Genomic DNA, 41,504 nt, shown 5'->3' with positions numbered 1-41,504 from the left:
TGGGTGGTAAGGCGCAGTTCGGTGGTCAGCGGTTCGGTGAGATGGAGTGCTGGGCCATGCAGGCCTACGGCGCGGCCTACACGCTGCAGGAACTGCTGACCATCAAGTCCGACGATGTGGTGGGCCGGGTGAAGGTCTACGAGGCGATCGTCAAGGGCGAGAACATTCCGGAACCGGGCATCCCGGAATCGTTCAAGGTTCTGCTCAAGGAACTCCAGTCCCTGTGCCTCAATGTCGAGGTGCTGTCGGCCGACGGGGCGGCCATCGATCTGGGGCACGGGGACGACGACGAACTCGAGCGCCGGGCCACGAATCTCGGAATCACACTGTCCCGGCAGGAATCACCCTCGATCGACGAGCTCACGAGCTGAGAGCGCGGGCAGCCGCGCACCGGGTGCGCGGCTGCACTGTCCTCGTACGGAGGCACCGCGCATTCGCTCCGGCGCTCCTCGGTGTCGCGGGCCGGTGCCGCGAGCGTCGACCCGGCACGACGATCGCTGCGATGCGGCGATCGTCGTGCGCACCGGTGCCGTAGCCGCCGCGCCCGGGAATCCGCGACTGTCCGAGCTCGATAGGGTGCCCGGATGGGTGGCTACCGCGAGTACCGGCCGCCGACCGGGCTGGAGTCGGTGGTGGCCTGTGTGTGGGCAAGTGACGTTCTGGTGCGCGGTAGGCAGCGTGTCGTTCCGGATGGGTGCGTCGACCTGGTCTGGCTCGGTACCCGGCTACTTGTTGTCGGCGCCGATACGAAGCCACTGGTGTGGGAGGCGACAGGCGAGTTCACCCACGGTATCCGGCTCCGGCCGGGGCTGGCCGGTGCCGTCCTGGGCGTCCCCGCCGACGAGGTACGTGACCAGCAGATCCCGCTGTCCCTGCTCGGGCCGGCCGTCGCGGACTGGACCGATGCCGCGGACTCGTCGGCGCGGGTCCGGCTGCTCACCGAGGCCCTGCTGCGGCGGAAGGCCGGACCGGACCCGCTCGTCGCCGCCGCCGTCTCCCGGCTGAGCCGTAGTGCGCGTGTCCGCGCTGTCGCGCTCGCCGCGTTTCTCGACGACGGGCCCGAGGGACCTGTACTGACCGCGCTCGCGGCATATCAGAACGACGACGGCGGGTTCGGCCATGCCCTCGAACCGGACGTGCGGTGCCTCGGCAGCCAGCCGGCGGCGGCTCTGGCGGCGCTCGACGTGCTGACCGGCCTCAACGCCTCCCACAACACCCCCATGGTCGCCGCGGTCGCCGACTGGATCGCCACCATCGCCCACCCCGACGGTGGTATTCCCACCGTGTTGCCCTCCGCGGAGGGTCACCCACGCGCACCGTGGATGACGCCGAGTCCGGAGGCGGGGTTTCTCACCTACGCACTCGCGGCTCGGATGTGGCAGCTCGGCGCGCGGACGTCGTGGCTCGACACAGCGACCACGTGGTGCTGGAACCAGATCGAGGCAATCGTCCAACCAGTCGGTTACACCGTCGAATTCGCCCTTCGGTTCCTCGACGCGGTCCCCGATCCGGCCCGGGCCGCCGCCGCGATCGAGCGGCTACGTCCCGCGATCCGCGCCGACGGCACGGTGCCTGTGGAAGGAGGAATCGAGAACGAGCACATAAGACCCCCCGACCTCTCACCCCGGCCCACGGCGCCGAGCCGGGCCCTGTTCGACGACACGACGATCACCGCCGAACTGGACCGACTCGAACGCGGACAACTCGACGACGGCGGCTGGGACTTCCACTTCCTGCACTACTCGCCCGGTCAAACCGTCGAATGGCGCGGCCTGACCACACTGGCCGCCCTGCGAACCCTGCGCGCCCACGGACGGATCTGACCCGTACCACCCCACTGTGACCGCCCGCTCGAGCCCCGCGCCGCGCCCGCGCCGTGTCACGAAGCCTCGGACGAGATACGGCCGGGTCGCGGCTCGGAACAATCGGCTCGGCCGTCGCTCAGCGACCCCGCGGCTGGTGTCGCGGCCGACTGTTCCGGTGCAGCGGATCCCGGGCTCAGTCCACGGGAAGCGCGGCGCGGATCGTGGCCACATGCACTGCCGCGCTTCCCGTGTTGTCGATCAGGAGGCGCGGCTCGGTGAACGGCTCCCAGCGCCGGGCCCGGACCTGGGCCCAGGTCGGGTTGCCCTGGCCCGGCCGGTCGGGGGTGCGGGATTCCACCCGGCGGCGATGTTCGGCCGTATCCGAGCAGATCACCTCCACCCAGTGCAGCGGTACCTTCGATCCGAGTGCCAGCTCCGTCCACATCGTTCTGGCCTCCCGAAGGTTGTTGCACGCGTCGACGACCACGGGCCGTCCGCCGAGCAGCTGATCTTCGGCCACCCAGGCCGCCGCGACGTAACCGACGGGGTTGTTCTCGAACGGCGCCAATGTCGACACGATCGCCGCCTCGAAGGTATCGATACGCAGGAACGTCGCGCCGAGCTCGTCGGCGAGAGCACGTGCCAGCGTGGTCTTCCCGCATCCCGGTAGACCGGCGAACACCACCAGATGAGGAGACCCGGCTGCCATAGGGCCGATCCTATGTGCCGCATCCGAGACGATATCCGCGGGCGCGCACAGACCGGACCGGCCGGGCAGCTGCCACTGTCGCGAACGAGCTAGCCGCGACCGGAACGACCGCCGGGCGTATTACCGGTGAAGGCGTCCCATTCGGTGGCGGTGAAGACGAGTGCCGGGCCGGTGGGGTTCTTGGAATCACGGACGCCGACATGCCCGCCGTCGAGAAACGCGACTTCCACGCACTCCTTGGTTCCGCCACTGCGACTGCTCTTGAACCATTTCGCCTCGGATAGGTCGACGTTCACCGTTGGTGCTCCCTTGCTGCCGTGCGCAGCAGATTCCTGCTGCTGACCTCATCCAGCGCGGCGCGTTGCACGAGATCGCACGCCTCTACGTATCGCTGCACAATACCGACCTTCTCGCTGTACATGTCGCCGGTGTAATTCTCGGCGTAGACGATCGTCGGCTCGGCGGGTCTGTCCGGACCGTCCGCGTCGAATTCCATGATCACGAAGGGGCCGATCTGCTCACCGACCGGCATACCGGCGGAGAAAGGTAGAACGCGCAGTCGGACGTTCGGGAGCGTGCCGGCATCGGCGAGGTGCCGCAATTGTGTTGCCATGACCCGGGGTCCGCCGATCGACCTGCGCAACACCGTCTCGGCAAGGACAACGTTCAGCCGTGCCGGCCTGGCCTTCCGGGTGATCAGCGCCTGCCGTCTCATCTTGAGCCGAACACGCTGTTCCCGCTCCTCCGCGGTGTCGTCGGGACTCGCGACCCGAGCCAACGCGCGTGCGTAGTCCTGGGTCTGCAACAGACCGGGAACCAGGTCGGGTTGATAGGTCGTCAAGACCCGGGCCGCGGATTCCAGTCCCATGTACACACTGAAGTTGGCCGGAATCACACTGCCGAATTCGTGCCACCAGGACTTCGCGCCTGTTTCGCGGGCCAGTCCCCGCAACCCCGCCGCTTTGTCCTCGTCGATCTCGTAGATCTCGATCAACCCGTCCAGGTCGCGGATACGGATCCGCTGGTTCTGCCCCGTCTCGATGCGTTGCAGGCTGCTCTTGCCCCACTCCATGAGCGCCGCCGCTTCGGCCATGGTCAGGCCGATCGCTTCGCGTGCTTCGCGCAGATACCGGCCGAGCTGCCGTCTGGTGATACTGCTGTCCCTATCAGTCAAAACCGTCCCCTTTTGGCTGGATGAGAGCTGGCGAATCGCCAGATATGCATACTCTCAGTCCGTCAGCGGCACGCCGGTTTTCGGTTTTCTCGCCGGTTCGGTTCCGGGTGTTCGCGGGGTTGGGGGCGGGCGTCGGACGGGTTCGGCGGGCGGGGTCAGGCGGCGGGCATGGTCTCCCGCATGGTGGCGGCGGTGGTGGCCGAGTCGTAGCCGGGGGCGACGCCGTCGACCAGGATGATGTCGCCGTCGATATGCCGCGACCGCAGTGGCGCGATCTCCCGGTAGGCGGGCGAATCCCACCAGGCCCGAGCCTCGCCCATCCCGGGGAACCCGATCACCACGACGAAACCGGGCCAGCGGCCTTCCTTCACCTCGTGCCGGGCGGCGTGTACGAGGAAGCGGCCGCCGAACGGTTCGAAGGTGCCGGGTATGCGCTCCATGTATTCGGCGATCTCGGGGTGCGGATCGGCGGCTTGCAGGTGGGCGATGGCGTAGGCGGGCACGATCTCGTCCTCTCGATCGGTTCGATGTACCGATCATGGCGGTACGGCGACCGTGGCACGATTACCTGGGAGGTAAACGGATCGGCTACCCGCGGGGTTATCGGCGCAAGGCGGCGGCGAGGGCGGCGATCTGCTCGGCGGGCGGGTCGTATCCGGGGAAGTAGCAGCACACGCGGTCGGCGAAATCGCCGAAGCGGCGGAGGATCTCGGCGGCGCAATCCTGCGGGGTACCGCGGACGGCGAGGGTGTCGACCATATGGTCGGAGATCCGGTCGAACATCGTCATGATGTTGCCGGGCTTGGAGAGTGCGTTGAGCTCCGGTTGCAGCTGCTCCCAGCCCTCGACCTCGAGCACCGGCCGGTACGCCGGGGTCGAGCTGTAGAAGGCGAGCAGGCCGCGTACCCCGGTCGAGGCCGCCGTGAGTTCCTCCGCCGATTCACCCATCGCCACGATCATCTGCGGATAGATCGGGAATTCGGTGCGGCCCGCCTGTTTCATCCCCTCCGCCACGGCGGGCAGCGTGCGCTCCCGGAAATGGCGATGGCTGTGGAAGGGCATCACCAGCAGTCCGTCCGCGACTTCGGCGGCGGTCCGGGTCATCAACGGGCCGAGCGCACCGAGCAGGACCGGCGGGGGCCCGTACGGGTTGGGTCCGGGGACGAAGGTGCTCGGCATGAGAGTGTGCCGGGTGTGCTCGCCGCGGAAATCCAAGGGCGCACCGTCCTGCCAGGAGTGCAGAATCGTGCGTACCGCCAGCACGATCTCGCGCATCCGGGCTGCCGGAGCGGACCATGTGGCGCCGTAGCGCTTCTCGATATGGGGGCGGATCTGCGAACCGAGGCCGAGCCGGAAACGCCCACCCGACATCAGTTGCAGGTCCCATGCGGCATGCGCGAGGTGCATCGGGCTGCGCGGCATGGCGATCGCGACATTGGTCATCAGGTCGGCATCCACCCGGCCGGCGACGGCGGCCAGGGGGAGCAGGACATCGTGGGGGCCTTCGAAGGTGAACAACCCCGCGGCGCCGGCGTCGACGAGGGTCCGGGCGCGTTCGGCGCTGCGGTCCGGGCGGGCGTCCAACTGGAGATCGAGCAGCATCAGTTCATCCAAGTACACCCGGGCGGTCCCGGAGAGCGATTCGGCCCGGCCCGGTATCGGAGGCCGAGGCGGACGGGCCGGTGCGCCCTTCCACCTCGGCTCTCGTCACCTACCCTCCGGCTGCGCCGTCGGCCGCGAGTTCGCCCGCTTCGGGCGGAACCGACTCCGCCAGCGCCCGGCGCATCACTGCCGAGCCCTGTTCGACGAATTCCGATATCGGCGCGGCGAGATCGTCCGGCAGCACGTCGGTATGCCAGACGAACAGTGTTCCACCCCCCGCGTCGGGCAGTGCCTGCATGGAGGCGTGGTGGTGGGACGGGTGCAGGCTGCCGCCGACTATGGAGTAGGCGACCCGCTTGCGCACCGGGTCGAGATCGACGAGCCGTTCGGCGACGATCGTGCCGTCGGCGAAGGTGACGGTCCGCGTATCCGCGTCCAGCCGGGTGCCGGTGACGAAACCGAGGGCGAGGCGCTGCACCGCGCCGAAATCACCGAGTACCTCCCACACCTGCTCGGGTGTGGCGTCGACGACGAATTCCTTGTGAATGGATGCCATGGAGTCCTCCTGTGGTGGGCCCACTCAGCATTCATTCCGGACCGTCCCGGGTATTGAAGATCCTTGCACGGCGTCACGTGTCGTAGCCGGGGCGTACGGTCTCCGGGTGCTGTCCGCTGTAGCCCTCGCCGCCCGGCCCGCGTTCGCCGTCACCGCGGTGACCTGCCGCGCCGACCACACCCGCTGGTCGGAGCCGGAAGTACGCGACGACCAGCGCCTGGTGCTCGTGCGCCGCGGCCGGTTCCGGCGGCAGTCCGGCGGGGGGTCCGCCGACCTCGACCCGACGGTCGGCTATCTGGGCGCACCGGGCGAGGAGGAACGGTTCGCCCATCCCGCCGGTGGGGACCTCTGCACCGTGGTGACCATCGCGCCCGAACTCTGGTCGGGGCGTACGGGTGCGGTGTACGTCGACGCCCGTATCGAGCTCGCACATCGGCGGCTGCTCGCCGCCGCCGATGGCGGCGATATCGACTACGCGCTGGCCGAAGAACTGCTCCGGCTCGTCGCGCTCGCCGCCGGACAGCCGAGCCCCCGGCCGCGGCCCACCGACCGGGCGCTGGTCGCGGCGGCCCGGGAGGCGATTCTCGCGGGAGTACCGGAGGCGGCCGGGCTACCGGCCCTGGCCGCCCTGCTGAATGTTTCGCCGTACCGGCTGAGCCGGACGTTCTCCCGGCAGATGGGCCTATCGCTGACTCGCTACCGCAACCGTGTCCGCGTCGGCCGGGCACTGGACCGGCTCACCGACGGCGAAACTCGACTCGCCGAGCTCGCGGCGGATCTCGGTTTCGCCGACCAGGCGCATCTGACCCGTACCGTCCGCGCTCACCTCGGCGACACCCCGCTCGCACTGCGCCGGCTCCTCGCGGCGCCGGCCACCGGGCCGGCCCACCGGACCCGGCCACGCCCGTGACCGAGCCGGCCCCGTGCCGCGCAGTCCGTGCGCGTCGCGCATCGTCTGCGGAGCCGTCCCAGCTCAGGCGAGGCCGTCCGGGCCGGCAATTCTCAGGGTGTCCGCGATAACGCCACCGCGCCGGGCAGGGCGGCACCGGTGGACGCTATGAAACCGTGTTCGTATCCTCGTCGCATGAGGGCGGAGTACGACGAGGTCGACGAGAAGATCATGGACGCCGCGCTCGAACGGATCCTGCAACTCGGGATCCGACGCTCCAGCCTGGAGGACATCGCGCGGCGCGCCGGGATCAACCGGATCACCATCCACCGCAGATTCGCCGGCAAGGACAAACTCGTCGAGGCCGTCATCGAACGCGAGACCCGGCGCATGCTGGACGAGGTCACCGCGATCGCCACCACCGCCGACGGGGTGGACGCCCAGATCGAGGAGACCACCCTGCACGTCCTGTTGCAGACCCGCATCCACCGGTTGGTCACCCACCTGCTGCGGGTCGCCCCGGACGAGGCGCTGAGCTTCTACACCGTGCAGGGGGAACACCTGGTCGGTCTCGGTATCGACTACATCTCCGGCGTGCTCACCCACGCCCAGAACGCCGGCCTGATCGACCGCTACGACCCACGCCCGGTCGCCGAACTGGTCGCCCGTCTCGCCCATTCACTGATGCTCACCCCGGGCAACAGCGGCGGCACCGACTTCACCGATCCCGAACAGGCCCGCGCGTTCGTCCGTACGACGATCGTGCCACTGATGAAACACGGTATCCCCGCCCCGCCTCCGGACAACTCCCGCGCCGGGTCCCGGCCGCCGTCGTGAAGCCCGAACCCGGTGCTTTTGTCGTGACCGCGCGTCGCGCCCCGGCGCTCCCGCTCCGCTGCGCGGCCCGGGCCCGGCCGGTCTCGTGGAGGTAGGTTCGACAGGGTGAATGTGCACGTGGGAGGGATCGAACTCGTCGACATACCGCCGGGGCGGGTGCAGTTGTCGGATCGGCGGACTCGGCGCAGTTGGCCGGTGGACCTCGATCCGTACCGGCTGGGCGCGGTTCCTGTCACACGATCGCAGTACGCGCAGCTCACCGGCCACCGTCCGGGTGACGGCCGGGAAGAACGGCTGCCCGCCGACAGCATCTCCTGGAACGAGGCAGTTCGCTTCTGCAATGTCCTGTCCGAACGCGACGGCCTGACCCCGGCGTACCGGCTCGGCGACGAAGAGGTCGCCTGGCTGGTATCGGCCGACGGATACCGGCTGCCGACCGAGGCGGAGTGGGAACACGCGTGCCGCGCGGGCACCACCGGCCCGCGTTACGGTCCGCTCGACGATATCGCCCGCTACCGCGGCAATTCCGCCGACCGACTGCCCGAGGTGGGGACCCGGCAGCCCAACGCGTGGGGGCTCTACGACATGCTCGGCACGGTCTGGGAATGGTGCTGGGACCTCTACGATCCGGACGTGTACGGCAGCTACCGGGTGCTTCGCGGCGGCGGGTGGTTCGACGAACACTGGAGCTGCCGCGCCTCGGTCCGCCGCCGCAGCCATCCCACGGTCCGGCTCGACGATATCGGTTTCCGCGTCGCGCGGTCGGCATGACGACGACCTCCGCGCTGCGCGGGCGCAACACCGACTCAGGGCCCGAAATCCGCTGGTCGCGGTGGTGACCCCTCCGGCACACTGGCCGCGTGGCCGTAACGGAGAGGGCGGTGCCGGCGCCGAGCCGGGCTCAGGCGACCGCGCTGAGCTCGCTCTCCTGGGTGCTGTTCGCGAGTTCGGGTTCGCTGGCCGCCGCGGTGATGGCGGCGGGCTGGTCGCCGGCGGCGGTGACCTCGGTGCGACTCGCGGCGGCCGCGGCACTGCTGGTGCCGACGGTCGCGGTGTTGCGGCCGTGGGCGTTGCGGTTCGGCCGCGCCGACCTGTGGTTGCTGCTCGGCTACGGGCTGCTCGGTGTCGGCGGGGTGCAGTTGCTGTTCTTCGCGGCGGTGGCCCGGATTCCGGTCGGTGTGGCGATGGTCCTGGTCAACGTGGCTCCGGCGCTGGTCGCGCTCTGGGTGCGGGTGGTGCGGGGCACCCGGCTGCCCCGACTGGTGTGGGTGGGGATCGCGCTGGCCTCGGCGGGATCGGTGCTGGTCGCGCAGGTCTGGCGGGACGCCGGGCTGGACTTGCTCGGCGTGGCCGCCGGGTTGGGCGCGGCGCTCTGCTCGGCCGGGTACTTCCTGCTCGGTGAACACGGTGCGCGCAGGCACGACCCGGCGGGGCTCACCGCGGCCGGACTGGCGATCGGCGCGGTGGTGGTGGCGGTGATCGCCCCGCCGTGGACACTGTCGTCGGACTCGCTCACCGCCGTCGCGGTACTGGGCGGTCTGCGGGTCCCGGTGTGGCCGGTGCTGGTCGCGCTGGCCATCGTCGGAACCGTGCTGCCCTACCTGGCCGGGTTGCGGGCGCTGCGCGACCTCCCCGTCGCCCTGGCCGGTGTGCTGGCCCTGCTGGAACCAGTGGTCGCCGCCGCGCTGGCCTGGCTGCTGCTGGCCCAAGCGCTCGGGCCGGCGCAACTGGCCGGGGCGGCGATCGTGCTCTCCGGCGCGGTACTGGCGCAACTGGCTCGGCCCGGGACGATTGCCGGAGAACCGGACCGGCCCGGCGGGCGCCGGCGGTGACAGGGGCTCGAATGCGTGGTTTCGTCCGGCCCTCGTCGCCGCTCGGCCGCCACGGCCCGGCGCCTGCCGGTCGTGGCGGCCGAAGCAGCTCCCGGCCATACTGCCCGGCGGCCCTCAGGGCTCGAGATCGACCACGCCTCTGCCGCTGGCGATATCGAGTGGCACCGACACCTGATCGTGCGCGATCAACCAGATGCCGTCGATCTTGCGCAGCCCGTACGTGACCCGCACCCACATGCCGGTCACCGCCGTCCCGTCCTTCAGGGTGCCGCCCAGCCGGGCGAAGGCGTGCCCGAACGCCACCTCGTCACCGATGGTGAAGGCCGCATCGCGGATCTCGTAGGTCACGTCCTCGAAGATCCGGAACACGTTCGCCCAGTTCTCCAGCTTCGCCGCTGTCCCGACGTGCTGGAGCGGCGGCTCGACATCGAAGGACACCACGTCGGGGGTGTACAGCTGCCGCAGTGCCTCGAGGTCTCCGGCTCCGAGCCCCTCGATCACCTTGTCGAGCTGCCCACGGATCGCGGTCTCGTCCGCCTCGACGCGGTCAGCGCGCGACCGAGAGTGCGGTGTCGTCATGATCGGTTCCTTCCGAGTCGATATGCGGGGTGTCGGTGCCGGTCCGGCGTAGCGGCGCCAGGGCAGTGCTCCAGGCGAGAACCTGATCCAGCAGCGTGCCCAGGGCGGCGGCATGGTGATCGCGTGGTGTGAACGTGGTGAAGTTCTCGAAATCGGTGTGCAGCGAGATCGCGACCTGGTGGCTCACATCGGCCATACCCAGCGTGCTGCAGACCGTCCGCAGCTGCACCACCGCGCGGGCACCGCCGCCCGCCCCGTAGGAGACGAATCCGATCGCCTTGTCGGCCCACTCCGCGCACAGGTGGTCGATGGCGTTCTTCAGCACGCCGGGCGGGCCGCCGTTGTACTCCGGGGTCACCACCACGAAACCGTCGAACGGGGCGATCCGCTCGGCCCACGCGCGGGTGTGCGCGTGGACCGACGGACCGAACATGGGTGCCACGGGTTCGTCCAGATGCGGTAGCGGGTGGTCGCGGAGATCGATCAGCTCGAATTCGGCGTCGCCGCGCCGCGCCGCCGTGTCCAGAACCCACCGGGCGACCTGCGGGCCGTTGCGGTTGGGCCGGGTACTGCCGAGGATGATGCCGATTCTGATCACTGTCCGAACTCCTGCTCTGCTGAAGGTGTCACGACCTTCCGACGAGACAGCCCCGCGGAACGTCAGGCCGCCTCACAGATCGGGCCGCTGATTCGTCGGGTTCGATAGGAGACGCGCAGAGCTAAGGAGCCCACCATGACCGACCCGCACCTGACCGCGGTGATCAGCGAACGCCGTCAGCTGATCAATATCGCCTACCGGCTGCTCGGCTCGCTGGCCGAGGCCGAGGATGTGGTGCAGGAGACCTACGCGCGCTGGTACGCGCTGCCGGAGCGGCAGCGGCAGGAGGTGGCGGCGCCCGGCGCGTGGCTGACCACGGTCGCGGGCCGGATCTGCCTCGATCTGCTCCGCTCGGCCCGCAGCAGGCGGGAACGCTATGTCGGCGAATGGATTCCGGAACCGATACCCGGCAGGTCCGAATGGCTCGATGGTCCCGCACCCGCCGACCCCGCCGACCGGGTCACGCTGGACGAGTCGATCAGTATGGCGTTTCTCGTCGTGCTGGATTCCATGACACCGGCCGAACGGGTGGCGTTCGTACTGCACGACGTCTTCCGCTATTCGTTCGCCGAGGTCGCCGATATCGTCGGACGCACGCCCGCGGCATGCCGTCAGCTGGCCTCCAGCGCCCGCCGCCGTATCGATACCTCACGGGAGTCGTCGAGCGCCGAGCGCACCGAGGTGGTCCGGGATTTCAAGCGCGCCTGGCAGGCTCGCGATATCGAGGCCCTGATCGGCCTCCTCGATCCGCAGGCGCGGGCCACGGCCGATGGCGGCGGCCTGGCACCGGCCTTCCTCGAACCGATCGACGGCGGCGAACAGATCGCGCGCAGCTGGTTGGAGATCGCCGCCCGCAACCCCGGGTTCACCCTGCTGGAACACACGGTGAACGGCCAACCCGGACTGGTGGCACAGCTGGACGGCACCGTTGTCGCGGTGTACGCCTTCGATATCGCCGACGGCCTGATCACCCGCATCTGGGTGATTCGGAATCCGGAGAAACTGCGGCCCTGGACGGCCGGCTGAACCGGTGCAGAGTTCCATCAGGTGTTCGACGAATTTCCTTGTGGCATCCGGGAGAGGATCCGCCCGGATGCCCCATGCAGTCGGTCGGTCCCGGGGCGGGATTCGGTCTTTATTCAACCCATCCGCGAAGCAAAGTGTGCAATTCATCCCGTGAATATTCGGGGAAAGTCGAATTACGGGAGAATCGCTCATGATACAAGTCGACCCAGGTCTCGAAGAGGCCTGGGTTGGCAGTAACGCTGGGCCGCATCTCCGCAGCGCCCATAACTGTTCCTCTCCAGTCCGCCATAGTGCGGTACATGCCGAGGCCGGCCTCGATATCCACGCCGGGATTCGCAGGTGATATCCGCTCGATCCACATCGCAGTGGCCTGAGCGCGGGTCGCCTCATCCGTCCCCCACAGACGCTCGAGGAAAAGCGACGCATTATGGATCGGATCACCGGGTCCGGCGAGCTCCCAATCAAGGATCCACAATTCCCCTCGGTCATCGAGCCGAAGATTGGACGGATAAAGGTCGTTGTGAGCGAAGACAGCCGGTTCACCCGCACGACCCGAGTCGGGCCGAATATACTCCGACAACGGCCCGATCCCGAGTTCGGCGAGCCTGGACCGCTGATCCTGTGGCAGGTTGTGATACGAATCGTCGGCATGCTGGATCATCTGCCGCTGCCACTCCGGAATATCCATATCCAGTCCTGCCGGTACGGCGTGTGAGGACATCGACTGCACCTGATCCAGAAGATCGGGTAACCAATTCAGCATTTCGGAACCATCGGCAGACCGGATTTCATGGGGGATGTACTGCATGATAGTGAACTCTGTACCGGTAGTCGGGTCCGTTCCGGCGTAGAGTATCTTCGGTGTTCTCACGTCACACTCACGTGCGTATTCGATCGCCGTGTTCTCGGGCATCCATTTCTTCAGAAAAGCTTCGACCGGTTCTTCTTTTCTGGACCTGACCACCGCCGGGCCTACGCTTGTGTCGACCAGATTGATCCTGTTGCCGGCCCCGGCGAAGTCCGGTTCCCGATCCCGGGCCTGCTCGTACAATTCTCGGGCTTCTTCCGGAGATATTTCCGATCGGCGGCCACCCCTCGGCCCTAGTGCCTCCGGCCGCTCCGGATCCGTGATGGCGGAATTCTCTCCCCAACGACGCGTGTTCTGCTCGATCTCGTTGGCGCCGAGATTCTCGGCTCGTTCGGTGTTGGAGCCCTCTCGCCACCGATCGGCAGGTGTACGCGCCGCCCACGGATCGGTGGGGCGCGACGTCGCACGTTCGACCTGACCGTAGCCTCGGAGGTCGCCGCCGGCCAGCTCGTTGACCCCGTCGCCCAGTCGCGGACCGACTCTACTGCGCCGTGTGAGATCATCGGTGGCTTTGCCGAAGGTATCGACGATCCTGGACGCGACATCGGTGAATTGGATGGCGATTTCGTTGTGGAACGGGAAAGGCATGGAGGCTCAGTCGTCCTCGTCCGGGCGGTCGGGATCTCGTCGCGGCCGAGGGCTGTACCCGAAATCTTCATCCACGCGGTTCGGCCCTGGTGGTGGGGTGGACGGTTACTCGCACCGCGCTGCTGTGCTCGAGCATGACCTCCGCGTCGCGAGCATGCGTTTTCCGACGACGAACAACAGGACCCAGACCCGGTCCCGGTCCTCCGCCGAGGAGGGCGCTGGTTTGTAATCGGCGCAAGGGGATCTCGCCTGCCATGCCAAACACTCTCCGCTGCACCGATACCAGAATCGATTGTCCGAACCTCCATCAGCGGCCACGCTCGGAATAGTGAGACACCGCGTGCGCCGCGTCGGTCCGGTAGGTGGTGACCACCGTACTCGGCGTCCATTCATGGCACGCCGCGAGAGACGGCGCGGGCGGGATCACCCTGCTGGATCGCACAGTGAACGGCCAACCCGGACCGGTGGCACAGTTGGACGGCGCCGTCGTCCCGGTGGACGCCTTCGACATCGCGGGCGGCCTGATCACTCGCATCCGGGCGATCCGGAACCCGGAGAAACTGTGGCCCTGGACGGCCGAGCGCGCGGATCAGGGCTCGCGGGCGACGCCGGGATGCCGGTATTCGAGGTACTCCGACGTCGGGTAGCTCGCGTCCAGTGTGACGTGCGCCTCCAACTCCGGATACGGCAGGTAGGCGCCCGACCGCGTCTGTTCGAGCCTGGTGGTGGGATGGACGACGCCGCGTACCGGGCCGATCAGATCGGTATGGCTGTGCAGGTACCCGGCGATGGACTCGACCAGCTTCGGATCCGTGACGCCCGACCCTTGGGTGACAAGCACCACCGGACGCCGCGACCCGGGGATGGTGTCGTCATCTCGTCGAACTCGGGACGGCGGGCAATCAGGTGGCCGAACTCCGCGCCACCCAACCGCACCGGTTCCGCACCCGTGCTGTGGTCGAGCATGACCTCCGTATCGAGAGCACGGAACTTACCGACGACGAAGAACGGGTTCGCATCCCAGTCCTCCACCAATGAGGACGCTCGTTTGTGGTCGGCGCTGGACAGCACCGGGACCCGGTTCGTGAAATGACCCAGCAATTGGCCGTCGGCCCACCGCGCGGCAGTGCGAGCATCGTCGAAGTTCGCCGGTATCCGCAGGCCGACGACTTCGCCGTGATCGTTGTGCAACGGCCGTACGACGACCCGGTCCGGATCGATCGGGATAGGTTGTCCGGAGAGGCCGAAGCCGCGCATCTTCGACGGTTCGGCGACCGCCGGCCAGCACGCGGTCGAACTGCTGCGCGCGCCGCAGCAGTGGCACAACCTCATACGCGAGTCCGTGGGCGACGAGTGGTATCACCGGCGCAAGGGGAATACCCACGGCGGCATCTGGGTCGGCGATGCCCATATTCTCGATCTCGGTCACCCGGTGATCAATCGGGATTACGAGTATGCCTCGCATATCGAAGGAGCAGCCGGCGTGTACCAGAGACAACAACGAGCGCTCCTCATCGGCAACGGGCAGCCCGCTTCGCACAACGGACCGCTGCACGAATACGGCCACGGTGCCGACCACTCGCTGGGAGACGCCAGCAAGAGACCGAACTACCAGGAAGTCCACGAGGCCACCATCCGGGTGCTGGACAACAGCGAGTACGAGGTGGTCCGAGAGGGTGCGAACCAGTAGCGGCACAAACCGGCGGAAACCTGGGCAGAGGGGTTTTCCTGGTTCTACGGAGAGCAGGGCTCTCGCCCGTTTCTCGGTTCGCAAGAGGCATCCGACCATGTGGCGTCTCGCCGACGGCGGCATAGTTCGCCGCCACACCACGGAACTTCCGGATGGGACGTTTGTCGACGGGACGATCCGCACAGATCCCACCGACCCCGCGTACGCGTACTGGGACGCGGCACTCACCCAGTGGGAACAGCAGTCCGGTGCCCGCGCCGCGGGGAGCTCTCCCGCCGGTGAGCCGCCGCCACCATCGGACCGGACCACCGCGAGCGCACCGGTCTGTCCGCCACCGAAAACCGACCGATAGCCCGACGCCGGTACACCTCGCCGACGACCGGCCGGCCCACCGACCTCTTCGACCGGGCCCGCACCCGGAAGCCGCGGGGGTGGCGCCGCAACGCGCGACGCCGGACGCACGCACCTTCCGTGGAAGGACGCACGCCCGGCGTCGGGTAGGTGCCGGGACTCACTCGGTGGGCGCGAACGCCTCCTCGATGATCTCGGCCTGTTCCACCGCGTGCACCTTGCTCGAACCCGAGGACGGGGCCGACATGGCACGCCGAGAGATACGGCGCAGGCGGCCCAGCCGCTCCGGCAGCAGCTCCGGCAGGTTCAGGCCGAAGAACGGCCACGCGCCCTGGTTCGCCGGCTCCTCCTGGACCCAGGCGATGTCGGTGGCGTTGGAGTACCGCTCCAAGGCCTCGTTCAGCCGGAACTTGGGCAGCGGATAGAGCTGCTCGACCCGGACGATGGCGACATCGTCACGCTTGCGCTTGGCCTTCGCGGCGGCCAGCTCGTAGTAGAGCTTGCCGCTGGTCAGCAGGATGCGCTTGACCGCGGCGCGGTCGCCGATGCCCTGTTCGTAGGTGGGCTCGTCGAACACCGAGCGGAACTTGGACTCGGTGAAATCCTTCAGATCGCTGACCACGGCCTTGTTGCGCAGCATCGACTTCGGGGTGAAGACGATCAGCGGACGGCGGATACCGTCCAGCGCGTGCCGGCGCAGCAGGTGGAAGTAGTTCGCCGGGGTGGACGGCACCGCCACCGTCATCGAACCCTCCGCGCACAGCTGCAGGAAGCGTTCGATCCGGCCGGAGGTGTGGTCCGGGCCCTGACCCTCGTGCCCGTGCGGCAGCAGCAGCACGACCTCCGACAGCTGGCCCCATTTGGCCTCACCGGAGGAGATGAACTCGTCGATGATCGACTGGGCGCCGTTGACGAAATCACCGAACTGCGCCTCCCACAGCACCAGGGCGTCCGGGTTACCCAGCGAATAGCCGTATTCGAAGCCGACGGCGGCGAATTCGCTCAGCGCCGAATCGTGCACCGCGAACCAGCCCGGGTTGGCGCTGTTGATGTTGTGCAGCGGGGTGTACTCGGCCGCGGTCTTGCGGTCGATGATCACCGAATGCCGCTGGGTGAAGGTGCCGCGGCGGGAATCCTGACCGGTCAGGCGGACCGCCCGGCCCTCGTCGATCAGGGTGCCGAAGGCCAGCAACTCGGCGAACGCCCAGTCGACCTTGCCCTCGTAGGCCATCTCGCGGCGCTTCTCCAGCACGGGCTGCACGCGCGGGTGCACGCTGAAACCGTCGGGCACGTTGAGGAACGCGTCGCCGATCCGCTGCAGCACCGATTTGTCGACCGCGGTGAGCACGGTGGACGGGATCTGCTGATCGTCCTCCACCGATTCGCTCGGACCCGGCGGGTATTTCTCCAGCTCCCGGACTTCGTTGAAGACCCGCTCCAGCTGGCCCTGGTAGTCGCGCAGAGCGTCTTCGGCTTCCTTCAGCGAGATATCACCGCGGCCGATCAGGCTCTCGGTGTAGCTCTTGCGGACGCTGCGCTTGGTGTCGATGACGTCGTACATGTACGGCTGGGTCATCGAGGGGTCGTCGCCCTCGTTGTGGCCACGACGGCGGTAGCAGATCAGGTCGATGACCACGTCCTTGCGGAACTTCTGCCGGAAATCGACCGCCAGGCGGGCCACCCAGTCGCAGGCCTCCGGGTCGTCGCCGTTGACGTGGAAGATCGGGGCGCCGATGAACTTCGCGATATCGGTGGAGTACTCGGTGGAGCGGCTGTTCTCCGGGGCCGTGGTGAAACCGATCTGGTTGTTCACCACGATGTGGATGGTGCCGCCCACGCGGTAGCCGCGCAGACCCGACAGGTTCAGCGTCTCGGCCACCACGCCCTGACCCGCGAACGCGGCGTCACCGTGCAGCATCAGCGGCACGACCGAGAAGCCCTCGGGGCCGTCGCCCTTGTCCAGCAGATCCTGCTTGGCGCGGACCAGACCCTCGAGCACCGGATCGACCGCTTCCAGATGCGAGGGGTTGGCCGTCAGCGAGACCTCGATCTCGTTGTCGCCGAACATCTGCAGGTAGTTGCCGCGCGCACCGAGGTGGTACTTCACATCGCCCGAGCCGTGGGTGGCGGCCGGGTTCATATTGCCCTCGAACTCGGTGAAGATCTTCGAGTACGGCTTGCCGACGATATTGGCCAGCACATTGAGGCGGCCGCGGTGCGGCATACCGATGACGACCTCGTCGAGCGAATGCTCGGCGCACTGGTCGATCACCGCGTCCATCATCGGGATGACGGTTTCGGCGCCCTCCAGCGAGAAGCGCTTCTGGCCCACGTATTTGGTCTGCAGGAAGGTCTCGAACGCCTCGGCCGCGTTCAGCCGGTTCAGGATGTACTTCTGCTGGGCGACCGTCGGCTTGACGTGCTTCTGCTCGACCCGGTTCTGGATCCACTCCAGCTGATCGGTCTCCAGGATGTGGGTGTACTCCACGCCGACGTGGCGGCAGTAGGAGTCGCGCAGCACCGACAGCACATCACGCAGCTTCATCCGCTCTTCGCCGTGGAAGCCGCCCACGTTGAACTGGCGGTCCAGGTCCCACAGGGTGAGCCCGTGCTGGGTGACATCGAGGTCGGGGTGGCTGCGGAACTTGTCCTTGACCAGGCGCAGCGGATCGGTGTCGGCCATCAGGTGGCCGCGGTTGCGGTAGGCGGCGATCATCTCGAGCACGCGGGTGCTCTTGTCGACGCCGCGTTCCTTGACGTCCTTGCGCCAGCGGATCGGCTCGTACGGAACGGCCAGACCGTGGAAGATCTCGTCGTAGAACTCGTCGGCGATCAGCAGATTGTGGATGGTGCGCAGGAAATCACCGGATTCCGCGCCCTGGATGATGCGGTGATCGTAGGTGGAGGTCAGGGTCATGAGCTTGCCGATGCCGATCTCGGCGATCCGCTCGTCGCTCATCCCCTGGAACTCCGCCGGGTACTCCATGGCGCCCGCGCCGATGATCGCGCCCTGGCCCTGCATCAGGCGGGGCACGGAGTGCACGGTGCCGATGGTGCCGGGGTTGGTCAGCGAGATGGTGACCCCGCTGAAGTCCTCGGCGGTCAGCTTGCCGTCGCGCGCGCGGCGGACGATGTCCTCGTAGGCGGTGTGGAACTGACCGAAGGTCATCTCCTCGGTGCCCTTGATGGCGGCGACGACCAGCGACCGGCTGCCGTCTTTACCGGGCAGGTCGATGGCCAGACCGAGGTTGGTGTGCGCGGGGGTGACCGCGTTCGGCTTACCGTCGACCTCGGCGAAATGCCGGTTCATGTTCGGGAACGCCTTCACCGCCTGCACGATCGCGTAGCCGAGCAGATGGGTGAAGGAGATCTTGCCGCCCCGGGTGCGGGCGAGATGGTTGTTGATGACCAGCCGGTTGTCGATCATCAACTTGGCCGGCACGGCCCGCACGCTGGTGGCGGTCGGGATGCTCAGCGAGGCCGACATGTTCTTGGCGACCGCGGCGGCGGCGCCGCGCAGCACCTTCTTCTCGTCGGCGGCGGGGGCCGGCTTCGGCGCGCCCGAGGTGGGGGCGGCGTTGGAAGACGGGGCCGGCGTGGTCTGCGGGGCCCGCTGCTGGGTGGCGGCGTTGGTGGTCCGCGCGGAGGTGGTGGCGGCCGGGGCCGCCTTCGGTGCGGCAGCCGGAGCGGAGCTGCTGGACGGCGCGTTCGGCGCGGCGGCCCGCGTCCGGACAGAAGCGTTTTCGGCGGGCACAGCGGCGGGGGCGGATTTCACCGCCGAGGTCGGGGTCGCCGCCGGCGCGGACTGGGTGTTACCGGAATCACCGGAGATCTCGGGGGTGTAGTCGGCGAGGAACTCGTGCCAGCTGGCGTCGACCGAGGATGGATCCTGTTTGAACTTCTGATACATCTCGTCGACCAGCCACTGGTTCTGACCGAACTGGGATTTTGAGCTGCTCACAGCAGGTGTTCGCCTCATTTCGTTCTTCGCGCTGCGACGTTTGTGACGTGCCCGGCACCGGGCCTCGGTGGATGGTTACCGATACGCCCTGCAGACGAGGATATGCCCCCGCGCACATCCACTCGGTCACCGACCACCGGACAATCCCGACCTCATTGTTGACGACTCGTCCTCGACCGAGAATATTCCGTCGCCGCTTCCGGCCGCTGTCCAGAGGCGGGCATAGTGCCCGTCGGCCGCCACGAGCTCGGCATGGGTGCCTATTTCCACGATCCGGCCGTGCTCCACGACGGCGATCCGATCCGCCCGCGCGGCCGTGGCGAGACGGTGCGCGACCACCACGGTCGTGCGGTGACGGGCCAGCGATCCGGTCGCGGCCAGCACTTTTTCCTCGGTATCGGGGTCGAGGGTGGCGGTCGCCTCGTCGAGCAGCAACAGATCGGGGTCCACCAGCTGGGCGCGCGCCAGGGCGATGAGCTGACGCTGACCCGCCGAGAGCCCACGGCCGCGCTCGCCCACCGGACGTCCGAATCCGCCGGGGAGACCGGCGATCATCTCCCGCGCACCGACCGCGCGGGCGGCCGCCTCGATCTCCGCCTCGGTCGCGGAAGGTTTCCCGAACGCGATGTTGCTCGCGATATCGCCGGTGAACAGGTGAGCTTCCTGCGGGACCATCCCGAGCCGGGCGCGGTAGCGGTCCAGCCGGTAGTCGCGGATATCGACGCCGTCCACCCGGATGACCCCGGTATCGGCGCCGGAGAGGTCGTAGAGGCGGGCGAGCAGTTTGACGATGGTGGATTTTCCGGCGCCGGTCGCGCCCACCAGGGCCAGCGATTCACCGGGCGCGACCGTCAGATCCACATCGTCGAGCGCGAAACGCTCGGTGCCCGGGTAGCGGAAACGCACCGCGTCGAGGGCCAGATCGCCGCGCAGACCCGCGGTGATCGGGTCGGCGCCGGGCGGGTCGGCGCCGATCGAGGACGGGGTGCGCAGCAGATCACCGATGCGGCGCAGGCCCACGCGCGCCTGCTGGTAGCCGTCGAAGACCTGCGACAGCTGCTGGACCGGACCGAACAGCAGTTCCAGATACAGCACGAAAGCGACCAGGGTGCCGGTGCTGGTGGTGCCGGCGGCCACCGCGTGCGCGCCGGTGAACACCACCAGGGCCAGTGCCAGGTCGGTCCACGCCGCCACGAACGCGAAGTACAACGCGATGGCGCGCTGGGCCCGCATCCGGCTGCGCCGGTACTTCGTGGAGTACTCGGCGAACCGGTGCGCCGCGAGTCGTTCGTGCCGATTGGCCTGTACGGCCCGCAGCCCCGCGATGTTCTCCTGGAAATCCGCGTTGACCGTGGAGACCCGTTCCCGCGAGACGGTGTAGGCCACCGAGGCGACGCGCCGGAACACCGCGGTGGCGATGATCAGCGGCGGAAGCACCCCGAGCAGCACCACCAGAGCCAACCGCAGATCGATCACCACCAGGGCGACCGCGATACCGGCCAGCGACAGCACGCTCACCAGCGCGGTGGACACTCCGGTCTGCAGGAAGGTGGACAAGGCGTCCACATCGGTGGTCATCCGGGTCATGATCCGGCCGGACAGTTCGCGTTCGTAGTAGTCCAGACCGAGCCGCTGCAGGTGGGCGTAGCTGCGGATACGCAGTCCGTACAGCACCCGTTCGCCGGTGCGGGAGGTGAACAGGGTGGTCGCGGCGGCCACCAGCCAGCCCGCCAGCACCAGCCCGGTACCGAGGACGGCCGACCAGGTGAGAGCGCTCGGCTGCGCACCGGAGACACCGGCATCGATGGCATGGCGCACCAGCGGCGGAAAACCGATCCCGATCAGGGCGTCCAATGCCAGCAGGGCCACCGAGGCCAGCACCAGGGTGCGCACCGGCCACAGCAGCCGGCCGAGCCGGAACCCCGGATCCGGTTCCCGCAACCGGGAGGCGTCCAGACCCGGCCGCTCGGTGGCGGCGGGCAGCGCATCGATGGCACGCAGCAGTTCGGGGGTCGCGCCGAGGTCGGGCGTGGGGCCGAAGCGGTCGGCGGACGCGGGCGGGGGCAGCCGGTCGGGCTGGTAGACCGGGCCGGCGACCGGCACCGTGTCCGGTTGCGGCAGGCGGATCACCCGGTCGGCGTGGGCGAGGGTCGACTCGCGGTGGGCCAGGATGATGGTGGTGCGGGCGCCCTGATCGGGCAGTGCGCCGAAAATAGCCGCCTCGGTGACCGCGTCCACCGCGGAGGTGGCGTCGTCGAGCACCAGAATGCGCGGGCGAGCCAGTAACGCCCGGGCCAGGGCGATGCGCTGCCGCTGGCCGCCGGAGAGGGTGAGCCCGCGTTCCCCGACGACGGTGTCGTAGCCGTCCGGGAGCTGTTCGATGAACTCGTCGGCGGCGGCCTGCCGTGCCGCGGCCCGGATCTCCTCGGGCGTGGCGTCGGGCCTGCCCAGGGCGATATTGGCGGCCACGCTGGAACTGAACAGGAACGGATCGTCGAAGACCACCCCCACCGCGGCCCGCAGTTGCGCCGCGGACACCTCCGCGATGTCCACCGGCTGCGCGCTACCGGTGCCCAGCAGCCGGATCCGGCCGGCATCGGGTGCGTAGAAACGGGGCAGCAGCAGCGACAGCGTGGTCTTACCCGACCCCGCCGGACCGATGATCGCCACCGTCTCACCCGGCCGGACCCGCAGGTCCAGGTCGCGCAGCACCGGTTGCGCGGGATCGAAGCCGAAGCTCACCCCGTCCAATTCGATACCCAGCGGGCCCTCCGGCACCGGCACCGGCCGCGGCGGATCGGCCACCGCCGGACCCGCGTCGATCACCTGATACACCCGTTCGGCCGCGGCCCTGGTGAGCTGGGCCATGATGATCACCGAGGCCATGGTGCGGGCGGTGGTGGTCATGGTGGTGACGTAGGCGCTGAACGCGAGGAAGGTGCCGAGGCCGATCTGGCCGTGCAACGCGAGCCAGCCGCCCACCGCGATCACCACCACCAGACCCGCCTGCGGGATGGCCGCCAGCGTGGGGGAGAAGCGGGCGTTGATCCGGGCCGCGCGCATCCGCTCGGCGAACAACCGGCGGCCGTGCTGTTCCAGCACATCGACCATGCGGGCTTCCTGGCCGAAGCCTTTCACCACCCGGACCCCGGTGACCGTCTCCTCCACGTGCTGGGCGAGTTCGGCGGCCCGCTGCTGGGCCGACCAGGTCGCGGCGTGCAGCCGGGGCCGCATCCGGTACACCACCGCGATCACCAGCGGCACCATCAGCAGCGCCACCGCCGCCAGCGGCGGGGACAGCCACAGCATCACCGCGCCGGCGAGCAGGAACTGCAGAAACGACATTCCCGAGAGCGGTGCCATCGCCAGCAGCGACTGCACCAGCTGCAGATCGGTGATCGAGCGGGAAACCACCTGGCCGGTGCGCAACGCGTCCTGACCCGCGCCGTCGAGCCGCTGCAATGATCCGAGCAGCTGCACGCGCAGGCCGTGCTGGACGTCGAGGGACAGCTTGCCGGCCAGCATCCTGCGTCCGAAGGACGCGGCGAACCGGCCCGACGCCAGCAGGGCCAGCAGCCCGGCGACGATACCGATCACCCGGGTGGCACCGCTGGTCGCCGAATCCACGGCCCATTTGGTGAGCAGCGGTGCGATGATCTCGGCCGCCGCGCCGGCCACCAGGGCTACGGCGATACCGGCCAGCGTGCCCCCGTACCGCCGGCACTCCGACCACAGCCTGCGGAGCCATCCCGGCCGCGCGCCGCTACCCATGAGCCCCCCTTACACCTCGACCTGTCATCGACCATAACGACGCCCGGTGACGAGGTCTTGTTCCCGGCGGCCCGCCGGGAAGGACTCAGCGCCTCACAGTTCGGCCCGGCGCAGCGCCCACCAGCCGGCCGCGCCGACCCCGAGGGACCACAGCAGCAGCACCACGATCGCGGCCGGAGCGGGAGCCAGCAGATCGCTGTCGGCGAACGAGCCGACCAGCACGGTGCTCAGTGTCGCCGAGCCGGGCAGCAGCGTCGCCGCGCCCGGCAGCCCTATCCCGGCCGTCACCACCCACAGCAGCGGTTCGGCGAGCAGAACCCAGACCAGCACCGCGCCGACCGCCAACGCCGGCGAGCGCAGCAGCAGCCCGAGCCCGGTGCCGATCACCGCCCAGCACACCGCGGCGAGCAGGCCGCCACCGAGTACCGCGAACAACGCGGCGGTGATCTCGAATTTGCCGCGCCCGAACAGCAGCAGGCAGACCACCGCCACGATCTCGACCGCCAGCGCGGTCACGGCGGCGGCAGCAGCGGTCACCAGGTATTTCGACCCGGCCAGCCGGTCCCGGTCCACCGTGAACAGGGCGGTGATCACCAGCGTGTTGTGCTGATGTTCGCCCGCCGCGCCCGCGGCCCCGAAAATACCCGCCGCGACCGCGACCGCGACCAACGCCAGATACAGCCCGATGGTCGCGGCACCGGTGACCGGATCGCTGTCGGGGTCACGTGGCCCGGCCATGATCGCGGTCACCGAAGCGGCCACGATCGTGCCGGCGACCAGGGACCCGGCCAGGACCCGGGGATAACGCAGGGTCACCGCTTTGCGGTACTCGGACAGAACCGGCGGAACAAGCTCCGCGGGTACGACGTCGATCATCGGGCAACCCCGTACGGCAGAGGAGTGGACGGCGGCATACCGGGTCCGACCGGCTGCGGCGCGGCCGCGTGGGTCAGAGAGGCGAGCACCCGGTCGGGATGGATCCGGTCGGCGACTATACGGTCCAGCCGGACATCGGCGGCGCGGGCGGCGGCCACGATATCGTCCTCGGTCGCCTCCGCTACGGCCAATTGATCGTCGGGCCGGATCACCGCGTCGGTGAAACCGCGGGCGGCCAGGGCCGTTGCGACCGCGATGGACGACGAGGACGCCACCACCAGACGGTCCGGGTTACGGCGCCGCAGCCGTGCCGGGCTGCCCTGATAGACCACCGACCCGTTGCTCAGCACCACCAGATGGTCCGCGATCGGCAGCGCCGTCACCAGGCTGGGCGTGGTGAACAGCACGGTGCCGCCGCGCCGCGTGTGGTCGCGCAGGAACCCCTGCAACCAGGACAGTTCACCCAGTGACATACCCGCGGCGGGATCGTCGAGTACCAGCAACCGGGGGTCGGGCAGCAGTGCGGTGGCCAGGGCCGCCCGGGTCTCCTCGCCGGGAGTCAGATCGTCGGGGACGGCGCGGGCGCGCTCGGTGAGGCCGGTGATCTCCAGCACGGCGCGCACCCGGCGGTCCGGGCATCCGGCCGCGGCGGCATAGACCCGCAGATGATCGCGGACCGTACGGCGCGGATGCAGACCGCGCGGGGCGAGAACGGCGCCCACCGTCGCACTGTCGCGGCCGCCGGCCACCGTGGCCGACCCGGCCGTCGGCGGGAGCAGACCCAGCAGGATCCCGGCCACCGTCGATTTCCCGGAACCGGGCGGGCCCACCAGCGCCGCGCAGGTGCCCACCGCGACATCGAAGGAGATGTCCTGGGCACCGATGGCGAAATCCTCGTACCGCTTGGTCAGACCCCGGACCGTGATCGCCGGGCGGGCCGAGGGCGTCACCGGGGCCCGGCCGGGGGCTCGGTCCCGCGCCCACGCACCGCGACCTCGTCGCGCGGCAGCTCGCTCGGAGCACCCTGCGGCAGCGACTTCGTCGGCTGCTCCAGTGCGGGCGGCAGCTGCGCGTCGATCACCATCTCGTCGGGGAAGTACGCCGGTGCCGGGCCGAATGCCTTGCGGGCGTTGTTCACGGTCGCCTTACCCAGCGCCCGGTTACCGACCCCGCCGATCACCGCGCCGATCCCGGCGGGCACCACCTTGCCGGCCATCAACGCGGCACGTTTGGTGATGAAGCGGACGATGAACCGCTTGAGCAGCGAATCGTTCATCCCGGACAGGCCCGGGATCTTGTTCGCGAACACGGTGCCCCAGTTCTTGGCCGAGGTACCGACACTCTTCTGGACGATCTCCATCCCGCTGTCCCCGAGCACCACCGCGAGCACCAGCGCCCGCCGCTGCTCGGTGTTCTCCGGCCGCACCCCGTGCACCGACGCCACCGCCAGCGTGAACAACGCGGACGCCTCCATGAAGAACGTCGTCTCCGCGCTCACCGCCGCCAACGCGGCGAGGGTCCCCACCCCGGGAATCGCGGCCGACGCCCCGACGGCGCTACCGCTACCGGTCACCGCCAGCAGATACTGGCGTTCCAGCCGCTCGACGAGCTGCGCGGGCGACTCGTCCGGATGTGCGCGCCGCAAGCGCGCGACATACTTGGCGACGGCGGGTGCTTGTAGCCGGGAACCGTGGTCCAGCGCCTCGACCACGGCCTTTTCCAATGCCCCGTTACGCACGGCGTCATCCCTCCTCTTCGGCCTCTGTGCACTGTAGGGCACCGAGGCCGTACGTTCGCTCTGACTGGTAACGGATTACCCGTATCGGGGGTTCCGATTCGCCGGACACGATGTCGGGGGAGCCGGACCGTCTGTAGTCGTGTGCATGGTGCCGACTAACGGGGCCCGTGTTCCGCCGGGACCACTTCGGCCGGGAGGGGAGGCGGCGGGGGTGTGCCGTCGCCGAAGGGGCGGCCGCCGAGGGATTCGCGGCCGTGGGGGGTGAGCCAGTTGGAGAGGTTCGGGCCCTTGGGGACCACCCGGGTCGGATTTATATCGGTGTGGACCTTGTAGTAGTGGTCCTTGATCTGGGTGAAATCGATGGTGTCGCCGAAACCTGGGGTTTGGAACAGGTCTCGGGCGTAGGCCCACAGGACCGGCATCTCGCTGAGTTTGCTGCGGTTGCATTTGAAGTGGCCGTGGTACACGGGGTCGAAGCGGGCCAGGGTGGTGAACAGGCGGATATCGGCTTCGGTGATGGTGTCGCCGACCAGGTAGCGCTGCCCGGTCAGGCGGTCCGACAGCCAGTCCAGGGCGGTGAAGAGGCGATCGTAGGCGGCGTCGTAGGCGTCCTGGGCGCCGGCGAAACCGCAGCGGTACACGCCGTTGTTCACCTCCCGGAAGACGCGGGCGTTCACCTCGTCGATCTCGGCGCGCAGCGGTTCCGGATAGAGCTGCGGTGCTCCCTCGCGGTGGTATTCGGTCCATTCGAGGGAGAAGTCGAGGGTGATCTGGGCGTAGTCGTTGGTGACGACCTGGCCGGTCGGTACGTCGACGATCGCCGGCACGGTGATGCCGCGCGGATAGTCGGGGAAGCGGGCCAGGTAGGCGTCGCGCAGGCGTGGGATCCGCAGGACCGGGTCCACGCCGCCGGGGTCCAGGTCGAAGGTCCAGCTGAGTTTGTCGTGGGTGGGTCCGCACAGGCCCAGTGAGATCGCCGATTCCAGACCGAGCAGCCGGCGCGCGATGAGAGTGCGGTTGGCCCACGGGCAGGCGCGGGCGGCGACCAGCCGATACCGGCCGGGTTCGACCGGGTAGCCGTCGCGGCCGTCGGCGGTGATCCGGGTGGTGATGTAGTTGGTGTCGCGTCTGAATTCGCCCGGTTCGACGTAGGTGCCCTGTGCGGTGTCCGAATCCGTCATGCCACCAGTCTCGCAGGGCGGGCCCATAAGCTGGCGGCATGAGCGCTAGCAAACCCACCCGGCTGGAACGTACGGTCACCGCGGGCGGTGCCGAAGTCGCCACCTTGACGTTGGCGAGCCCGCCATTGAACCTGTTCGATCAGGCCATGTTCGACGCGCTGGTCGCCGATCTCGCGGACCTCTCGGCGCGGCCGCCGCGCGCGCTGCTGATCCGGGCCGAGGGCACAGTGGTCTCGGGCGGGGTGGATGTGCACACATTCGACGGTCTCGGCGCGGCGCAGGGAGCCCAGCTGTGGCAGGACCTGTTCGCCCGGATCAGCCATCCGATCGAGGCGCTGCCGTGCCCGGTGCTGTTCGCCGCGCATGGGCTCACCCTCACCGCGGCATTCGAGATCGCGCTGGCCTGCGACCTGATCCTGGCCGCGCCGAAGGCGAAGTTCGGGCTGGTGGAGATCGTGGTCGGGCTGACGCCGTCGATGGGCGGGCCGCAGCGGCTGGCCGAACGGGCCGGGTCGGGCCGGGCCCGGGAACTCGTGATGACCGGCGACCTGTACGACGCGCAGACCCTGCGCGACTGGGGTGTGGTGAACCAGGTCCACGAGGATCTGGACAGCGCGGCGGTAGCGCTGGCCCACCGGCTGGCCGAGGGACCCACCCGTGCGCATGCCGCCACCAAACGGATCGTCGAAGCGTGGCGGTCCGGCGGGGTGGCGCACGCGGATTCGGTGACACCTCAGGTGTCCGGTGACCTGTTCGACACCGAGGATCTCCCGCGTGCGGTGCGCAGCTTCCTGGAAGAGGGGCCCGGGAAGGCGACCTACCGGGGGCGCTGACGCGCCGGATGACGATTTCGTCGTCGATCCTGGCGATTCGCCGACTCCGCACCCGGATTTGTGATCTGAGTCATATAGTCACAGGTGCAGACTGTTCGACTGTGCGGAGGTCCGATGCAAGGCGGTACGACCACGATCATCGGGCCCGCGGCCGGTCCGTCCGGCGCGGCGCGGCAGTCCGGCGGTCCGCCCGGCGGGCGGCCGGACCTGGTGGAGTTCCATATCGTCGACGACGGTGCCGCGGCGCGGCTGTCCCGGGGCGCGGACGGCATCCTGCGCTACGGCAACCTCAGCCCCGCGCTGACCGAACTCCTCGATCTCCAGGTGCACGCGTTCTCCCAGCGCGAGGCCGTGGTCGAGGTCGGCGGGGGCCGCCTCACCTACCGGGAGCTGTGGCATTCGGCGTCCCGGGTGGCCGGCGGGCTGCAGGAGCACGGGATCGGCTACGGGGACCGGGTCGCGGTGCATATGCCGCCGGGCGTGCGCTGGGTGCAGGCGTTCCTCGGGGCGCTGCTCAGCGGGGCGGTACCGGTTCTGGTCCATCACGGGCTGCCGCGTGAGTCGGCCGACAAGGTCATCGCCGACAGCGATGCCGATTTCGTCCTGGGTGCGCCCGACCGGGGTTGCGGTGCCACCCGTAGCGACAGTCGCTGGGCCCCCGATCTACCCGACGGCGCCGCGTTCATCGACGACGGCGCCGCGCTCGGTGATCTGGCACTGCTCTGTTACACCAGCGGGGCCGGGGCGGGCGTGGCGCCGACCGGGGTGGAACTGACCAACGAGAATCTGCTCTCCGCGATCCGGTCGATGGTCGCCGCCCTCGATCTGCCCACCGACGGTATGCGCAACCTCGTGCTGCAACCGCTGGCCCACGCCAGCGGCTGTGTCGATCAGCTGCTGCCCACCTTCGCGGTGGGCGGCACGGTGGTCCTGGCTCAGGGCGCCGGTGCGGTGGCGGCGGCGATCGCCGACGAAGGTGTGGATACGCTCGCCGCCAGCACCCGGGTGCTCGGCGGTCTGTTGCCGGAGCTGGCCGCGGGCCGTGCCGACGGATTGTGCACCGATCGGGTGGTCCGGATCAGCACGGCCGGTCGTCACGCCGAGACCGGGGAGCCCGCTCCGGGGTCCGCCGGTGATCTCGGTGCCGTCTTCCCCTCGGCCCGGCAGTGGTCGGTGTGGGGCGCGACCGAGACCAGCGGGATCGGGCTCGCGCTGGGGCCGACCGCCGGGCAGGCTTCCGATGCCGACGGCACCGTACTCGGGTTTCCGTTCGGCGGTACCGAGCTGGCGCTGTGCGGACCGGAGGCCGCGTCGGGACGTGGCGAGCTGCTGTGCCGCGGCCCCAATGTCACCAGGCGCTACTGGAACGATCCACAGCGCACCGCGGACCGCTTCACCGGCAGCTGGTTCCACACCGGCGACCATGTGCGCATCGGTACCGACGGTCTGGTCCGGCGCAGCGCCTGAGGGTCAGGCGACGAGTCGCTCGCGCAGCCGGTCGCGCAGGTCGGGTGTGAGTCCCACGGCGGTCAGGTAGGCCTCGAAATCACCGTGCAATTCGATACCGGATTCCAGTCCCGCCCGCAGGTACTCCTCCCGTACCTCGAGCACGGCCTGCGGCAGGTCCGCGCCGAACTCGTCCTTCAGCGAGGTGCGCAGTTCGGCGACCGCCTGATTGCTCAGCAGATAGTCGCCGAGAATCTCGGACTCGGCGACCCCGACCGCGCGCAGCAGCGTGGCGATGGTCCAGCCGGTGCGGTCCTTACCCGCGGCACAGTGCACCAGGACGGCTCCGCGGTCGGCGACGATCGCCTCGGCCAGGGCGGTGATGGCGGCGTGTGCCTCGGGCCGCGCCGGGAAGTTGCGGTACACATCCATCATGTAGGCCAGTGCGGCGCCCGGCGCGTCCTGGCGGCCGGCGCCCGCCTCGTGCGGCGGCGCGGTGACCGTCCCGTCGTCGTACGGGGTGATGCTCAGCGTGATCTCCGGCGGCAGCCGGTCGGCGCCGGCGCGTTCGATCTCTCGGTGGCCGCGCAGATCGTGGACCGCTCCCACACCCAGTTCCCGGAGGGTGGCGTGGCCGGTGTCGTCGAGCCGGCTGAGTTGGGCCGAACGGAGCAGGACTCCGGGTCGTGTCGTCCCGCCGCCGCGCAGACGCAGTCCACCGAGATCTCGAAAGTTGAAAGTGCCGCTGATCCGGAGATGCCCGGCGAGGGGAGAGCTTGTCACCGCCTCAGGCTAACCGGCGCCCGACCGTGCGCGTTGTGTGATGCCGCACAGCGGGCGAAGATCGCCGAGACCCGGTCGTAGACTGACCGATGGTCTCTGTCATGAGGCGCTGTGGCGGTACGGGTACGTCGCCCGGGGGGCGGTCCAGGGTGGGCCGGACGCACGTGTACCGGGTTACCGGGGTGCGCGGTATCGGTCCCTGAGGGGCCGTGAAAACAGTCTTCGGGTATGGGTTTCCCGTCAGAACTGTTCTCAAACCCTGAAAACCTTCTAATATCGAGAAGACGGATCGGATAGGCTGCAACTTCCCGACTATGCCTACCGATCCGGCCGGCCACTTCGGTGCCGAGTTTTCGGTCCGGAGTGTGCGAGTTGTTTGCCGAGGGAGCTTGCGTTGGGCGTACGTGGAGAAATAGCGGAGGTCCGGATCCGGTCGGCCGTGCGTGAAGCGGTCGATCATGCAGACGCGGTAATGGATATCACCGGATTACGGGCGTTGCGGGTATTGCTGCACGCGGGGGTGAGTGCCTACTGGCCGCTGGTCAAGTCGACGCCGGTACAGCAGATCCACGCCTACTCCAAGACTGTGCAGTCCCTGTGCCGGCACTGGGACTCGACCGCGGAGTACGTGCCCGACCCGGTGATCTCCGAACGGCAGCGGGCCCAGCAGCGCGCCGTGGTCGAGTGGCTGGAGCTGTGTGCCGCCCGCTCGGGCACCCGCTGGATCGAGCCGGTCGATTCGGTGGCGTCCTACGTGATCATGGTGGTCCAGGGCTCGGTGCTGCGGTGGCTGGCCGATTGCGACGACGAGGTCGTCCTCGTCGCCTTCGATGATCTGGTCTCCAATCTGGTCACCCGCGCGATCGACGCCGGAAACACCTCGTCCCGATAAAGCTGGACGTTCGACCAGTACAGTGGTTGAGTAGTCCGGGTGAGCGCGACCTCGCCGATTGCCCCACTGCACGCCGCAACCGCGGATCTCGAGCCGCCCCTGGCCGCGGTGGACCTCACCGCCCTGCGGGCCAATGCCGCCGACCTTGTGCGCCGGGCCGCGGGCCGGCCCATCCGGGTGGCCAGTAAATCGGTGCGCTGCCGCGCGGTTCTGGAGGAAGTGCTCGGCACCGGTCTGACCGCCGCGGGCGGCTTCGCGGGGCTTATGTCGTACTCGCTCGCCGAAGCGATCTGGCTCGTCCGGCAGGGCGCGCGTGATGTGCTGCTCGGGTACCCCAGCGCCGATCGCGCGGCGCTGGCCGAACTCGGCGGCGACCCGACCCTGCGCGAGGCGATCACGCTGATGATCGACGATGTGGCGCAACTGGACCTCGTCCGTGCCGCGCTCGGTAGCGCGGCCGTACATCCCCGCGTCTGCCTGGACGTCGACGCCTCGCTGCGAATCGGTCCCGTACACCTCGGGGTGCGCCGCTCGCCGATCCGGACCCCGGAGCAGGCGGCGGATCTGGCCGAGACGGCCACCGCCCGCGGGTTCCGGGTGGTCGGACTGATGACCTACGAGGCGCAGATCGCCGGGCTGCCGGACACCTCGCTGCCGGTGCGGCTGGTGAAGAAGGCCTCCGCCCGGGAGATCGGCCGGCGTCGCGGTGCCGTGCTGGACGCGGTACGGGCGGTGACCGGACCGCTCGAGATCGTCAACAGCGGCGGAACCGGTTCGATCGAATTGTCCGCCGCCGCACCGGGAGTCACCGAGATCACCGCGGGTTCGGGTCTCTACGTACCGACCCTTTTCGATGGATATCGATCGTTCCGGCCAAGGCCCGCATTGTATTTCGCGTTGCCGGTCCTGCGCCGTCCCGCGTCCGGAATGGTCACGGTCTTCGCCGGGGGATATATCGCTTCCGGGCCGGCCGGGGCGACACGCGTGCCCGAACCGGTGTGGCCGAAGGGTTTACGGCTACTGGGCACGGAAGGGGCTGGTGAGGTACAGACGCCGCTGGCCGGAGCCGCGGACCTCGCCATCGGGGACCGGGTGTGGTTCCGGCACGCCAAGGCCGGTGAGCTGTGCGAACGGTTCGACCGGTTGTATCTGGTGGACGGAGACGGCTCGCGCGCGGCGGTACCTACATATCGCGGCGAGGGTAAATGTTTCGGATGAGGGGCGACCGCAGCCGATTCGGTCGGGACACGTTATTTCTTCGGTAATTCTCGGGTGCTCCGGGGAATTCCGGGAAACGGCGCCCACTGTCCAGCAGGATGAAACGATTTGCGAATACCTAGTGGTTATCCAGTCGGACGAAACGGGAAATATTCGCTAATTCCTCGAACGTCTCCGGGAGGAATTCGGTGAGCAATGGGGATCGGATGATCACCGCCCGCCGGCGCGCCCGGCCCACCGCGTCGTGCACCAGTGCGGGCGACAGCAGCGCGCCGACGGGAATCGGAGAATCTTCGGGACTCGACGCCGCCAAGGAGAGCAGGACCACCGCCGCCTCCCGCCCGCGAAGCAGGTCCGGGGTGCCGACCAGCACCTCCTCGTACCGTGCCCGGGCCAGCAGGCTTCTGATCCGGCCCACCTGGGCGCGGTACGGCGATACCACGACGAGATCGTGCGGTTGCAGGAACCGGGGCCCGCTGCCGTCGTCCCAGCGCTGTCCCAGTAGGTCGCGGATCTGGTGCAGGACCTCGCGGGCCTCGGCGTCGGAGGCCGTGCCGTTGCCGTGGTGATCCACCCGCACCGTGACGATTCCGGGTTCGACGGCATCGGCGAACGGCTCGGCGGGCGGCGGATACGCCCGCAAGCGGTCCTCGAAGTAGAGCGGCGACAGTGCCTCGCTCAGCCGCGGGTGCAGACGCCGGGTCCGGCCCAGAAAGTACCCGTGGGTGGTGGGCAGCGTCACGTGACCGGAACTCGACCAGGTGAGGGCCGGTGTGTGCACCTGTTCCGGATGCGGCCCCGGATCGGGGTCGTACCGCGCGGCCGGATCGCCGGTGAGCAGCAGATTGCGGGCGCTCACCGAGACCGCGGCCGTGGTCGCCAGCGGGAAGGCGTTCGCATCGGCGATCACCAGCAGGTCCAGCGAATCACGCGGGATCCGCAGGGGGTCGGCGAAATCGGCGGGTGTGCCGCCCACGACGCAGCCACGGATCGCGTTCGCCAGGAACCGCGGATAGCGGTCGGCTTCGAGGATCAGCCATTCGGGAGCCACGGCCACCGACTCGCTCTTGGCGACCAGTTCGGGCAGTACGCCGGCGCGCACCACCGCGTCGAGAAGGTTCTCCACCGGCGCGGCGGTCGGCGCGACGACACCTATCCGCCAGTTGTCCCCGGTGACCAGCGCGGCCAGCACATCGGCCAGCACGGCGGTCCGGCCGGTGCCGGTGGGTGCCTGTACGGCGAGATACGAACGGTCCAGGGCGCGTAGCGCCGCGGTGATGGCGGCACGGGGATCGTCCCCGGCGGGCGGTTGTCGCGGCTGCGCGGAACCCGTGGCGGTGGGGTCGAGCCGGGGCGGGCGGCCGGTCAGCAGGTCGAACAGGGCGGTCGCGGGGATCGCGGGCAGCGAGACGAGCAGGTGCCGGCCGATATCCTCCATGGCGTCGACCGCGGCGAGCGGTGGTGCCGGCAGTGCCGGAGCCAGCGCGACCGGTAGCTCGTCGTGCGGGTCGGCGCCGGGCGCCAGGGTCTCCTCGAGGCGTACGGTATCGGCGAAATCGGTATCCACCGCCGAGCCGAGGACAGTGGCGGTCCCGCAGGTGCGGACGGCTCGCGGCGCGCGTCCGGCGGGTTCGTAGACCACGCAGACCGTGGTGCCCGGGGCGAGACCCGGACCCGCCAGCCGGCCGGTGAGCCGGAGAAAGCGGCGCACCGTATCACCGGGGCCGATATGCCATTTCGTATCCACCGCGGCCGAATCGGCCACCATGACCCCGGGTTCGGCGGCCCAGTCGGCGGGCGGGTGGGTCAACCGGTCGATATGCGCCCACCAGGCGGTCTGCTGTTCCCGGCGGTGATAGCCGAGCAGCGCGGCGGTCAGCGCGGCGACCCGGTGTGGATCCGCCCGGTCCGGATCGGGGCTCCGGGCAGCGAATTCGGCCAGGGCGGCCTCGGTGGGTGAGGGTTGCGCGGAGGGCGTTTCACACAGCAGGCGGTCCAGCGTCGGGACGGACTCGACCGGTGACACGGTGGGTGGTTCGCTCACCTGCTCGCGTAACCGATCCGCCAGTCGCAGCACGGTAGGGGCGCCGGAGGACGAGGTGGCATCGAGTACCGCCGCGACGGCGGGTAACTCGTAGGACTGCGATCCGGCGACGAAAGCGCCCCGGAGTATCGGGTACAGGTCCACCAGGGTGCCCGACCGCAGCAGCATGTCCACGGTTTCCTCACCGGAGCCGAGCCGGGCGCCGGTGTGCAAGAGGAAGGTACGGGCGGCGGCGGTGTAGTGGTAGATGTGCAGATCGGGATCGGCCAGCAGCGGTTCGGTGAGTGCGGCGAGGATGTCGGTGAAGGCGCGGCGCCCGGCGGCGCGCAGGTCGCGCCGCCGCTCGGAGTTCGGCGCGCCGGGGGCTTCGAGCGGGATCTCGCGGGTCAGGCGGACGGTATCGCGGGCGGCGACCTCGATCCGTAATCGGCCGGGGGCCGCCTCGTCCACATGGAGCGCGAGGTCGCCGGGAGTGGCGGCGGGCAGCATATCCAGGGCGGACGGGTCGGCGGTGACGTATTCGCCCCTGCCGGAACGCTCCTGGCGCAGTTGGACCACGGCCTGGGTGCGCAACCGGCTCAACAGGCGCGGGGGGATCTCCGGCGCGGCGACGGTGCGGGTGGTGAGCCGATCCAGGGTCGTGACACCGGCCGCGCGCAGCGCCGCCCGGGTGGGCAGATCCATACCGGCGACCAGCAGCAGATCCCGCGCCTCGGCACGGGCGGCGCGACAGACGGCGCAGCGGTGGCAGGCGCGGAAGCGCGGATCGCCCCACTGCACCGGCAGCAGTTCGCCGGAATGCTCGGCCAGGATCTCGGTGACCCGTTGCCGCCGTGCCGTATACACCGGCCGGGTGGCCGAGAACGCGACGAGGTGAATTCCGCCTGCCGAGTGGACCGACAGCTGCGGGTCGACCCGCACCGACCGCTGCTCGAACAGGGCGGCGGCGACGGTGAGCCGCAGTGCCGTGGCGACCGGTCCCGAGCCGTCCGTATCGACACCGTGCAGCCGGATACCGGCGGTGGTGCGGGTCAGCAGATCGATGGGCGCGAACACTTCCCCGTCGAAGACCAGCGGGTTCAGCACCGCCGGTGCGCCGGCGCCGACAGCGGCCAGGGTTTCGGTGTGCGCGGTGGACACTGCCCCGAGTGAATCGGGAGAAGCTCCGAGGCGGGAGATCTCGATCAGTTCGCCCGCGTACCGCTGCCGGATATCGCCGAGTACCCGGTCGAATGCCGTGGCTTCGGGGACATCGCCGCCGAGATCCGCCGTCGCGCACCCGCCGTCGTCACCGGGTAGCGGTCCTACGGTGCCCAGTTCGGCGTCGAGGGCGCGCAGCAGTGCGAATTCGCAGCGTGCGGCGCGCACCAGATCCGTGGCGGCGTACACCACCCGATCACCGACGACGAACAACGGCCCTCCTGCGCCCAGTGCCACCCCGGCCGGCGCTCGCGCGCGGGCCGGACGGGCCCCACTGTAACCACCGGGTGCGACCTGGTGGAACGGGCCGTGGCGTCAGGAACGCGGTTTCCGGCGATCCTGGCGTTTCGGGCCGTCGCGGCGCGGGCCGCGGCCGATCGAGCGATGCCCGGGCGGACCCTGATCGAGTTGCAGCTGGATCAGCACACCGCTGATGCGGGTGCTGCGCAATGCCTCCAGCGTTTCCGGTGGCAGCTGGGCGGGCAGTTCCACCAGGCTGTGGTCCGGCCGGATACTGATATGCCCGAAATCGCTGCGCCGCAGACCGCCCTCGTTGGCGATGGCGCCCACGATCGCGCCGGGCACCACCCGGTGCCGTTTGCCCACGCTGATGCGGTAGGTGGCCAGCTCCGCGCCGGTCGCGTGATGCCGGGACGGACCGCGACGCTCCTCGAAACCACCCTCCTCGAACCGGCGCGGCGCCCGTTCACGGCGCGGCCGTTCCACCGGCTCCGGTTCGGGTTCGAGGAAGAAGCTCTCACCGTCGTGCGCCGCCACCGCCAGCGCGGCCGCGATATCGGCCAGCGGGGTGTTGTGCTCCTGCTCGTAGTCCTCGATCAGTTTCCGGAACAGGGCGAGGTTGTCCGAACTGAGATTCTCCGTGATGGCGTCGCCGAACTTCGCGACCCGCTGGGCGTTCACATCGTCGACGCTGGGCAGCTGCATCTCGGTGAGCGGATGCCGGGTGGCGCGTTCGATGGATTTGAGCAGATGGCGTTCGCGCGGGGCGACGAACAGCAGGGCCTCACCGCTGCGGCCCGCGCGTCCGGTGCGGCCGATGCGGTGCACATAGGACTCGGTGTCGTGCGGGATGTCGTAGTTCACCACATGCGAGATCCGGTCCACGTCGAGGCCGCGGGCAGCGACATCGGTGGCGACCAGGATATCGAGGGTGCCCGCTTTCAGCTGGCCGATGGTCCGTTCCCGCTGGGCCTGGGCTATATCGCCGTTGATGGCCGCGGCGGAGAAACCACGGGCGCGCAGTTTCTCGGCCAGTTCCTCGGTGGCCTGTTTGGTGCGCACGAAAATGATCATGGCCTCGAAGGACTCCACCTCGAGGATCCGGGTGAGCGCGTCGAGTTTGCGCTGATGCGATACCAGCACCCAGCGCTGGGCGATATTGGTGGCGGTGCTGGTCTTGGCCTTGACCGTGATCTCGACCGGTTCGCGCAGGTACTGCTTGGAGATCTTGCGGATGGCGGCGGGCATGGTGGCGGAGAACAGCGCCACCTGCTTCTCGGCCGGGGTGTCGGCGAGGATGCGCTCCACATCCTCCTGGAACCCCATCTTCAGCATCTCGTCGGCCTCGTCGAGCACCAGATAGCGCAGCTTCGACAGGTCCAGGGTGCCCTTCTCCAGGTGATCGATCACCCGGCCCGGCGTGCCCACCACGACCTGGGCGCCGCGCCGGAGCCCGGACAGCTGCACGCCGTAGCTCTGGCCGCCGTAGATCGGCAGCACATGGGTGCCCGGCATATGCGTCGCGTAGCGGCCGAACGCCTCGGCGACCTGGATCGCCAGTTCCCGGGTGGGCGCGAGCACCAGCGCGGCCGGCTGTTTGCCGGCGGGCTGCTCCTGCAGCAGCCCCATCAGGATGGGGATGGCGAAGGCCGCCGTCTTACCGGTCCCCGTCTGCGCCAGGCCGACCACATCCGTGCCCTCCAGCAGCGGTGGGATGGTCGCGGCCTGGATGGGCGAGGGCGATTCGTAGCCGACATCGGCGATGGCCGAAAGGATGCGGTCATCGATACCGAGATCTGCGAAGGACGGTCCGGCGGTTTCGGGTTCGGTCTCGCCGGGGTGCTCGCCCAGGTTGTCGTCGCCCTCATTGGTGCTCATTGACCAGAAGTTTACTGGTACGGGCTGGTCGTCCGGCCCACCGGCCCATACGGTGTCAGCATGAACGCCGCCCCCACCGAGCTCTCCGACCCCCCGCACGCCGGCGCAACGGTTCTCGCGGTCGTGCAGTTCGCACCGCATACCGATATCGATGCCAATCTCGTCGCCCTCACCGGGCGGGTGCGGGACGCGGCCGAGCAGGGTGCGCGGATCGTGGTGGCTCCCGAGTACTCGATGTTCGCGCTCGGCCGGCTCGACGAACGGGCCCTGGCCGCCGCGCAGCCGCTCGACGGCCCGTATGTCACCGCTTTGTCGGAACTGGCCGCCGAGACCGGGGTGCACCTGGTCGCCGGGATGGTGGAAACGGCCCCACCCGGTGACGAGCGGATCCACAACACTCTGGTCGTGCTCGGACCCGACGGCTCGCTGCGGACCCATTACCGCAAGGTCCACCTCTACGACGCGTTCGGTCAGCGCGAATCGGAAGTGGTCGCACCCGGGCCGCTGGACGAACCGGCACTGTTCACCGCCGACGGTCTCACCTTCGGTCTGCAGACCTGTTTCGATCTCCGGTTCCCGGAAGGGTTCCGGCGGCTGGCCGTGGCCGGCGCGCAGGTCCTGCTGCTGCCCGCGCAGTGGATCCCCGGACCGGGCAAGGTCGACCAGTGGACCACGCTGCTGCGCGCCCGGGCCATCGAGAACACGGTGTATGTGGCCGGTGCCGACCAGTGCGGGCCGCGCGGCGCCGGTGCCTCGATGATCGTCGACCCCGCGGGCCGGGTGCTGGCCGAATTGGCCGACGCGCCCGGTATCGCCGTCGCGGAGCTGGAGTCCGGCCTGGTGGACCGGGTGCGGCGGACCAATCCGAGTCTTGCGCTGCGCAGATTCGTGGTCGCCACGCCGGAAGCGAGTAGCGTCGAAAGGTAATGCTCTACGCCGACCGTCTCACCGCCGGGCGCGCACTGGGAAGCGAACTGACGCACCTGCGTGCGGAGCACCCGCTGGTGCTCGGACTGCCCCGGGGTGGGGTCCCGGTGGCGGCGGCGGTCCGCGACATCATCGGCGGCGATCTCGACATCCTGCTGGTCCGCAAACTCGGGGTGCCCTGGCAGCCGGAACTCGCGGCGGGCGCGATCGGCGAGGAGGGCGCGCGGGTGCTCAATGCCGATGTGCTGCGCCAGACCGGCCTGGATCGGGCGCGGCTGGCGGCGATCGAGGCGGACGAGCGCGCCGAACTGGACCGCCGCCGCGTCCTGTGGCGCGGTGACATCCCGCCGATCCCGCTACAGGACCGCACCGTGGTGATCGTCGACGACGGGGTGGCCACGGGGGCGACCGTGGTCGTGGCCTGCCGGGTGGCCCGGGCCCGGCAGCCGCGGCGCATCGTCGTCGCGGTGCCGGTGTCGGCGCCCGAGGCGCTCGACCGGATCCGGGCCGAAGCCGACGAGGTGGTGTGCCCGCAGGCGCCGTCTGCGCTGGCCGGGGTGGGCGGGGCCTACCGCGACTTCCACCAGCTCGACGACGCCGAGGTGACCGACCTGCTCCGGCCGGACGCCCGGTGAACGATGCCGGGCGTCCGGCCGGGTGGGCGGGTTACAGCTCCGGCTGGGCGTAGTCGGCGACCTGCGCGGTCAGCACCCGCAGATGCTCCAGCGAGCTACCGAGGGTGCGCTCGATGGCGGTGAGCCGGGCCACATAGTGACTCACCGGGTACTCGGACGTGACGCCGATACCGCCGTGCATCTGGATCGCTTCCTGGCCGATATGTTTCGCCGACCGGCTGACCTGCAGCCGGGCCCGGGACGCGATGACCGGGTTCCCGGCGTCGTCGACCAGCGACGCGGTGAGGTAGTAGCTCATACTGCGGGCCAGCTCGAGCGAGACGTACATGTTCGCGGCACGCTGGGTGAGGGTCTGGAACTTCGACAGCGTGACGCCGAACTGTTTACGGGTCTTCAGATACTCGGTGGTCAGCCGCAGCGACTCCTCCATCGCCCCGATCGATTCCGCGCACAACCCGGCCTGGGCCCGGGCGAGCACCTCGTCCACGGCGTTCGTGGCGTCGCCGCCGGTACCGAGCAGTTCGGCGGCCGCGCCGTCGAGAACGATCTGGGCGCCGCGCAGGCCGTCGACCGTCGCGTACGGGGTACGGGTCACCCCGGTGGCGTCGGCGGCGACCAGGAACAGGCCCAGGCCGCCGTCGGGCAGGGTCGCGCTGACCACCAGCTCGTCCGCGCAGTCGCCGTGCGGTACCGGGTTCTTGGTACCGCTGAGCGTGTAACCCTCGCCCTGGGCGGTGGCTGTGGTGGCGATCGCGTGATCGGGCCAGCGGGTACCGGGTTCACCGTGCGCGAAAGCCAGCAGTTTCGACCCGGCGGCGACCTCGGGCAGGATGCGCTGGCGCTGGTCGGGCGTGCCCACCGCGCTGATCAGCCCGCCCGGTACCAGGACCGCGTCGAGCAGCGGTTCCGGCGCCAGCCGCCGCCCGATCTCCTCGAGCACCAGCATGGTCTCCACCGGACCGGCCTCCATACCGCCGTCCTTCTCGGCGAAGCTCAACCCCAGCACGCCCAGTTCGGCGAGCTGATTCCAGACCTGCCGGCTCCAGCCGAGGTCGGTGCCGATGACCTCCAGCCGGGATTCCGGGTTGTACTGGCGATTCAGCAGGTCGCGCACCGTGTCGCGGAGCAGGGCCTGTTCATCGGTGAGATCGAAATCCATTACCTGACCTCACAATCCGAGGATCGAGGAGGCGATGATGGTGCGCTGCACCTCGCTGGAACCTCCGTAGATGGTTGTCTTGCGGTAGTTGAGATAGCTCGGGCCCGAGCGCTGCGCCCAGTCCGGCGAGGCGATATCCGCGGCGTGTACCGGTAGCGCGTCGGGTCCGGCGATATCGAGCACCAGCTCGGTGGCGGCCTGCTGCAGTTCCGAACCGCGCATCTTCAGCACCGACGACGCGGGGTTGGGTTTGCCCTCGGTCGAGTTCGACACCACGCGCAACTGGGTGAGTTCCAGCGCCAGCAGTTCGTTCTCCAGTTCGGCGATACGCGCCGCGAACAGCGGATCCTCGAGCAGGGTGCCCGAACCCGACCTGGTGGCGGCCGCGTATTCCTTGGCCACGCCGATCCGCACCTTGGTGCGGGCGACGGCGGTGATCCCGGTGCGCTCGTTGCCGAGCAGGAACTTGGCGTAGGTCCAGCCCATGTTCTCCTCGCCGACCAGCTGGTCGGCCGGGACGCGCACGTTCTCGAAGAAGACCTCGTTGACCTCGTAGCCGCCGTCGATGAGTTTGATCGGGCGGATGGTGACACCGGGCGATTTCACGTCGAAGAGCAGGAAGGAGATCCCGGCCTGCTTCTTCGGGGCGTTCGGGTCGGTGCGGACCAGGCAGAAGATCCAGTCCGCCCACTGGGCGAGGGTGGTCCAGATCTTCTGGCCGTTGACGATGTAGGAGTCACCGTCGCGTACGGCGGTGGTGCGCAGCGAGGCGAGGTCCGACCCGGCGTCGGGTTCGGAGAAGCCCTGGCACCACCAGATGTCGAGGTTGGCGGTGGCCGGCAGGAAACGCTTCTTGAGTTCCTCGGAGCCGAACTGCGCGATGACCGGGCCGACCATGGTGGCGTTGAAGGTCAGCGGGTCCGGCACGCTGGCCAGCTGCATCTCGTCCTGCCACAGATGCCGCTGCATCGGGGTCCAGTCCTTGCCACCCCATTCGACCGGCCAGTTCGGTACGGCCAGGCCGTGCTCGTTGAGGATCCGGTGGGAGGTCACGACGTCCTCGCGGGACAGTTCGTGACCGTATTTCACGCGCTCCCGGATCTCGGCCGGGATCGCAGTGGTGTAGATCTTCCGCAGCTCGTCACGGAAGGCGGCCTCGTCGGGAGACAGAGTTAATTTCATACACATCTCCAAATATGTCTCGATTGTCCCGGCATAGAATTTACACCCCTCCTCGATCCTGCCGTGTCGAGTGCATCACATGTGGTGAGAGCGCAGGGGCGGCCGCGGCGAACGAGAGCGGAGTGTGACCCGGCGGCGACCGGAGCGGCCTGGTACTTTGCTGCGGTGGGCGGGGGGTCGCCGGCCGGATCGGCACCGCCGCCCCGATCGGATGTAGGGAGTCAGCAGTGCACAACAAAATCGTCGCGCGCACGGCGGCCACGGCAGCCGCTCTCGGTATCAGCGCCGCGCTCGCCTTCACACCGGCGGCCGCCGCACCCGCGCCGACCCCGGCCGAAGCGGCGATACAGGCGCTCACCGAGCGGACCGCCGACAAGCCGGAGGCCCAGGCCGGAGTGGACGCGCTGCACCGCTATGCCGACTACATCGCCGCCGA

At 69.2% G+C, this 41,504-nt stretch carries 35 protein-coding genes and 1 pseudogene (1 of these 36 only partly in view); 15 read left to right on the top strand and 21 right to left on the bottom strand.

Annotation, left to right across the window (positions count from 1 at the left end):
* Together ABZV91_RS10435 and ABZV91_RS10430 are read left to right on the top strand one after the other, a co-directional pair.
* Window positions 1–371 (top strand): annotated as a pseudogene (locus ABZV91_RS10435) (DNA-directed RNA polymerase subunit beta); the annotation flags it as partial.
* 213 nt (window positions 372–584) lie between these two features.
* Window positions 585–1,823 carry a DUF6597 domain-containing transcriptional factor gene (locus ABZV91_RS10430; protein ID WP_355238479.1) on the top strand — a complete coding sequence of 413 codons (1,239 nt, stop codon included), beginning with the start codon at window positions 585–587 and terminating at the stop codon, window positions 1,821–1,823.
* Between the two features lie 175 nt (window positions 1,824–1,998).
* Here the strand turns inward: ABZV91_RS10430 and ABZV91_RS10425 are convergent, their stop codons facing one another.
* From ABZV91_RS10425 to ABZV91_RS10400, 6 genes are all read right to left on the bottom strand, one after another.
* Entirely contained in the window at window positions 1,999–2,514 is a 516-nt protein-coding gene (locus ABZV91_RS10425; protein WP_355238476.1) for an ATP-binding protein, read from the bottom strand.
* 89 nt (window positions 2,515–2,603) lie between these two features.
* Complete coding sequence (locus tag ABZV91_RS10420) at window positions 2,604–2,810, bottom strand: DUF397 domain-containing protein (RefSeq protein WP_355238473.1); 207 nt, start codon at window positions 2,808–2,810, stop codon at window positions 2,604–2,606.
* Entirely contained in the window at window positions 2,807–3,688 is an 882-nt protein-coding gene (locus ABZV91_RS10415) for a helix-turn-helix transcriptional regulator (protein ID WP_355238470.1), read from the bottom strand. The genes ABZV91_RS10420 and ABZV91_RS10415 overlap by 4 nt, the downstream gene beginning before the upstream one ends.
* 155 nt (window positions 3,689–3,843) lie before the next feature.
* On the bottom strand, window positions 3,844–4,191 hold the full coding sequence (locus ABZV91_RS10410) for a DUF1330 domain-containing protein (RefSeq protein WP_355238467.1): 348 nt from the start codon (window positions 4,189–4,191) through the stop codon (window positions 3,844–3,846).
* A 97-nt stretch (window positions 4,192–4,288) separates the two neighbouring features.
* Complete coding sequence (locus ABZV91_RS10405; protein ID WP_355238465.1) at window positions 4,289–5,290, bottom strand: TIGR03617 family F420-dependent LLM class oxidoreductase; 1,002 nt, start codon at window positions 5,288–5,290, stop codon at window positions 4,289–4,291.
* Window positions 5,291–5,399: 109 nt separating this feature from the next.
* Window positions 5,400–5,846 carry an SRPBCC family protein gene (locus ABZV91_RS10400; protein WP_355238462.1) on the bottom strand — a complete coding sequence of 149 codons (447 nt, stop codon included), beginning with the start codon at window positions 5,844–5,846 and terminating at the stop codon, window positions 5,400–5,402.
* 106 nt (window positions 5,847–5,952) lie between these two features.
* Here ABZV91_RS10400 and ABZV91_RS10395 point away from each other — a divergent pair, with 106 nt between their 5' ends.
* From ABZV91_RS10395 to ABZV91_RS10380, 4 genes are all read left to right on the top strand, one after another.
* Window positions 5,953–6,756 (top strand): helix-turn-helix domain-containing protein, encoded by an 804-nt coding sequence (locus ABZV91_RS10395; protein ID WP_355238459.1) that lies wholly within the window; start codon window positions 5,953–5,955, stop codon window positions 6,754–6,756.
* A 174-nt stretch (window positions 6,757–6,930) separates the two neighbouring features.
* On the top strand, window positions 6,931–7,572 hold the full coding sequence (locus ABZV91_RS10390; RefSeq protein WP_355238456.1) for a TetR/AcrR family transcriptional regulator: 642 nt from the start codon (window positions 6,931–6,933) through the stop codon (window positions 7,570–7,572).
* A gap of 105 nt (window positions 7,573–7,677) precedes the next feature.
* Window positions 7,678–8,343 carry a formylglycine-generating enzyme family protein gene (locus ABZV91_RS10385; RefSeq protein ID WP_355238453.1) on the top strand — a complete coding sequence of 222 codons (666 nt, stop codon included), beginning with the start codon at window positions 7,678–7,680 and terminating at the stop codon, window positions 8,341–8,343.
* An 89-nt stretch (window positions 8,344–8,432) separates the two neighbouring features.
* A complete protein-coding gene (locus tag ABZV91_RS10380; protein WP_355238450.1) occupies window positions 8,433–9,404 on the top strand; it encodes an EamA family transporter in 972 nt (323 codons plus the stop codon).
* 114 nt (window positions 9,405–9,518) lie between these two features.
* Here the strand turns inward: ABZV91_RS10380 and ABZV91_RS10375 are convergent, their stop codons facing one another.
* Together ABZV91_RS10375 and ABZV91_RS10370 are read right to left on the bottom strand one after the other, a co-directional pair.
* Entirely contained in the window at window positions 9,519–9,983 is a 465-nt protein-coding gene (locus tag ABZV91_RS10375) for a nuclear transport factor 2 family protein (protein ID WP_355238447.1), read from the bottom strand.
* Window positions 9,952–10,581, bottom strand: coding sequence for an NAD(P)H-dependent oxidoreductase (locus ABZV91_RS10370; protein ID WP_355238444.1), 630 nt, complete (start codon window positions 10,579–10,581; stop codon window positions 9,952–9,954). The genes ABZV91_RS10375 and ABZV91_RS10370 overlap by 32 nt, the downstream gene beginning before the upstream one ends.
* Window positions 10,582–10,716: 135 nt before the next feature.
* On the opposite strand from ABZV91_RS10370, the gene sigJ reads away from it, so the two are divergent.
* Window positions 10,717–11,607: an RNA polymerase sigma factor SigJ gene (gene sigJ / locus ABZV91_RS10365; protein ID WP_355238442.1), complete on the top strand. Its 891-nt coding sequence runs from the start codon at window positions 10,717–10,719 to the stop codon at window positions 11,605–11,607.
* 109 nt (window positions 11,608–11,716) lie between these two features.
* Here sigJ and ABZV91_RS10360 read toward each other — a convergent pair whose 3' ends face one another.
* Together ABZV91_RS10360 and ABZV91_RS10355 are read right to left on the bottom strand one after the other, a co-directional pair.
* Entirely contained in the window at window positions 11,717–13,063 is a 1,347-nt protein-coding gene (locus ABZV91_RS10360; protein ID WP_355238439.1) for an aminoglycoside phosphotransferase family protein, read from the bottom strand.
* Window positions 13,064–13,652: 589 nt separating this feature from the next.
* Window positions 13,653–13,904 (bottom strand): hypothetical protein, encoded by a 252-nt coding sequence (locus ABZV91_RS10355; protein WP_355238437.1) that lies wholly within the window; start codon window positions 13,902–13,904, stop codon window positions 13,653–13,655.
* A gap of 501 nt (window positions 13,905–14,405) precedes the next feature.
* On the opposite strand from ABZV91_RS10355, the gene ABZV91_RS10350 reads away from it, so the two are divergent.
* On the top strand, window positions 14,406–14,753 hold the full coding sequence (locus ABZV91_RS10350; protein WP_355238434.1) for a hypothetical protein: 348 nt from the start codon (window positions 14,406–14,408) through the stop codon (window positions 14,751–14,753).
* A 511-nt stretch (window positions 14,754–15,264) separates the two neighbouring features.
* On the opposite strand, the gene ABZV91_RS10345 is transcribed toward ABZV91_RS10350, so the two are convergent.
* The 6 genes from ABZV91_RS10345 to ABZV91_RS10320 form a co-directional block, all read right to left on the bottom strand.
* On the bottom strand, window positions 15,265–19,083 hold the full coding sequence (locus tag ABZV91_RS10345; RefSeq protein ID WP_355238431.1) for a multifunctional oxoglutarate decarboxylase/oxoglutarate dehydrogenase thiamine pyrophosphate-binding subunit/dihydrolipoyllysine-residue succinyltransferase subunit: 3,819 nt from the start codon (window positions 19,081–19,083) through the stop codon (window positions 15,265–15,267).
* Between the two features lie 108 nt (window positions 19,084–19,191).
* Window positions 19,192–22,836 (bottom strand): ABC transporter ATP-binding protein, encoded by a 3,645-nt coding sequence (locus ABZV91_RS10340; protein WP_355238428.1) that lies wholly within the window; start codon window positions 22,834–22,836, stop codon window positions 19,192–19,194.
* Window positions 22,837–22,929: 93 nt separating this feature from the next.
* On the bottom strand, window positions 22,930–23,712 hold the full coding sequence (locus ABZV91_RS10335) for an ABC transporter permease (RefSeq protein WP_355238425.1): 783 nt from the start codon (window positions 23,710–23,712) through the stop codon (window positions 22,930–22,932).
* The gene (locus ABZV91_RS10330; protein WP_355238422.1) at window positions 23,709–24,662 is read right to left on the bottom strand and encodes an ABC transporter ATP-binding protein; all 954 of its coding nucleotides are present in this window, start codon (window positions 24,660–24,662) and stop codon (window positions 23,709–23,711) included. The genes ABZV91_RS10335 and ABZV91_RS10330 overlap by 4 nt, the downstream gene beginning before the upstream one ends.
* Window positions 24,659–25,435: a hypothetical protein gene (locus ABZV91_RS10325; protein WP_355238498.1), complete on the bottom strand. Its 777-nt coding sequence runs from the start codon at window positions 25,433–25,435 to the stop codon at window positions 24,659–24,661. Before ABZV91_RS10325 ends, ABZV91_RS10330 begins: the two co-directional genes overlap by 4 nt.
* Before the next feature lie 170 nt (window positions 25,436–25,605).
* Window positions 25,606–26,631, bottom strand: coding sequence for a glutathione S-transferase C-terminal domain-containing protein (locus ABZV91_RS10320; RefSeq protein ID WP_355238420.1), 1,026 nt, complete (start codon window positions 26,629–26,631; stop codon window positions 25,606–25,608).
* A 38-nt stretch (window positions 26,632–26,669) separates the two neighbouring features.
* On the opposite strand from ABZV91_RS10320, the gene ABZV91_RS10315 reads away from it, so the two are divergent.
* Window positions 26,670–27,464 carry an enoyl-CoA hydratase/isomerase family protein gene (locus ABZV91_RS10315; RefSeq protein ID WP_355238417.1) on the top strand — a complete coding sequence of 265 codons (795 nt, stop codon included), beginning with the start codon at window positions 26,670–26,672 and terminating at the stop codon, window positions 27,462–27,464.
* Window positions 27,465–27,578: 114 nt separating this feature from the next.
* Window positions 27,579–28,931, top strand: coding sequence for an AMP-binding protein (locus ABZV91_RS10310; RefSeq protein ID WP_355238414.1), 1,353 nt, complete (start codon window positions 27,579–27,581; stop codon window positions 28,929–28,931).
* 3 nt (window positions 28,932–28,934) lie between these two features.
* On the opposite strand, the gene ABZV91_RS10305 is transcribed toward ABZV91_RS10310, so the two are convergent.
* On the bottom strand, window positions 28,935–29,693 hold the full coding sequence (locus ABZV91_RS10305) for a tyrosine-protein phosphatase (protein WP_355238411.1): 759 nt from the start codon (window positions 29,691–29,693) through the stop codon (window positions 28,935–28,937).
* A gap of 394 nt (window positions 29,694–30,087) precedes the next feature.
* On the opposite strand from ABZV91_RS10305, the gene ABZV91_RS10300 reads away from it, so the two are divergent.
* Together ABZV91_RS10300 and ABZV91_RS10295 are read left to right on the top strand one after the other, a co-directional pair.
* The gene (locus ABZV91_RS10300) at window positions 30,088–30,585 is read left to right on the top strand and encodes a TetR family transcriptional regulator (RefSeq protein ID WP_355238408.1); all 498 of its coding nucleotides are present in this window, start codon (window positions 30,088–30,090) and stop codon (window positions 30,583–30,585) included.
* Window positions 30,586–30,624: 39 nt separating this feature from the next.
* Window positions 30,625–31,803 carry an amino acid deaminase/aldolase gene (locus ABZV91_RS10295; protein WP_355238406.1) on the top strand — a complete coding sequence of 393 codons (1,179 nt, stop codon included), beginning with the start codon at window positions 30,625–30,627 and terminating at the stop codon, window positions 31,801–31,803.
* 118 nt (window positions 31,804–31,921) lie between these two features.
* On the opposite strand, the gene ABZV91_RS10290 is transcribed toward ABZV91_RS10295, so the two are convergent.
* Together ABZV91_RS10290 and ABZV91_RS10285 are read right to left on the bottom strand one after the other, a co-directional pair.
* Window positions 31,922–35,260 carry an AAA domain-containing protein gene (locus tag ABZV91_RS10290; protein WP_355238403.1) on the bottom strand — a complete coding sequence of 1,113 codons (3,339 nt, stop codon included), beginning with the start codon at window positions 35,258–35,260 and terminating at the stop codon, window positions 31,922–31,924.
* A gap of 102 nt (window positions 35,261–35,362) precedes the next feature.
* Complete coding sequence (locus tag ABZV91_RS10285) at window positions 35,363–37,165, bottom strand: DEAD/DEAH box helicase (RefSeq protein WP_355238400.1); 1,803 nt, start codon at window positions 37,163–37,165, stop codon at window positions 35,363–35,365.
* 60 nt (window positions 37,166–37,225) lie between these two features.
* Between ABZV91_RS10285 and ABZV91_RS10280 the strand changes: the two genes are divergently transcribed.
* Both ABZV91_RS10280 and ABZV91_RS10275 read left to right on the top strand, forming a co-directional pair.
* Entirely contained in the window at window positions 37,226–38,092 is an 867-nt protein-coding gene (locus ABZV91_RS10280) for a carbon-nitrogen hydrolase family protein (RefSeq protein WP_355238397.1), read from the top strand.
* Window positions 38,092–38,727 carry a phosphoribosyltransferase family protein gene (locus ABZV91_RS10275; RefSeq protein ID WP_355238395.1) on the top strand — a complete coding sequence of 212 codons (636 nt, stop codon included), beginning with the start codon at window positions 38,092–38,094 and terminating at the stop codon, window positions 38,725–38,727. The genes ABZV91_RS10280 and ABZV91_RS10275 overlap by 1 nt, the downstream gene beginning before the upstream one ends.
* Window positions 38,728–38,758: 31 nt before the next feature.
* On the opposite strand, the gene ABZV91_RS10270 is transcribed toward ABZV91_RS10275, so the two are convergent.
* Window positions 38,759–39,886, bottom strand: coding sequence for an acyl-CoA dehydrogenase (locus ABZV91_RS10270; RefSeq protein WP_355238392.1), 1,128 nt, complete (start codon window positions 39,884–39,886; stop codon window positions 38,759–38,761).
* A gap of 9 nt (window positions 39,887–39,895) precedes the next feature.
* On the bottom strand, window positions 39,896–41,068 hold the full coding sequence (locus ABZV91_RS10265; protein ID WP_355238389.1) for an acyl-CoA dehydrogenase family protein: 1,173 nt from the start codon (window positions 41,066–41,068) through the stop codon (window positions 39,896–39,898).
* A gap of 227 nt (window positions 41,069–41,295) precedes the next feature.
* Here ABZV91_RS10265 and ABZV91_RS10260 point away from each other — a divergent pair, with 227 nt between their 5' ends.
* Window positions 41,296–41,504, top strand: partial view of a hypothetical protein gene (locus tag ABZV91_RS10260; RefSeq protein ID WP_355238386.1) — the 5' portion only. Its footprint extends 514 nt past the window's final position; 209 of the gene's 723 nt are visible here — the first part of the coding sequence; it begins with the start codon at window positions 41,296–41,298; the stop codon falls past the right edge of the window.

This window comes from Nocardia sp. NPDC004568 (assembly GCF_040609955.1).
Taxonomy (GTDB): domain Bacteria; phylum Actinomycetota; class Actinomycetes; order Mycobacteriales; family Mycobacteriaceae; genus Nocardia.
This window is presented reverse-complemented; position numbering and strand designations above follow the sequence as displayed.

What these genes read in the sequence shown, in the direction of transcription:
- ABZV91_RS10270 (WP_355238392.1), bottom strand. Translation starts at nt 39,886, where the DNA reads ATGGATTTCGATCTCACCGATGAACAGGCCCTGCTCCGCGACACGGTG.
- ABZV91_RS10425 (WP_355238476.1), bottom strand. Translation starts at nt 2,514, where the DNA reads ATGGCAGCCGGGTCTCCTCATCTGGTGGTGTTCGCCGGTCTACCGGGA.
- ABZV91_RS10345 (WP_355238431.1), bottom strand. Translation starts at nt 19,083, where the DNA reads ATGAGGCGAACACCTGCTGTGAGCAGCTCAAAATCCCAGTTCGGTCAG.
- ABZV91_RS10375 (WP_355238447.1), bottom strand. Translation starts at nt 9,983, where the DNA reads ATGACGACACCGCACTCTCGGTCGCGCGCTGACCGCGTCGAGGCGGAC.
- ABZV91_RS10315 (WP_355238417.1), top strand. Translation starts at nt 26,670, where the DNA reads ATGAGCGCTAGCAAACCCACCCGGCTGGAACGTACGGTCACCGCGGGC.
- ABZV91_RS10405 (WP_355238465.1), bottom strand. Translation starts at nt 5,290, where the DNA reads ATGCTGCTCGATCTCCAGTTGGACGCCCGCCCGGACCGCAGCGCCGAA.
- ABZV91_RS10265 (WP_355238389.1), bottom strand. Translation starts at nt 41,068, where the DNA reads ATGAAATTAACTCTGTCTCCCGACGAGGCCGCCTTCCGTGACGAGCTG.
- ABZV91_RS10285 (WP_355238400.1), bottom strand. Translation starts at nt 37,165, where the DNA reads ATGAGCACCAATGAGGGCGACGACAACCTGGGCGAGCACCCCGGCGAG.
- ABZV91_RS10340 (WP_355238428.1), bottom strand. Translation starts at nt 22,836, where the DNA reads ATGGGTAGCGGCGCGCGGCCGGGATGGCTCCGCAGGCTGTGGTCGGAG.
- ABZV91_RS10280 (WP_355238397.1), top strand. Translation starts at nt 37,226, where the DNA reads ATGAACGCCGCCCCCACCGAGCTCTCCGACCCCCCGCACGCCGGCGCA.
- sigJ (WP_355238442.1), top strand. Translation starts at nt 10,717, where the DNA reads ATGACCGACCCGCACCTGACCGCGGTGATCAGCGAACGCCGTCAGCTG.
- ABZV91_RS10400 (WP_355238462.1), bottom strand. Translation starts at nt 5,846, where the DNA reads ATGGCATCCATTCACAAGGAATTCGTCGTCGACGCCACACCCGAGCAG.
- ABZV91_RS10360 (WP_355238439.1), bottom strand. Translation starts at nt 13,063, where the DNA reads ATGCCTTTCCCGTTCCACAACGAAATCGCCATCCAATTCACCGATGTC.
- ABZV91_RS10310 (WP_355238414.1), top strand. Translation starts at nt 27,579, where the DNA reads ATGCAAGGCGGTACGACCACGATCATCGGGCCCGCGGCCGGTCCGTCC.
- ABZV91_RS10430 (WP_355238479.1), top strand. Translation starts at nt 585, where the DNA reads ATGGGTGGCTACCGCGAGTACCGGCCGCCGACCGGGCTGGAGTCGGTG.
- ABZV91_RS10320 (WP_355238420.1), bottom strand. Translation starts at nt 26,631, where the DNA reads ATGACGGATTCGGACACCGCACAGGGCACCTACGTCGAACCGGGCGAA.
- ABZV91_RS10275 (WP_355238395.1), top strand. Translation starts at nt 38,092, where the DNA reads ATGCTCTACGCCGACCGTCTCACCGCCGGGCGCGCACTGGGAAGCGAA.
- ABZV91_RS10390 (WP_355238456.1), top strand. Translation starts at nt 6,931, where the DNA reads ATGAGGGCGGAGTACGACGAGGTCGACGAGAAGATCATGGACGCCGCG.
- ABZV91_RS10335 (WP_355238425.1), bottom strand. Translation starts at nt 23,712, where the DNA reads ATGATCGACGTCGTACCCGCGGAGCTTGTTCCGCCGGTTCTGTCCGAG.